Here is a 56,488-nt window from a genome sequence, read left to right as displayed (position 1 = left end):
ACGTCGCTGATCAGCCTCGCGCAGGCCAAGCGCAACCTCGAGCAGGAGATCCCGGCCGGGACGACGGTGGAGCAGGTCCGCGCCCGGGCCCGTGAGCTGTGGCAGGAGCAGCTCGGCCGGATCGAGGTCGAAGGCGCCACCGAGGACCAGCTCACCACCCTCTACTCCAACCTCTACCGGCTGTTCCTCTACCCGAACGTCGCCCACGAGAACACACCGGACGGCATCCGGCACGCCAGCCCGGTGATCCGCCGCTGGTGGCCGAGCACCCGCAAGCGCACCGGGGCGAAGGTCGTCGACGGGGAGCTGTACGTCAACAACGGCTTCTGGGACACCTACCGCACCACCTGGCCCGCGTACGCGCTGCTGGCCCCGGTGCAGTGCGGCCGGATGGTCGACGGGTTCGTGCAGCAGTACCGCGAAGGCGGCTGGATCTCGCGGTGGTCGTCACCGGGGTACGCCGACCTGATGACCGGCACCAGCTCCGACGTCGCGTTCGCCGACGCCTACCTCAAGGGTGTCCGCGGCTTCGACGTCGAAGCCGCCTACGACGCCGGCCTGAAGAACGCCACCGTCACCTCGCCGCACCGCTCGGTCGGCCGCAAGGGCCTCGACCAGTCGATCTTCCTCGGCTACACCCCGACGTCGGTCCACGAAGGACTGTCCTGGGCCCTCGAAGGCTGCATCAACGACTTCGGCCTGGCCAACCTGTCCGACGCCCTGGCCCGGGAGAGCGACGGGCCGCGCGCCCGGAGGTACGCCGACCACGCCGCCTACTTCCGTGAGCGGGCGAAGCACTACGTCCACCACTTCGACCCGGCGATCGGGTTCTTCCAGGGCCGCCACCGCGACGGCCGCCGCAAGTTCGCCCCCGAGGGCTACGACCCGGCCGCGTGGGGCGGCGACTTCGTCGAGACCAACGCCTGGAACACCGCCTTCACCGCACCCCACGACGGACCCGGCCTCGCGGCCCTGCACGGCGGCCACGCCGGGCTCGAAGCCAAGCTCGACGAGTTCTTCGCGACCCCGGAGACCGGGCGGCGGCCCGGCGCGTACGGCGGGCTGATCCACGAGATGACCGAAGCCCGCGATGTCCGGATGGGCCAGTACGGCCACTCCAACCAGCCCTCGCACCACATCCCCTGCGTCTACAACCTCGCCGGCGCACCCGCGAAGACCCAGCGCGTCGTGCGCGAGGTCCTGCGGCGCCTCTACCTGGGCAGTGAGATCGGCCAGGGCTACCCCGGCGACGAGGACAACGGCGAAATGTCCGCGTGGTACGTCTTCAGCGCGCTGGGCTTCTACCCCCTCGCCGTCGGCAGCCCCCGCTACGCGATCGGCTCACCCCTGTTCGAGAAGGCCACGGTGCACCTCGGCGACGGCCGGACCCTCGTCGTCCGCGCCCCCGGCAACACCGACGAGACCGTCTACGTCCGCGGCCTCACCGTCGACGGCGAACCCCACGACACGACGTCGATCGCCCACGCCACCCTCGCCCGCGGCGCCGAACTCGTCTTCGACCTCACCACCGAGCCGACCGGCTGGGGCGCCCCGCCGCCGCCCGCCGAACACCCCGACCCGGTCACCGACCTCACCGGCACCGCGACCGCCACCGACGGCACCGGCGTCGACGCGCTCTTCGACGACACCACCCGCACCCAGGTCACCTTCCGCGGCGCCACCCCGGCGATCGAGTTCACCGTCACCGGCGAACCCCGCGAAGTCACGATGTACACGCTCACCTCCGGTGCCCGCGGCGGCGACCCCAGCGCGTGGGTCCTCGAAGGCTCCGACGACGGCACCCACTGGACCACCCTCGACGAACGCGACGGCGAGCTGTTCCGGTGGCGCCGCCAGACCCGCCCGTTCGTCCTCGCCGTCCCCGCCGCGCACGCCCGCTACCGGCTGCGGATCACCGCCACCCGCGGCCGCCGCGCGACCCTCGCCCAGTGGGAGCTGCTCGCCCGATGAACCACTTCCGCACCGCCGCCCTCGACCGGCTCGCGGCGGCCGACCCCGGGCTGGTCCGGCTGCGGCTGGCCGGCTCCGCCGTCCTCGGCATCGTCCTCGCCGTCGCCGCGCTGCTGCCCGCGCACGTGCCGCTCACCGTCATGCTCGTCGGCGCCATCGCCGCGATGATGACGGCGTTCACCGTCAACGACCCGACCCCCGGCGCCCAGGCCGTCACCCTCGTGCTGGCGTTCCTCGCCGGAGCCGCGTCGATCACCGTCGCCAGTCTCGGCTCGGCCCTGCCGCCGATGGACAGCGTCGTGTTCGTCCTGCTGATCTTCGTCGCCGTCTACGCCCAGCGGTTCGGCGCCCGCGGCACCGCGCTCGGCTCGATCGGGTTCTTCCTGTTCTTCTTCCCGATGTTCCTGCAGGCCCACGTCAAGCAGGTGCCACAGCTGCTGCTCGCGCTCGCCGTCGGGGTCCTCGCCAACGCCGTCGTCCGGTTCGTGCTGCTGCGGCGCAACGCCGAGGCCGAGTTCCTCCGGGTCCGCCGCGCCTTCCGCGCGCGCCTCGGCGCCGTCGTCCGCGCCACCGAGGCCTACCTGGCCGTCAACGGCAGCGAGCGCACCCGCAAGCAGCTGCGTTCGGCGATCGCCCGGCTCCACGAATGCGTCCTGCTCATCGAGGACGCCGCCCCCGACGTCGTCGACGCCCGGGCCGCCGACCGCCTGCGCCGCCGCGCCATCGAGGTCGAGCTCGCGGTGCAGTGGCTGGCCATCACCGTCCAGCGCACCTGCTCCGACGAGCTCACCGGGGACGTCCGCGACGACCTCATCGCCCGGCTCGCCCGCTTCCGCGCCCTCATGGAACGCGACCCGCGGGAGCTGCCGCTGATCAGCCAGACCGGCGAGTTCAGCCGCATGCTCGTCGAAGGCAGCCGGATCGACGAACACGCCGCTCCCGGCGACGGCGTCCGGAAGGCGCTGGCCGAGCTGGCCCTGGCCGACGACCGCGCCCAGCGCGCCGCCGCCCCCGAGTCCACAGTGGATCCCCTCGCCGACGAGGACGAGGAACCGGCGCCGCGCTTCGCCTACGACAACCGGACCCGCAGCGCCATCCAGGCCGTCGTCGGCGGCGGCCTCGCCGTGGTCGGCGGCGAACTCGTCTCCCACCAGCGCTGGTACTGGGCGGTGCTCACGGTGTTCGTCGTGTTCATCGGCGCCTCCAGCGCCGGCGCCACCTTCGTCAAGGGCGTCCGCCGCCTCGGCGGCACCCTGATCGGCATCGTCGGCGGCGTCGTGCTCGCCCTCCTGGTCGCCGGCAGCACCCCGGCCACGCTCGCGCTGATCCTGGTCTGCGTGTTCGGAATGGTCTACAGCGCCCGGGTGTCCCAGGTGGTGATGGCGTTCTTCGTCACCAGCATGCTCGGCCTGCTCTACAGCCTGCTCGGCACGTTCAGCCTCGAAGTCCTCTGGATCCGGGTGGCCGAGACCGCGGTCGGCGCCGCCGCGGGCATCCTGGCCGCGGTCGTCATCGTCCCGGTCCGCACCCGCTCGGTGATGCTCGACGACATCGGCGAAGTGCTCGACGAGCTCGAAGAGTTCCTCGAGCACACCCGCGGCCTGCTCGCCGGCGAAGAGAACGTCAACATCATCGAGCTGTCCCGCGACCTCGACCGCGCGGTCGAACAGGTCCGCACCACCATCGAACCGCTCACCCACCCGGTCAACCTCCGCAGCGCCCGCCGCGACTACGGCTGGCACGTGCTCACCACGCTGGAGACCATCGCCTTCCGGGCCCGCCACGTCGCCGCCCGCGCCCAGCCCGGGCAGCTCGCCGGCGCCGACGCCGACCGGCTCCGCCAGTTCACCGGCCGGCTGCTGGCCAACATCGACGTCCTCCGCAAAGCCCTGGCAGCCCCGGGTGGCCCCACACCCGGCACGCTCGTGCGCGACGACGGCACCCCCGTCTCCGACCGCGTCGAGCAGGCCGAAACCCGCGCCGTCCTCTCCAGCCTCAGCCACCTCGACGAGGGTCTCGTCTCCCTCGGCCTCGTCTTCGGCGTCCAGGCCACCGACCCGCGGGCCCCGGCGAACCGGTGACCGCCGGGGCGGCGCGGCTCTCCCGCCGCGCCGCCCCTCTCCACCTCCGGTCACCCGGAGCCGGTCACGGGCAGGACAACCACGCGAAGTGGTACGTCGTGGTGATGCTGCCGTCGGTCGAGTCCATCGTGACGTAGCTCGTCGTCTTCTTCGGATCCGACGTCCCGGCCGCGGCCCGCAATTCCGTGTTGATGTTCAGGTTGCGTTCCTCGCCACACGGCTTGAACACGATCGCCCCGACCTCCGTCGAATCGGTGAAATGCCAGTCGTCCTCGAACGGACCGGCCAGCGGATGCTGGATGTAGGCCGTCGGGGAATTACCCTGGAAATAGTAGTTCGCTCTTTCCAGGCCGGTCGCGCCGCGTTCCAGGTGGGCGAATCCGCGGTAGTCGGCCTGCGCAATTCCGTAGGTGAAGCCCTGCGGCACGTGCACCCGCAGGCCGATCTGGCAGTTCTTCCTGGCGTCCAGCGGGCCGGCACCGATCCCGACCAACGCGGTGTAAGCGCTGTACGTCACGGTGAACGCGGTGTTGTCCTGCGAAACGGCCACCGCGGACGTGCCGAGCGGGCAGCCCGTGCCGTTGGCGTTCACGACGTCGATGACAATTTTGTCGGGCGGCGGAGGAGTGTTCCACGAATGCGGGGCGACCACAGAGGACAGCGCCATTACGGCAGCAACGACCGCAGACAGCATCGGAATCCTTCCCAATACATTCAAATTGGGGACGGGGGCCGAACCATGGTAGCGAAAGGATCATGGAAGCAAACCCCGCTGAACGGAGCAACGCCGCGTAGCCGTCCCACCACACGGCATTGCTCACCTTCCGACAAATCTCGGATCCACCCATTCCCGGTGAGCGCGAACAAATTATCGGGAAAACGATTTCGCGCCCCCGGTCCCCCCGTTCACCGGCACGATCACCCCCGCGACGTCCGGTCAGTCCAGTTGACCGGCGGCCCGCCCCAGCGTCTCGACCCCCGCGACCGACCACGGCCCGGCCGTGATCACCACCGCGTGGTCGATCCCCCACCCGGCGAACTCCGCGCACCGCGCCGCGAACGCCCCCGCCGGCTCGCCGGGCGAAAGCCGGGTGCTGATGGTCTTCTCGATCTCGCCGTACGGCCGCCCGGCCTCCTCGCAGTGGCGCGCGAGGACCGCCAGCTTGTGCCGCACCGTCCGGCCGCCGTCGGGGATGTCGAACACGTTGCACGCGTCGGCGTACCGGGCGACGAGCCGCAGCGTCTTCCGTTCGCCCGCCCCGCCGATCAGGATCCGCGGCCGCCGCACCGGCAGCGGGCTCCCGATCGGACGCTCGAGGTGGTAGTGCTCGCCCTCGAACGCCGAGTCGTCCCCGGCCCACATCCGCAGCGCCAGCCGGATGGTCTCCTCCATCCGCTCGAACCGCTCGCCCACGGGCGGGAACGGCAGCCCCATGGCCCGCGCCTCGCCGTCGTGGTGCCCGGTGCCGATCCCGAACCGGGCCCGCCCACCGGAGAGGACGTCCAGCGTCGTGACCGCCTTGACCAGCAGCGCGGGCGGCCGGAACGTCACCGCCGAGACCATCGTGCCCAGCCCGATCCGGCTGGTCCGACCCGCCAGGAACCCCAGCGTCGTGTACGCCTCGAGCATGGCCGAATCCGCGGTGCTGTGCGGGTCGGCCTGCAGCAGGTGGTCGGCGACCCACAGGGTGTCCAGGCCGGCGTCCTCGGCCGCGACGGCGACGCCCGCGAGCTCGTCGGTCAGCTTGTCCGGCCACGAGAAGTCCGTGACCCCGATGCTCAACCGCATGACCGTCCTCCTCTACGCCCTGGTGAGCAGTTCCATGTTGTGGCCGTCGGGGTCCTCGAAGTAGACCCCGCGGCCGCCGTCGGCGTGGTTGAGTTCGCCGGCCCGCTCGTGGAACGGGTCCGCCCAGTAGGTGAGGCCACTCGCTTCGATGCGCGCCATCGCCGCGTCGAAGTCGTCGTCACCGACGAGGAACGCGTAGTGCTGGCTGGTGACCCGGTCCACGCGCAGGTAGTCCAGCGTCACGCCGTTCGCGAGCCGGATCGGCCGGAACGGCCCGGTGACCGGCCCGGTCCGCAGGCCGAGGATCCCCGCCAGGAACGCGGCCGACTTCTCCCGGTCGGTGACGCACACGATCGTGTGGTTCAGTTCGACGCTCATCGCTGCTCCCCGGCGGGCGCGAACGGCGGCGGGCCGCCGATCGGGCTCAGGTGGATGCCGGCCAGCCGCCAGCGGCCGCCGTCGCGGACCAGGACGTGCGTGGCGCGGAACCGGCCGTTCACCGGGTTGCCCTGGTGCGTCGCGACCTGGTCGTGCACGCCGATCGCGATCGCCGCGGCGCCGAAGTCGCGGACCTCGACCTCGGCCCAGTCCAGCTTCTCGGTGACCAGCCCGCCGCCGCCGTAGCGGGCCAGCCACTGGTCCCGGTCCAGCACGAAACCCAGCGGGCCGACCAGGCGGAAGCCGTCGGCGGCCAGGCCGGCCAGGACTTCGGTGTCGCCGCGCTCCTCGGCCGCGGCCCAGACCCGGCCGAACTCGCGGACCTGCTCTTCGGTGCTCATCGTGTTCCCCTTCCGGTCGATGAGCACAACGTTAGAAGTCTAACCATTAGATGTCAAACGCTTAGACCTCTCGGCTTCTGCGGTAGGGTCCCCACCGTGCCAGCACCCACCACCGCACCCATCGGCGTCGTCCTCGCCCGCACCGCCAAAACCGCCGCCCGCGCCTTCGACCAGGCCCTCGCCGCCGAAGGCGGCTCCCAACCCGTCTGGCAGATCCTCATCTCCCTCAAAACCCGGCCCGCCGCCAACCAACGCGAACTCGCCGACGCCGTCGGCATCCAGGGCGCCACCCTCACCCACCACCTCAACGGCATGGAAACCGCCGGCCTCGTCACCCGCCGCCGCGACCCCGACAACCGCCGCGTCCACCTCGTCACCCTCACCGACGACGGCGAAAAACTCTTCCACCGGCTCGCCACCGCCGCCATCGCCCACGACCAGCGCATGCGAAAAGGCCTCACCGAAACCGAGATCGCCCAGCTCGCCGACCTCCTCCACCGGCTCGCCGCCAACGTCACCGACACCTGAAAAGCGATCCTCACAACAGTGACCGGCCGCACCCGAACAGCGACGCCCAGGAGGGATAGGCTCCCAAGCACTAGCCAAAGTCGTCTCAAGCTGGAGAACCGCAATGACCCAAGCCCCTGTCAACGTGACCGTCACCGGCGCGGCCGGCCAGATCGGCTACGCGCTGCTCTTCCGCATCGCGTCCGGTCAGCTCCTCGGCCAGGACGTCCCGGTGAAGCTGCGGCTCCTCGAGATCCCGCAGGCGGTCAAGGCGGCCGAGGGCACCGCCATGGAGCTCGAAGACGGCGCCTTCCCGCTCCTGGCCGGCACCGACATCTTCGACGACCCCAAGCAGGCCTTCGAAGGCACCAACATCGCCCTCCTCGTCGGCGCCCGCCCCCGCAGCAAGGGCATGGAGCGCGGCGACCTCCTCGAAGCCAACGGCGGCATCTTCAAACCCCAGGGCGAAGCCATCAACGCCGGCGCCGCCGACGACATCAAGGTCCTCGTCGTCGGCAACCCCGCCAACACCAACGCCCTCATCGCCCGCTCGCACGCCCCCGACGTGCCCGCCGACCGCTTCACCGCGATGACCCGCCTCGACCACAACCGCGCCCTCGCCCAGCTCTCCAAGAAGCTCGGCGTCCCGGTCACCGAGCTCAAGAAGCTCGCCATCTGGGGCAACCACTCCGCCACCCAGTACCCCTCGGTCCAGCACGCCGAAGCCGCCGGCAAGGCCATCGAACTCGACCAGGCCTGGCTGGAAAACGACTTCATCCCCACCGTCGCCAAGCGCGGCGCCGCGATCATCGAGGCCCGCGGCCTCTCCTCCGCCGCCTCCGCCGCCTCCGCCGCCATCGACCACGTCTACACCTGGGTCAACGGCACCCCGGCCGGCGACTGGACCTCCGCCGCGGTCGTCTCCGACGGCTCCTACGGCGTCCCCGAAGGCCTCATCTCCTCCTTCCCGGTCACCGCCGAGAACGGCCAGTACCAGATCGTCCAGGGCCTCGAGATCGACGACTTCTCCCGCGCCCGCATCGACGCCTCCGTCGCCGAGCTCGTCGAAGAGCGCGACACCGTGCAGAAGCTCGGCCTCATCTGAGCCGGCTCTCCCGGCCACCAAGGGGCCGCCGTCCTCCCCGGACGGCGGCCCCTCACGGCACCAGCACCACCTTCCCCGCCGCCCGGTCGGCCTCCATGTACCCGTGAGCCGCGACGACGTCCTCCAGCCCGAACACCCGATCCAGGTTCGGCCGGCAGACACCGCCCGCCACGTCGTCCACCACCCGCTGCAACACCGCCGCCCCCGCCCGGCCCTTGAAATCGTCACTGTGGACCGCCGTCAGCCGCGTCCCGGACGGAATCCTCGCGATCGGCTCGAAATCCGGGACCACCCACCCGCTCAGCGAGCCCGCCACACACACCGTCCCCCCACGGCGAACCACCCCCAGCGAATCCACCGCCGTGTCCGCACCGACCAGATCCAGCACGTAGTCCGGCCCCTCCGGCCACACCGAACGCACCCCCGCACCCCCGTCGACCAGCACGTGCTCGACACCCACCGCGGCCAGCGCACCAGCCTTGCCCCGCCGCCGGGTCGTCGCCGCCACCGCCACCCCGTGCCCCGACGCCACCGACGCCGCCGCCATCCCCACCGACGACGTCCCCCCACGGATCAGCAACCGGCCACCCGGCACCACCCCCAACGCCTCCAGCGCACCCCGCGCCGTCAAATACGTCTCGGGCAACGCCGCCAGCACCTCCCACGGCAACGTCGTCGTCACCGGCATCAGCAACGCGTTCGGTACCAACGCGAACTCCGCATAACCCCCGTCGAAGTCCCGGCCCAGCCCACCCATCACCACCGCCACGGTCGTCCCCTCCGCCACCAGCGGATCGGTCGACACCGCCACCACCCCCACACACTCGATCCCCAGCACCCGCGGAAACCGCACCCCCGGCGAATGCCCCTGCCGGGTCCTCAGCTCCGACCGGTTCAACCCCGCACCCTTGACCGCCACCAGGCTCCAGCCCGCCCGGACCACCGGCACCGGCAGCTCCCGCACCTCCAGCACCTCCGGACCACCCGCCCGCACGCAAACCACCGCTCGCATCGACCTCATGCGCCCACTGTCACCGCCACCCCACCCGGCCGACCACCGGTAGAATGCCAACCTGTGCCCCCAGGCCGCCAACCTTCCGCATCACGGCTCTGGCCCACCGGCGGCGCCCACCAATGGCCCTCCGGCGGCACCAGCCCCCAGCACTCCCACCCCCGCGGCCACCTCGTCTACGCCGCCCGCGGCGTCCTCACCGTGACCACCGGGCAAGGCACCTCCATCGTCCCCGCCAACCGCGTCGCCTGGACCCCCGCCGGCCGCACCCACCACCACCGCGCCCACGGCGACACCGACATGCGGATCGTCTTCCTGCCACCCACCCTCGCCCGGCTCCTGCCCGGCCACCCCGCCGTGTTCACCGCCTCCCCCCTCGCCCGCGAACTCCTCCTCACCCTCACCGGCCCCCACGACCACGACCGCGCCGCGAACACCCGCCTCCGCCGCGTCCTCGTCGACCAGCTCCACACAGCCCCCGAACAACCCCTTCACCTCCCCCAACCCCACGACGACCGGCTGCGGGCCATCGCCCGCACCCTCGCCGAAAACCCCGGCGACAACACCCCCCTCGCCGAACTCGGACAGCAGGTCGGAGCCGGCGCCCGCACCCTCAGCCGCCTCATCCACGACGAACTCGGCATGACCTTCTACGAATGGCGCACCCAGCTCCGCATCCACCACGCCCTCGTCCTCCTCGCCGACGGCCACGACACCACCCACGTCGCCCACGCCTGCGGCTGGGCCAACCCCAGCCACTTCATCGCCGCCTTCGCCACCATCATGGGCACCACCCCCGGCCGCCACCGCCGCACCTGATCGCCCGCAGCGAAACCCGCACGCCCACAGCGAAACCCCCGCCACACCCCCGAACCGAGGCCCTACCGTCGAGCCATGACCCTCCTCGCCGTACCCGACATGCAGGCACCCGGCCAGTCCCTCAACGACTCGGTCTACGAACAGCTCCTGCGCGACCGCATCGTCTTCCTCGGCTCCGAAGTCACCGACGAAGTCGCGAACCGGCTCATCGCCCAGCTGCTCCTGCTCGCCGCCGACGACCCGGCGAAGGACATCACCTTCTACATCAACTCACCCGGCGGCTCCGTCACCGCCGGCCTCGCCATCTACGACACCATGCAGCTCGTCAAACCCGACGTCTCGACGTGGGGACTCGGCTTCGTCGCCTCCATGGGCCAGTTCCTGCTCTCCTCCGGCACCCCCGGAAAGCGCTACCTGCTGCCCAACACCCGGATCGTCATGCACCAGCCCTCGGCCGGGATCAGCGGCGCCGCCACCGACATCGCCATCCAGGCCGAGGTCTTCGGCAAGATGAAGCGCCGGATCGCCGAAATCACCGCACGCCAGACCGGCCAGACCGTCGAGCGCATCACCACCGACGCCGACCGCGACCGCTGGTTCGACGCCGACGAAGCACTTTCCTACGGCTTCGTCGACCACATCGTCACCGGCGGCTGACCACGGCACCGGCCCCGACGCCCGAAGGCGCCGGGGCCGGTGCCCGCACGATCAGCAGTGGCTGGTCAACCTCATGCTGTTGATCCGGTCGAAGAACCCGGCGTCGAACGACCCGGCGTCGAACCACCAGGTCCACTGGTTCTTCACCGTGCCCCGCACGAACTTCGGGTCACCGCCGTGCGTGATCGGTCCCAGGACGAAACCGTTGCTGTCCACGGCAACCGGCCACATCAGCCAGGCGTCGTTGCTGTCGCTGCTGGTGATCACCGCTTCGAAGGACGCGCTGCCGTTGCGGTTCAGCGTCCACTTCGCCTGGTCCATCGTGCAGTCGCCCGCCGTGATCCGGCCCCACGTGAACCAGCAGGAACCCGCCCCGGTGCAGACCGCCTCCGTCGTGGCGGCCGTCTGCGTCCCCGCCGAAGCCGGAACGACGAACAGGCTGCTCATCGCGAGCACGAACAAGGCCGCGATGACCGACATCCGTGATTTGCTCATCGAATCTCCCTCCCCGAGAGTTGTCGAAGCCCCAAGCTAGCTCTCCGGCAACCTCGGCGAGAGTCACGGATGTGCGGCCTACGGGGAAGCCGTTCCGGCCCGCCCCGCGGCCTTCTTCGCGGTATTTGGCCGTGCGGGGACAGCACTGCGGGGTTGGTTTTCCGAAACCAGCCCCGCAGTATAGGTCGTTATACAGTTGGAGTTCAGACTCCGTTGATGCCGCGGCGGGTGAGGAGCGGCTCGATTTCGGGGTCGCGGCCGCGGAAGGCGCGGAAGGCGTCCATGGGGTCGATGCTGCCGCCTCGGCCGAGGAGGGTGCGGCGGAAGTGGTCGCCGTTTTCGCGGGTCAGTCCCCCGCTCTCGCGGAACCACTGGACGGTGTCGGCGTCGAGGACTTCGCTCCAGATGTAGGAGTAGTACCCGGCGCTGTAGCCGCCGCTGAAGATGTGGGCGAAGTAGGTCGTGCGGTAGCGGGGCGGGATGGCTTCGACCGCGACGCCGGCTTTGACCAGGGCGTCGGTCTCGAACCGCTGGACGTCTTCGACGCGGTTGTCGACGCCGAGGCCGTGCCAGGCCTGGTCGAGCAGGGAGGCGGCGAGGTATTCGGTGGTGGCGAAGCCTTCGCCGTACTGCTGGGCGGCGAGGAGCTTCTCGACCTGCTCGGCGGGCAGGGCCTCCCCCGTCTCGTGGTGCTTGGCGTAGTGGGCCAGGACTTCCGGCCACAGCATCCACATCTCGTTGACCTGGGAGGGGTATTCGACGAAGTCGCGGGGCACGTTGGTGCCGGAGAACGTCGGGTAGCGCACCGAGGACACCAGTGCGTGGAGGGCGTGCCCGAACTCGTGGAACGCGGTGACGACCTCGTCGAAGGTGAGCAGCGTCGGCTCCCCCGCCGGCGGCTTGTTCACGTTGAGCACGTTGACCACGACGGTCTTGCGGCCGAGCAGCTCGGACTGGTCGACGAAGGTGTTCATCCAGGCGCCGCCGCGCTTGGCGTCGCGGGTGTACAGGTCGAGCAGGTAGAGGCCCAGCGGGCTGCCGTCGGCGTCGAAGACCTCGAAGGTCCGGACTTCGGGGTGGTACTTCGGGAGGTCGTTCCGCTCGGTGAAGGTGAGGCCGTAGAGCTTGGTGGCGGCGAAGAAGACGCCGTCGAGGTACACGCGGTCGGCTTCGAAGTAGGGGCGCAGCGCCTCGGTGTCGACGTCGAAGCGTTCGCGGCGGACCTGCGAGGCGTAGTACGGCCAGTCCGACGGCCGCAGCTTCGCGCCCGGCACGTCGGCTTCCAGCAGCTGCTGGAGTTCCGCGGCTTCGGCGCGGGCGTTCGCGACCGCCGCGGGCGCCAGGCGCTCCAGCAGGCCGGCGGCGGCTTCGGCGGTCTTCGCCGTCTCGTCCGCGATGACGTACGCCGCGTGGTTCGGGTAGCCGAGCAGCGCGGCGCGTTCCGCGCGCAGCCGCACGATCTCGGCGACGACGGCGTTGTTGTCGCACTCGTTGCCGCGGTTGCCCCGCGCCATCGACGCGGTGTGGATCCGCTCGCGGACCTCGCGGTCGCGCAGGGTCTCCAGCGGCGACGCCTGGCTGGTCGGCAGGGTCAGCGTGAGGACGTATTTGCCGTCCTCGCCGCGGGCGGAGGCCGCTTCGGCGGCGGTGGCGACGGCCCCGTCGCCGAAGCCGGCCAGCTCGGCGCGGTCGGTGATCACGACGGCCAGGTCGTTGGTGTCCTTGAGCAGGTTCTGTTGGAACTTCGTCTGCAGGGTGGACAGCTGCTCGTTGAGCTCGCGCAGGCGGGCCTGCTCGGCCTCGCCGAGCCCGGCGCCGGCGCGGCTGAAGTCGGTGTGCCGCCGTTCCAGCAGCCGCAGCGACTCCGGGTCCAGGCCGAGTTCGCCGCGCCGCGCGTGGAGCGCGTCGATCCGGGCGAACAGCTGGGGGTTCAGGTGGATCGCGTCGTGGTGGGCGGCCAGCTTGGGCGCGAACTCCGCCTGGATGGCCTGGATCTCGTCGGTGCTGTTGGAACCGGACAGGTTGTAGAACACGCTCGCGACGCGGCCGAGCAGTTCGCCCGCGCGCTCGAGGGCCACGATGGTGTTCTCGAACGTCGGCTCGGCGTCCTGCGCCGCGATCTGCTCGATCTCCGCCGCGTGCTCGGCCAGTCCGGCCTCGAACGCGGGCCGGTAGTGCTCGTCCGCGATCCGGTCGAACGGCGGCAGGGCGTAGGGCAGTTCGCTGGGTGCGGCGAACGGGTTGTCCGGCGAAATCATCGGGGCAGGCTCCTGGTCGGGGAGAAACACTCGGTCCCGCCACCCTACGGGTTCCGCCGGTGCCGATGTCAGCGCTTTCCGGAGGTGGCCAAGCTCACCGGCCGGTGGTACCGCCGACGACGGCGTCGCTGCTCCCGGTGTCCTTCGCGGCCTTTTTGCCCCGTTTCGGCTTCGGCTCGGGCGGCACGATGCCGCGCAGGTCCCCGCTGTGGTCGTTGACCCGCATGACGAACGGCCGTGTCTCGGTGTAGCGCACGACCGAGACGGAGGCCGGGTCGACGACGATCCGCTGGAAGGCGTCGAGGTGCTGGCCGAGCGCGTCGGCCAGGATGGACTTGATCACGTCGCCGTGGCTGCACAGGAGCCACACGGCGTGGTCGCCGTGCTCGGCGGTGATCCGCCGGTCGTGGGCGCGGACGGCGGCCACCGAGCGCGCCTGCATCTGGGCGAGGCCCTCGCCGCCGGGGAACACCGCGGCCGAGGCGTGCGCCTGCACGACCCGCCACAGCGGTTCCTTCGCGAGGTGCTTGAGCTCCTTGCCCGTCCACTCGCCGTAGTCCACTTCGGACAGCCCGGGTTCGACGACCTTCTCGAGCCCGCGCGCGGCGGCCAGGGGCCCGACCGTCTGCTTGCACCGCAGCATGGGCGACACGACGAGCTCGGCCAGCGGCACGCCGTCGAGGCGTTCGACCAGCTTCTCCGCCTGGGCGCGGCCGGTGTCGTCGAGGTTGACCTTCGGGGACCGCCCGGCCAGGACGCCGGAACCGTTGGCCGTCGACTTGCCGTGTCTGAGCAGAATGACCGTACTCACGGGACCCACCCTACGTGGGGACCGATCATGCGGTCCCCACGCGGGCGGATCAGCTGCCGACCGGGCCCGCGTTCGGGTCCAGCGCGCCGGTGAAGATCAGCACGTACAGCAGCACGCCGAGGGCCAGCCGGTACACGACGAACGGCACGAAGCTGCGCTTCTTGATGTAGGCCATCAGCCAGGCGATCACGATGTAGCCGACGCCGAAGGCGACCAGGGTGGCCAGGATCGTCGGGCCCCACTGGGCCGGCACGCCGCCCGAGCCGATGTCCTTGAGCTTGTACACACCCGAGCCGAACACGGCCGGCAGCGCCAGCAGGAACGAGTACTCCGCCGCCTCCGCGCGGGTGTAGCCCAGCAGCAGGCCGGCGCTGGTCGTGCCGCCCGAGCGGGACACGCCCGGGATCAACGCGAGCGCCTGCGCGAAGCCGAAGCCGAGGCCGTGCGGCACGGTCAGGTCGTCCAGCGTGCGCTCCTGCTTCCCGATCCGGTCGGCGACCAGCAGGATCAGGCCGAACACGATGAGCACGGTCGCGGTGATCCGCAGGTCGCGGAACGCGCTGTCGATCTCGTCCTGCAGCAGCAGCCCGAGCACCACGATCGGCAGCGAGCCGACGATGATCAGCCAGCCCAGCCGGGCGTCCGGGTCGCGGCGCCACTCCGGCTTGGTCAGGGAGAAGAACCAGGCCCGCAGGATCTTCCCGATCTTCGGGCCGAAGTAGATGATCACCGCGAGCTCGGTGCCGATCTGGGTCACGGCGGTGAACGCCGCGCCCGGGTCGTCCCAGCCGGCGAGCGCGGCGACGATCCGCAGGTGCGCGCTCGAGGAGATCGGGAGGAACTCGGTCAGGCCCTGGACCAGGCCCAGCACCAGCGCTTCGAACCAGCCCACGTCAGGCCACCCCCGCCTTCTCGATCGCTTCGACGGCGGTGGTCAGCGCGGCCCCGGCGTCCGGGGTGTACGGCGACACCGACAGGGTCGTCACGCCGGCCTCGGCGTATTCGGTCATCTTCTCCGCGATCCGTTCCTTCGGGCCCAGCAGCGACGTCGCGTCGAGGAACTCCAGCGGCACCGCCGCCATCGCCCCGGCGCGGTCGCCCGCCAGGTACTTCTCCTGCACTTCGGCGGCCTCGGCTTCGAAGCCCATCCGGCAGGCCAGCCGGTTGTAGAAGTTCTTCTCCCTGCTCCCCATCCCGCCCAGGTAGAGCGCCGCGTAGCCGCGGACGGCGTCCGCGCAGGCCTTCCAGTCGTCCCCGGGCACGAGCGGCACGGTCGGGACGACGTCGAAGCCCTCCAGCGTGCGGCCGGCCCGCTCCGCGCCGGTCCGCAGCTGCGCCAGCTGCTCCCCCGCGTGCGCCGGCGAGAAGAACACCGGCAGCCAGCCGTCGGCGATCTCCCCGGTCAGCTCCAGGTTCTTCGGGCCGATCGCGGCCAGGTAGAGCGGGAGGTGCTTGCGCGCCGGGCGGACGGTCAGCCGCAGCGCCTTCCCGGGACCGTCCGGCAGCGGCAGCGTGAAGTGCTCGCCCTCGTGGACCAGCCGCTCCCGCCGCAGCGCCTTGCGGACGATCTCGGCGTACTCGCGGGTGCGGCCCAGCGGCGAGGTGAAACGGACGCCGTGCCAGCCTTCCGACACCTGGGGGCCGGACACGCCGAGGCCGAGCCGGAACCGGCCGCCGGAGAGCGTGTCGAGGGTCGCGGCGGTCATCGCGGTCATCGCCGGGGTCCGGGCCGGGATCTGCAGCACGGCGGCGCCGACGTCGATCCGCGACGTCCGCGCCGCGATCCACGTCAGCACGGTCACCGCGTCCGAGCCGTAGGCTTCCGCGGCCCACACGACCGCGTAACCCAGGTCGTCCGCTTGTTTCGCCAGGGCCAGGTTCGCGGGGTCGTTCCCCGCCCCCCAGTAGCCGAGATTCAGTCCGAGTCGCACGGGGCCAGACCCTAACGGGGGCCCTTGCGGGCGACACGACTCACCTTGGTCTCCTCCGGAAGGGGGAGCCCACTAGGCTCGGCGGTCGTGGAAAAGCGACTGCTCGGCCGCTCGGGACTGCGCGTCTCGCGGATGGCGCTCGGCACCATGACCTGGGGTGGCGACACCGACGCGGAGGAGGCGGCCAGCCAGCTGGTCGCCTTCGTCGACGCCGGCGGCACCCTGGTGGACACGGCCGACATCTACGGCGAGGGCGAGAGCGAGCGGGTCCTCGGCTCGTTGCTCGGCGACCTCGTGCCCCGCGACGACATCGTCCTCGCGACCAAGGCGGTCGCCCGGCGCGACGACGGCCCGTTCGGCGGCGGCGCCTCGCGCGGCGCGCTGCTCACCGCGCTCGACGGTTCCCTCAAGCGGCTCGGCACCGACCACATCGACCTCTGGCAGCTGCACGCGTGGGACACCTGCGTACCGGTCGCCGAAACCCTCGCCGCCCTCGAGCAGGCCGTGACCAGCGGGAAGGTCCGCTACGTCGGCGTCTCGAACTACGCGGGCTGGCAGCTGGCGACGGCCGCCGCCGGCGCCTCGGCGGTCGCGCCGATCATCTCCACCCAGGTCGAGTACTCGCTGCTGGAGCGCGGGGTGGACCGCGAGGTCGTGCCCGCCGCCGAGCACCACGGCATCGGGCTGCTGCCCTGGGCGCCGCTCGGCCGCGGCGTCCTGACCGGCAAGTACCGCACCGGCACGCCGGCCGACTCGCGCGGCGCGAACAGCGCGTACGCCGGCTACGTCGAGCACCACCGCACCGACCGGGCCGCGCGGATCGTGCAGGCGGTCGCGACCGCGGCCGAGGGACTGGGCACGTCCCCGCTCGCCGTCGCGCTGGCCTGGGTCCGCGACCGGCCCGGCGTCGTCGCCCCGGTTGTCGGCGCGCGGGACACCGGTCAGCTCACCGGTTCGCTCACCGCCGAGGGGATCACCCTCCCGCCCGCCATCCGGTCCGCGCTCGACGACGTCAGCGCGATCGAGGTCGGCTACCCCGAGCGCTGGCCGCGGTAGGTGTCTGTTGGGTGACACGGGCGTGACGGCACGGCGATCGAGGAGGATATTGGTGAAGACGACCCGCCGAGGGACAACTGGAGGCACCAACGTGCGTCGGCTCGCCGCCGTGTCGCGGATCGCGATCCCGCTCGCCGGTGTCCTGGTGCTCTCGGGCTGCTCGTCGGCCAAGCCGACCGGCGACGACCTCCAGATCGTGGCGAACCCGCAGGCCGCGCGCCCGGCCGTCTCCCCCGCCGTGACCGTGAAGCCCGCCGGCCAGGTCCTCGGCACCGGATCGGTGTCGGCCGTCGCCGTCGACGCGAAGACCTCGACCCTCGTCGTCGCGGCTTCCGAGCCGCCGTCGCTGCGGCTCTACGACCTGAACGCGCTCGCGTCACCCCCGGTGAATATGCCGTTATACGGCAAGGTCTCGCGGTTGACGGTGACGCCGGGGCGGGTCGAGATCGCCGAGCCGGACCAGGGTGTGGTGCAGCAGCTGACGTTGCCGGACCGGAGGCTCACCGAGACGAAGACCGGCGGGAAGCCGGCGTCGAGCATCGCCTACGGCGCCGATCGGCTGGTCGCGATGGGGGACGCCAAGGACATCCGGGTGCTGCCGGCCGGTGGTCCGGCGCGGACGATCGGCGGGCAGCTCTACAGCGCCGACGACGTCGTGGACACCGGGGACGGGGTGGTGGTGCTGGATCGGCTGCGGACCGCGGTGTTCTCGGTCGACGTCGCCGCCGGGAAGGTCAACGAGGGGCTGCGGGCGGGGGACGGCGCGGCGAACGCCGTGGCGGACTCCTACGGGCGGGTGCTGGTGACCGACGCGCGGGCGGGCGCGCTGCTGGCTTTCTCGGCCGGCCCGCTGATCCTGCGGCAGCGGTACCCGGTGCCCGGTGGTGCGTACGGGATCGCCTACGACGCGACGCGGAGCCTGGCCTGGGTGACGCTCACCGAACGCAACGAGGTGGCCGGGTTCGACGTCCGCGGTGGCGAGCCCGTCGAGAAGTACCGCTTCCCCACCGTGCGCCAGCCGGACTCGGTCGGGGTGGACGAGAAGAGCGGCCGGGTGATCGTCGGCTCGGCCGCCGGAGAAGGGACCCAGGTGATCCAGCCATGACGACGGTCAGCGAGGCGGTGGTCGAAGGGGATTGGGAGTATCGCCGCCTGCACCTCCCTCCGGGCGTGTCCCGGCGTGCGGCGGCGATCCAGCTCTCCATCCACGCGGAGTTCGCGGGCTGGGAACTGCGCACCGTCCGGCTCTACGCCGACGGCACGCGCCGGGTCTGGCTGCGCCGCAAGAAGACGGCGGAGAGCCTCCCGGGCGCGCTACCGACCTAGCCACGTCTCCCGGGTGATCTCGTACTCGGCTTCGGCTTCCTGGCCGGCACCGGCGGAGACGAACTCCCGGACGAAGGACAGCCCGGTGGCCGCCAGGGTGGCGCGTGAGGCGGTGTTGCCGGCCGCGGTCTGCGCGAAGACGCGGTCGAGGCCGAGGTCGGCGAAGGCGTACCGGACGAGTTCCCGCGCTCCCGCGCTCCCGTAGCCGTGGCGCCACCGCTTCCGCAGCAGCCGGAAGCCGAGGTCGGCCTCCCCCGCGACCTTCGGCTGGTCCGGTCCGTGGGGCGGCTGCAGGAGCCACCAGCCGACGAAGCCGTCTGCGGCGGAACCGGCCCAGAACCCGAGCCCCGGCACCTCCCGCGAGGCGGCCAGCCGCCGCCGGTGCGCGGCCTCGGTCTCCGCGCGGGTCATGGCCCGGCCGGAGAGGTGCCGCATCACTTCGGGGTCGGAGTCCAGTTCGACCTCGAGCGCCAGGTGCTCGTCCGCGAGCGGCACGAGCGTGAGCCGCTCGGTGCGCAGCGTCGGTTGGCCCATGATCCGATCTTCGCAGGCGGCCGCAACGGCTTCAGACGACGCCGTCGAGCTCGGCGCGCAGGCCGATCGCCTTGACCAGCAGGTGCCGGCCGGCGAACAGGAGCAGCACGGCCACCGTGCCGGCCGCGACCGCGGCGGCGGTGCCGAGCCACAGGCCGATCACGTCCATCCCGTCGGTCGGCGACGGGATGTCGGCGAGCGTGACGTACCCGAACACCGCGGCGGTGACGACGGTCGCCGCCGCGGTGGCGCCCACCACGACGTTGGCCCAGGTGAGCGAGGTCGGCTCGAAGACGGTGCCCCGGCCCGCCCGGCGCAGCAGCATCGCCAGGGCCACGAGCGCGACCTGACCGCAGGCGACGAACAGGATCGCCGCCGTCACCAGCGGCACCCGGATCGGCGCGTAGGGCGGGAACAGCTCGACCTGGTCGGCCGCGGTCGTCGGGATGACGACGACCTGCGCGTACAGGCCGGCGAGGAACGCGAAGGCGACGGCGGCCTGGAGGGCGAGCACGAGGAAGCGAGGCATATATCGAGAATCGATGTATACCGCTCGACTGTCAACCGAACACGTGGTTCAGCCAGCCGGTCCAGGCCTTCTCCTCCGCCCCGGCGTCCGCGCCCGGGGTGAACACGTGGTGGGAAGCGACCATCGGGCCGTGGAAGCCGCGCAGGAAGCGGAACATCGCGTCCGGCGTCCGCACGCCGGCCGTCTGGTCGTTCACCGCGTAGACGACGCCTTCGACCGGGACCCGGCCGGGCAGCTCGATCCGCACCCGGTCGCCTTCGTCGGGTCGCGCCGCCAGCCCGAGCGCCGTGCCGAGCCGCGCCCACGCGGCGGGCCAGTCCCCCACCGGCGGGCCGAACGCCGTGACCGGGACTCCCGCGCGGCCGGCGAAGTGCGTGACGTACTCGACCAGCGTGCGGAAGAACATCGCGCCGCCGGTGGTCATCGCCTCGAACTCGTCCTCCCAGTCGTCGCCGGGCAGGAAGCCGCTGGTCACGCACCGGATCACCGAGCTGCCGCCGTCGCGGCCCTCGATGAGGAATTCGTAGGCGATCCGGCGCCCGTCCGGCCCGGGGTCGCTGCCGTAGACGAGCTTCTCGAGCGGCTCCCACTCCCGGATCCGGTACTCGGGCCGGTAGCCGCCGAACGCGGCGCGCACGACCCCGCCGGTGCCGCCCTCGACCTCGTTGCGGCCCATGAACCACGAGTCGATGCCCGGCCCGGTCGCGATCGCGTCCCACAGTTCTTCCGGGGTGGCGTCGACCTCGGCGGAGTCGGTCGTCTCGAACTCATGCCCCATGGGCGGACTCCTCCGGAACGGCCGGGTGGACGGCGACGACCACCCGGTGCCTGCGGCCCTTCTCGGCCGTTTCGTCGTGGTACTTGCCGACCAGGGTGGTGATCGCCGTGGTCAGCTCCTCGGCGAACGCGGCGCGGTCGGCGGCCGAGGCGAACCGGACCTCGCCGTCGAGCGCGAAGGTCGCGACGCGCTGTTTCGCCTTCGCCGCGCCGGTGACCAGCAGGCCGACGTCCCGCACCAGCCGTCCCGCGACGGCGAGCAGCCAGCGGGCCGAAAGCCGGTCCGGCGACTGGGCCGGGTCGGGCTGGACGGCGGCCAGCGCCGTCGGCGAGATGACGTACGACGACGCCGTCGCCCGCATCATCCGTTCGGTGACGTTGCCCTTGCGCCGCTCCTCGACCAGCTCCACCAGGCCGTGCTGTTCCAGCGTCCGGAGGTGGTAGTTGACCTTCTGGCGGGGCAGGCCGACGCGCGCGGCGAGCATCGTCGCCGACGCCGGTTCCGCCAGCTCGGCCAGCAGCCGGGCCCGGACGGGGTCCAGCGACACCTCGGCCGCCGCCGCGTCCTCGATCACCGCCACGGAAAACATGCGCCCAGCATCCTGCCGAAAAGAGAAGTTGTCAAGAATCGTCGTCTTGTCGGTAGGCGGCGTTGACCAGGGCGACCACCCGGGGCAGCACCTGCCCCGCGGCCTCCAGCGGCACGACGTGGCCGACCCCGGGCAGCACCACCGCGGTCCCCTCGTCGAGCCCGCCGACCCACTGCTCGACGTCGGACGCGCGGACGATCCGGTCCCGCTCCCCCACGATCGCCGTCACCGGCAGGCCGCCGACCTGCGCCAACGCGGCGTCACGCGCGTAGGCGTCCATCGCCGGGCGGAACAGGGAGACGGTGTGCGGCCAGTTGCCGCGGATCATCTTGACCGTCAGCTCGACCAGTTCCGGGTCCGGGTCGTCGCCGAACAGCCACCACCGCAGGCCCGCGCTGACCGCCCGGCTGGTGTGCTCGCGCACGACGCCGAAGACCTTCGAACCGAGCACCGCCTCGAGGTCGCGGGCCAGCTTCCCCAGCGCGTTCGGCCAGGCCGCGGACACCTCGGTGGCGAGGGTGCCCGACGACGTCGCGAGCAGCACCAGGCCGGCCACGCGCGCGGCGAACAGCTCCGGGTGCCGCTGGGACAGCGACATGATGGCCAGCCCGCCCATGTCGTGGCCGACCAGCACCAGCCGGCCGGCCGGGACCTCGCGCTCGATCAGCTCGGCGAGGTCGTCGCCGAGCTGCGCCATGGTCGCCGTCCCGCGCCGCGCCCGACCGGACCCGCCGTGCCCGCGCTGGTCGTAGGTCAGCACGGCCACCGGCCCGTCGGCCGCGTCCGGCACCAGCGGCGCGATCCGGCCCCAGCTGCGCTGGTCGAGCGCGTAGCCGTGGACGAAGACCGCGGTCACCGGCGCGGCCGGGTCGCCCCTGCGGATCACCTGCAGGGGCGTGCCGTCGGCGAGCGCGAAGCCGGTCATCAGGAGGTGCGCAGGAACCGGTCCAGCACGCGGGTGCCGAACTTCAGCGCCTCGACCGGGACCCGCTCGTCGACGCCGTGGAACAGCGCCGAGAAGTCGAGGTCGGCGGGCAGCTTCAGCGGCGCGAAGCCGAAGTTGCGGATGCCGAGCTGCTGGAACGACTTCGCGTCGGTCCCGCCCGACAGCATGTACGGCAGCGTCCTGGCGCCCGGGTCCTCGGCCAGCACGGCGGCGGTCATCGCGTCGACGAGCGCGCCGTCGAACGTCGTCTCGACGGGCGGCAGCTCCATCCACTCCTTCTCGATGTCCGGGCCGAGCAGCTCGTCGAGCTCGCGGTCGAAGGCCTCCAGGCGGCCCGGCAGGATGCGGCAGTCCACCGCCGCCTCGGCGACCGACGGGATGACGTTCGACTTGTACCCGGCGGTGAGCATGGTCGGGTTGGCGGTGTCGCGCAGGGTCGCGCCGATCATCCGGGAGATGTTGCCCAGCTTGGCGACCGAGCCCTCCAGGTCGTCCTCGGGGAAGTCCCAGCCGGTGATCTCGGTGACGCCGGCGAGGAACTCCTTCACGGAATCGGTGAGCACCAGCGGGAACCGGTGGTTGCCGAGCTTCGCGACGGCCTCGGCCAGCTTCGTCACGGCGTTGTCGCGGTGGATCATCGACCCGTGCCCGGCGGTGCCGCGCACCCGCAGCTTCATCCAGCGGATGCCCTTCTCCGCCGTCTCGATCAGGTAGGCGCGGACGTCGTCCTTGAGCGTGATCGAGAAGCCGCCGACCTCGCTGATCGCCTCGGTGACGCCCTCGAACAGCTCCGGCCGGTTCTCGACCAGCCACTGGGCGCCGAACTTGCCGCCCGCTTCTTCGTCGGCGAGGAAGGCGAAGACGAGATCGCGCGGCGGCACGACGTTGTTCATCTTGTAGTGCCGGGCCAGCGCGAGCGCCATCCCGCACATGTCCTTCATGTCGACCGCGCCGCGGCCCCAGACGTAGTCGTCCTGGACCGCGCCGGAGAAGGGGTGGACCGACCACTCCGAGGCGTCGGCGGGGACGGCGTCGAGGTGGCCGTGGATCAGCAGCCCGCCCCTGGAGCGGTCGGCGCCTTCGAGCCGGACGATCACGTTGTGCCGGTTCTTCCCGCCCGACTCGACGTAGGTGATCTCGTAGCCGGCGTCGGTGAGCTTCTCCGCCACGTACTCGGCCGCCGCCCGCTCGCCGACCAGCGTGTCGGGATCGCCGGTGTTGGTCGTGTCGATGCGGATGAGCTCGCTGGTCAGCGTGACGGCCTCGGCCGCGGCAGCTTCGATCAGGTTCGGTTCGGTCACCGGCCATTCCTATCATTCGGATGGCCGGGTGCGCTGGCCGCGGGACGCCGGTCCGGCGCGCGTCCGGTCGGGTGTTCGTCCCCGTTCGCCCGCGAACGCGGCGGATGACAACGGACCTGGGGAGATCCCGCATGAAGAAGGTTCCGGCGCTCGCCGTCCTCGCCGCGCTCGTGCCCGTGCTGTTCGCCGCGCCCCCGGCCCACGCGGCCGCGCCGGCCACGATCACCAGGCAGATCGACCTGGTCACCCACCCCGACGTCACCGCGTGGGCGGAACTGCCCTACGCCGCGCCCCGCCGCCTCTGGCTCGCCGCGGGAACCTACGACTGGACCTACACCTTCGAGTGGGCCGGTACGCCCTACACGAACGGCAGGCGGATGGTGCTGGCCGCGGGCTGGTACCAGTGGAGCTGCGACTTGTGGAGCAGCGAGGACGGCATCCGGAACTACGCCACCACCTGCGTCCTCGACCCCGAAGACGCCCGCTACGCGTCGGCGTTCCTCCCGCCGAGCGCCTACACCCCGCCGGACCACTGGCTCTTCTACACGAGTCCCTACGTCTGGACCAGCACGCTCCAGCTCGTCTGAAGCCGTCAGGTGACCGGGGCGATCGTCTCCCCCGGCACCGGCGGGCACGTCAGCAACCGGTGCCCGGCCACTCCGGTGTCCACCAGGGACGCCAGCAGCCGCACCGCCTCGCGCCCGAGGGTCCGCCGCGGGACCTCGAAGCCGCTGATCTCCGGGCCCGGCGTGCCCTCCGGTGGGCGGCCCAGTACCGCCAGGGAGAGCTCGCCCGGCACCGATACCTCCGCCGCACGCAGGGCCCGCCGCACCGCGTCGAACAGCGGCTCCTCGACCACGAGCGCCGTCACGCCTTCGTCGAGCCAGCGGTGGATCGCCGCCGCGCCGAGATCGGCGCCGTCCGTGCGGACCACCACGCCGGGCCCCGCCATGCGGAAGCCGCGTTCGCGGTCGCGCGCGGCCGGGGTGTCGGCCGGCCCGCGCAGGTAGCGGACACACCGGTGCCCGGCGCGCGTCAGGCGGGTGCCCACCTCGGCCGCGGCCGCCGCGTAGTCCGCCTCGACGTGGGGAACGCGGCTGCCTAGCTCTGCTGGCCCTTCGAGGTGGGGAACCCGCCCGCCTAGCTCCGCCCGCCTTCCGTCGTGGGGAACCCGCCCACCGAGCTCCGCCCGCCCGCCGACATCGAGAACCCACCCACCGAACTCCGCCCGCCCGCCGACATCGAGAACCCACCCACCGAACTCCGCCCGCCCGCCGACATCGAGAACCCACCCACCGAACTCCGCCCGCCCGCCGACATCGAGAACCCACCCACCGAACTCCGCCCGCCCGCCGATGTGGACGATCGGGAACCCGGTCGCGAGCAGGTCCGGCGGCACGGGGGCGCCGAGGAACACCGCAGCCGTCGGCGAGCCGGGTGCGGTGTTCCGGCGCGGTGAACACGATGAGGTCCTTGCCGAGTTCGGCCGCCGCCGCCTCGGCGCCGGCCAGGATCGGCAGGGCGGTCTCGAACGCCGGGGCGCCGGCGCGGATCCCGAAGAGGCCGGTGCGCGAGGACGGCGCCGGGTCCGGGAGGTAGCCGAGCCGTTCGGCGGCCTCCAGCACCCTCAGCCGCGTCCGCTCCGAGAGCCGGACGCCGGTGCGGTTGCCGCCCAGCACCACCGACACCGTCGCCTGCGAAACCCGGCCACGCGGGCGATGTCGGCCTGCCGCACCCTGCCCATCGGGTACCTCGCTCGCCGGTCGCCGGGGTCGGCTGATCCGGTTCAGCGGGCAAGCCCGCCGAAGGCCGGTCAACGGTTTTGCCCGAAACTGCAGCAAACCTGCCCCCCTGGACTAATACGTATTACTCCATTGACCTCGCCCCCGGAGCCGTGTCACCTTCGCCGCAGACTTCGACGACGAAGGAGCGGTCATGACCCTGACCCGACGCGGCCTGCTGGCCGGCGCCACCGCGCTCGGCGCGGCCGCACTCCTGCCCGGGGCCGCCACCGCGGCCCCCGCCGGCTTCCCGGACTACCGGTACCAGCGGCTCGCGCTCGTCAAGAGCAAGCTGCGGTACAACCCGACCGGCGAGCTGATCTTCCCCTGCGTCCGCGGCACCGCATCCCGGGCGCGCTCGGCGCGTACTACCTCTACTACGCGCCGCACGACGCCCCGGGCGGGATCTGCCTGGCCTACGCCGACTCCCTCGACCAGGAGTTCACCGAATACCCGGGCAACCCGATCATCACGAACTCCTGGCCGGGCGAGTACTCGGTCAGCCACGTCTCCTCCCCGCACGCCCTGTGGAACGACGACGTCAAGCGGATCTACCGGTACTTCCACGGCGAAAACACCGTCACCCGGCTGGCCAGCTCCGCCGACGGCATCCACTTCACCTACGAGAAGGAGGTCCTCTCCACGCGGCTGCAGCCCGCGGGCACCACCGAGACGTCCTACGCCCGGGTGTTCCGCCACGACCTGCCGGCGAAGAACGCCCGCTACGTCATGGTCTTCATGCTCAACAACACCACCAACCACCGCGACATCGGCTGGGGCTGGCCGCCCGACGCGCGCACCTGGACGTTCTCGCAGACGCCGCTCGTCCGGCACACCGACGTCGGCGCGTCCGACATCGGCGGCCCGCACCTGCTGTACCGCAACAACAGCACGTACGTCGTGTACAACACCGACATCGCCCACGGCGGGAACCTGATGATCACCGAGGTGGGCAACGACTTCTCCCGGCGCAACCACCTCGGCGTCTTCCACCCGCCCCTGCCGGGCGCGCCGGACAACGGGCGCAGCGCGGCCCCGAGCTTCGGCACCTACCAGGGCCGCGAGTACATGATCTACGAAGCCGGCGCGCGGCTGGCCGGCACCATCGCCATCGCCCGCGCGGTCTGAGCCGGGGTGGCAGGATGCGGCCATGCCCTCCCTGCCCCTCGACGGCGTCACGGTCGTGTCCTGCGAACAGGCGGTCGCCGCACCGCTGGCCACCCGCCACCTGGCCGACCTCGGCGCCCGGGTGCTCAAGATCGAGCGGCCGGGCAGCGGCGACTTCGCCCGCGCGTACGACGAAACCGTGCACGGCCAGTCCAGCCACTTCGTCTGGCTCAACCGCTCCAAGGAGAGCATCACGCTCGACCTCAAGAGCGACGCCGCGGCGCCGGTCATGGCGGCGCTGCTGGACCGGGCCGACGTGTTCGTGCAGAACTTCGCGCCCGGCGTCGCGGAACGGCTCGGGCTGGGCGCGGCGGCGATCCGCGCGTCGCGGCCGCGGCTGATCACGTGTTCGGTGTCCGGCTACGGCTCGAGCGGCCCGTACCGCGACGCGAAGGCGTACGACCTGCTCATCCAGTCGGAAGCCGGCCTGGTGTCGGTGACCGGGTCCGAGGCCGAGCCGGCCAAGAGCGGTATCCCGGCCGCCGACATCGGCGCGGGGATGTACGCGTTCTCCGGCATCCTGTCCGCGCTCTACGACCGGGAACGCACCGGGCACGGCACGGAGCTCGAGGTCAGCCTGTTCGACTCGCTGGTCGAATGGATGGGCTTCCCGCTCTATTACGCCGGCTACGGCGGGACACCGCCGCCGCGGACCGGCACCAGCCACGCGGCGATCGCGCCGTACGGCACCTTCGCCGCGGGCGACGGGACCGAGCTGGTGCTGGCCGTGCAGAACGACCGCGAGTGGGCGGCGTTCTGCGAGCACGCCGTCCGACGGCCGGACTGGGTCACCGACGAGCGATTCGCCACCGGCAGCGCCCGCGTCGCCAACCGCGCTTCGCTGGAAGGGGAGATCGACGCGATTTTCGCGTCGCTGACCGGCGAGGAGCTGGAGGCGCGGCTCAGCGCCGGCCGGATCGCCCACGCGCGCCGCCGCGAACTGCCCGACGTCCTCGCGCACCCGCAGCTCACGGCGCGCGACCGGTTCGCCGAGGTCGGCACGCCCGCCGGGCCGGTCCGCGCGACGCTGCCGCCGATCACCGTCGACGGCCGGGTGCCGCGGATGGACCCCGTCCCGGCGCTGGGCGAGCACACCGACGCGGTCCTGGCCGAGTGCGGCTTCGACGTGGAGGCGTTGCGGCGTCAGGACGTCGTGTAGCGCAGCGCGATCTTGTGGGGCCGCGGACGGCCGGTCTCGACGAAGCCGAGCCGTTCGTAGAAGGCCTTCGCCCGCGTGTTGACGTCGAGGACTTCGAGCACGACGTCCTGACCGCGCGACGCCGCTTCGGCGACCAGGGCTTCGACGACGTGCCCGCCGACGCCGCGCCCCTGGTACACGGGGTCGAGCTCGATGCGGCCGAGGACGACTTCGGTACCGGCGTCGATGACGGTCAGCGACCCGGCGTCGTGGCCGTCGACGGTGATGATCTGCGTGTGCTCCGCGTCGAAGTTTTCTTCGTGGTAGGCGCGTTGCGCCGGTTCGGACCAGCCCCAGATCGCGTCGACGTACTCGCCGAGCGCGCTGCGGTGCACCTGGAAGCAGAACTCGTCGTCGCCCGACCGGACCTGGCGCAGCGCCACGTGCTGCGCTTTCCGCTGTCCGCTCACGGTCCGCGGTCCAGGATCCGCCGGGCGCGCTCGAGCACCGGCTTGTCCACCAGGTGCCCGTCCACAGTGGACGCCGACGCCCCCGCCGTCAGGACCCGGCGGGCCCACTCCCGGTCGGCCTCGGACGGCGCGAACCCGGCCCGGACCGGCGCGATCTGCCGCGGGTGGACGCACAGCTTGCCGCCGAAGCCCATCCGGCGGGCGTACGCCACGTCGGCCGCGAGCCGTGCGTCGTCCCGCAGGTCCGTGGTGACGCCGTCCACCGGGGGCGCGATCCCGGCCGCGGCGGACGCGATCACCAGCCGCGAGCGCGCGTAGGCGAACGGCTCGGGGTCCTCGGGGGCGACGCCGAGCTCCGCCGCCAGGTCGACGCTGCCGAACGCCAGCCGCGTCACCGAGGAGACGGCGGCGAGCTCACCGGCGCGTTCGACGCCTCGCGCGGTCTCGACGAGGGCGACCACCTCGCCGAACCCGGCGAGCACGCCGGGCGTCTCGGCCTTCGGCACCACGACCGGCACCCCGCACGCGGCCACCAGGGCGGCGTCGGCGTCGAACCAGGGCGTGCCCGGCGCGTTGATCCGGACCATCGCCCGGTGGTGCCCGAGCCACGCCCCGGCCTCGGCGCGCGCGGCGTCCTTGTCCGCCGGGGCGACGGCGTCCTCGAGGTCCAGGATGACGACGTCGGCGCCGCCGGCCGCGGCCTTGCCGAAGCGGTCGGGCCGGTCGCCGGGCACGAACAGGAACGTCGTCGCGGCCATCGGCACCTCCTCCGGATCGTCCCGACCATAGCGCCCGCGAGTAAGGCCCCGGCCGGCCAGGACGACGTGTTCACCCCATGCGGCCGCGGTCCCCTCAGGACGAACGTGGGACTCCTCAGCCGAGGAGAAGGGGAAGACCATGCGAGGCGACTGGATGCACGACTGGGTGCTGGTGGAGATGGAGTACCGGGCCGGCGGCGCGCCGGCGGGCCCGCGGCCCCGCCCGGCGGCCCGGCCCTGGAGGGAGCTGTGGGCCGCCCTGTTCGGCAGCCACCGGCCCAGCCCGGCGACGACCGGGAAGGTGGCCCTGCCGCACTGAGGTGCCCGGCTCGGGGCGACGGCAGGTCCGCGAAAGCGGGCTGCCGCCGCGGGGCTCATGGCGACAGCAGATCCGCGCAGGCCCGCTCGAGGTGCGCCCGCATCTCGGCTTCCGCCCTCCCCGGATCACCGGAGCCGATGGCCTCGAACAACCGGCGGTGTTCGACCGCCAGCTCGCGGGGGTCCGGGTAGGCACCCCGGAGCCGGGCCAGGCAGAGCTGCATCTCCTCCTGCAGCGGCGGGTAGATCCGGCTCAGCCGGGTGCTGCCCGCGGCCTCGACGAGGGCCAGGTGGAACGCCGTGTGCGCTTCCACGCGCTCGCTCCAGCCCGCCGTCGGCGGCAGTGCCTCCAGCCCGGCGAGAGCCGCTTCGGCCACGTCCAAAGCCCGGCCCTGGCCGGCGATCAGCCGCGCCGCCGTGAGCTCCAGCGGCAGCCGGACGGTGAACAGGTCCCGCACGTCGTCGTCGGTGAGGACCGGCACCCGCAGCGACCGGCCGCCGGAGCGCTCGACGAGGTGGCGGGCGACCAGTTCCTGCAGGGCCGACCGCACGGTCGGGCGGGCGACGCCGAACGTCGTCGCCAGGCCTTGCTCGGTCAGCGGTGTTCCCGGGGCGAGCTCGGCGCTGAGGATCCGCCGGCGCACCTCGGCGACCAGTGCGTCCCGCGTGTTCGTCGTCTGCAGGGCCATCAGGACCCGTGCACCCGCTCCACCGTCGCGACGAGGTTGTCGAGGCCGGGCAGCACGGCGTCGGCGATCGACGGGTCGTGCGGGTCGCCGTTCCGGTTGATCCACACGCGCGGGATGTCCAGGGCCTGCGCCGGCACCATGTCGTGGAAGTGGCTCTGGGCGACGTGGACCCAGTTCTCCCGCGTCGCCCCGAAAGAAGCCGCGAACCGCGCGAAGTGGCCGTGGCCGGGCTTGTACTCGCCGACGTCCTCGGCGGTCACGACGACGTCGATCGGGACGGCGAGCCGCCGCTGGGTCTCCCCCATCAGGTCGCGGTCGCAGTTGGTCAGGATGGCGAGCCGCCAGCCCGCTTCGCGCAGCGCGGTGAGCGCCGGCCGGGTGTCCGGGAACACCGGCCAGTACGGCAGGCCGGTCCCGAGCACGGACGCGTCGTCGGGCACCAGCTCGAGGCCCGCTTCGGCGGCCGTCCGCCGCAGCGACTCGGCGAGGACCTCCCGGTACCGCCGCACCGGCTGTTCGGCCTGCACCTGCGGTTCGAACCGGTTGTAGATCTCCAGCAGCTCGGCGCCGCGGCCGGGGAACAGCAGCTCGAACCCGGTGGCGATGCCGTGGCGCCAGTCCACCAGCGTGCCGAAGCAGTCGAACGTCGCCCAGCGGATCTTCTCGGTCATTCCGTCATACTGATATACGGTTATACCGAACGCAACTCCATCAGCTCGGCGAACTCGAAGAGGATCCGCGATCGCCGGGTGGCGACCCAGGCCAGGCAGACCTCGTTGGGCGGGAGGTCCTCGACCGGCACGTGGGCGACGTCCGGCCGGGTGTAGTACTCCGAAGTGGACCGCGGGACCACCGCGATCCCCCGGCCCGCGGCCACGTGCTCCAGCTTTTCCTCGACGCTGCGGAACTCCCGCAACCTCGGCGCGGTGCCGTCCCGCAGCTCGACGGCCACGTCCCGCCACTCCGGCACCGCGTCGGGGTCGTTGAGCAGGTGCTCGTCCGCGAGGTCGCCGACCCGGACCGACTCCTTCCCGGCCAGCCGGTGGTCCACCCGCAGCACCGCCACCCGCGGCTCCCGGAACAGCGGCCGCACCGTCAGGCCGCGCCGGTCCACCGGCAGCCGGATCACGCTGACGTCGGCGCGGCCGTCGTGGAGCACGGCGATCTGGTCGTCCCACGTCGTGCGGAGCAGCTCGACGGTGAGGTCGGGGTGCGCCGCCGAAAGCCGGCCGACGGCGCCGGTGACCGTGAGGCCCGGCATGAACGCCACCGTGAACGTCGAGCGGCCGCGCGCGGCCGTCGCGACCCGCCGCCGGAGCGCCTCGGCCGAGGCCAGCAGCGGACCCGCGTCCTCCAGCAGCTGCCGCCCCGCCTCGGTGAGTTCGGTCGACCGCTTGTCGCGCAGGAACAGCACGGCGTGCAGCTCGGCTTCGAGCGCCCGGATCTGGCGCGAGAGCACCGGCTGCGCGATGTGCAGCCGCGCCGCGGCGCGCCCGAAGTGCAGCTCTTCGGCGACCGCCACGAAGTACCGCAGCTTGCGCAGATCGACGTCCACCCGGCCTCCCTGAGACCTCCAGGGTATTACGCGTACGTGGCGAGGAACCGCGCCAGCGGCGGGTTCACCGGCTCGGGGTGCGTGAAGCTGAGGAAGTGGGCCCCGCCGTCGACGACGACCAGCGGCTCGGCCGCCGGCAACGCGGCAGCCAGCTCGGCCGCGCGTTCCACCGGGTACGCGAGGTCCGCCGAGCCGTGCAGCACCAGGGCCGGGCACGAGATCTCGCCCGCCCGCGGGAGCACGCTGTCCCGGTCCACCAGCGCGTTCATGGTCAGCGTGAGCCGCTCCGGAGGCACGTCCGCCCAGCGCCGCGTCCACTCCGGCGCCTCGACGGAGCCGAAACAGATCCGGGCGACGCCGTCGATCACCTCGGCCGGGGCACCGCCGCCGACCCACGCGTCGAGCACCGCGCGGTACCCGGCCGCGACGGCGGGATCCTCCGCGGCCGCCGACGTCCCGAGCACCGCGATCGCGCGCACCCGTTCCGGCGCCAGCAGCGCCATCCGCAGCGCGACGAACCCGCCCTGGCTGGTCCCGACGACCGCCGCGCTCTCGATGCCGAGGTGGTCCAGCACGCCCAGGACGTCCCGGGCGACGTCCCAGTAGTCGAACGGCCCGGCAGCGGGCGTGCCGCCGTGGCCGCGCTCGTCGACCGTGACGCACCGGAAGCCGTCGAACGCCGCCAGCTGCGGGGCGAACATCCGTTCGTCCATCAGGAAGCTGTGCAGCAGCACGACCACCGGGCCGGACCCGCCGTGGTCGGTGCAGGCCACGTCCTGGCCACCGGGAAGGGACACGTTCACGCAGAACCTCCGACCGTCAGCCGGCGAACCGGCCGATCGCCACGAACGCCGCCAGCACGAGCAGCACGGCGTTCATCGGCAGCGCCTTGGTCTCCTTGCGCCGTGCGTGCACGATGATCGCACCGATCTGGACGATCGCCAGCCCGGTGGCGGCCAGCGGGGTGAGCACCGGCGCGATGTCGAGGGCCCGCGGCAGGACCAGCCCGAGCGCGCCGAGGATCTCGACCGCGCCGATGCCCTTGACCGCCGCGTCGGAGAAGTCCCCCGTCCAGCCCATGTTGGGGTTTTCCAGCAGCTTCTCGCGCGGTGTCACGAGCTTCATGCCGCCGGCGGCGAGGTACAGCGCGGCGAGCAGACCCGCCGCGACCCACAGGACGACATTCACGGGAAACCTCCGGTTCGAAGAAAGTGGTTGAACACTACACCACTTTCCGGAGGATGCGTCTCAACTTGGCTGGACCGTGACCGACTGCCCCGGCCGCAGGGTGATCGTGCGGCGCCACGCTCCCGCGCGGACCTCGGTCCGGGTTCCGCCGACGCTGCGGATCACCGCCCGCGTCACCTTCCCGTCGCGCCAGGCGAGGTCGACCTCGAACCCGCCCCGCGCGCCGATCCCGGTCACCCGCCCGGACGCTGCCCACGCCGACGGCAGGGCGGGCAGCAGGTCCAGCACCCCCGGCCGCGAGTAGAGCAGCATCTCGACCATCGCCGTGGGCGCGCCGAGGTTCGCGTCGATCTGGAAGATCGTGTAGCTGCCCTGGCTGTACATGTCGAAGAAGTTCGGGGAGGTGCCGTTGCCGTTGGCCACCGACGGCCGCAGCACGGTGAGCAGCAGCTGGTACGCGCGGTCGGCGTCCTTGAGCCGCGCCCAGCACGCCGACCGCCAGGCGCACGCCCAGCCGTAGCTGTCCATCCCGCGCGCGGCCAGCAGGGCGCGCACCCCCTCGACCAGCGCCGGAGGCGCCGTGTCGAGGGCGATCCGGTCGCCGGGGAAGAAGCCGATCAGCGGCGACAGGTGCCGGTGCGTGGTCTCGCCGAGGTTGTCCGGCGACATCCATTCCTCGAGCCAGCCGGTCGCCGGGCTCACCTCCGGCAGGGACAGCTTCTTCTGCAGCCCGACGATCCGGTCGCCGTACGCGCAGTCCCGGCCCAGGACCGCGACGGCTTCGCGGTAGTGCTCGAACAGGTCCCAGACGATCTCCTGGGCGTAGGTGATGCCGCGGGCGTCCTGCGGCCCGTGCTCGGGCGACCAGTCGTGGTCGTCGACGAGCACCTCGCGGCCGTCCACGGTGGTCGTGACGAGCCGCGCCTCCCAGAACTCGCACGCACCCTTCAGCAGCGGGTAGATCCGCGCGAGGTACGCCTTGTCCTGGGTGAAGGCGTAGTGGTCCCACAGCGAGTTGCACAGCCACGCGTTGCCGCCGGGGTGCCACCACCAGCCGGAGCCGCCGTAGATGTTGGTGGAGAACGCGACGGCCCAGCCGGCGACCTTCCCGCTGGTGTTGCGGAAGCGGTTCCTCGGGTCGTTGAACAGCCGTTTCGTGCTGTCCGTCCACACGGGAAGCTGCGCGAGGCAGTAGTCGGCCAGGGCAGTGAAGCTCTCCGGCAGCGCCGCCCGGTCCGCCAGCCAGTAGTTCATCTGGAGGTTGATGTCGGTGTGGTAGTCGCTCATCCAGTCGGGCGTGTTGTTGTTCTGCCACAGGCCCTGAAGGCCCATCGGCAGCCCGTCGCGCGAGCCGGTGATCGTCAGGTACCGGCCGAACTGCAGGTAGCTCGCCTCCAGCTCCGGGTCGGGCGTCGCCGGGTCGTCGTGGCGGGCGACCAGCCGCGACCACGAGTCCAGCGCCCGCTTCGCCGGCGGCGACTGGCCGAGGTCGACGGTCATCCGGTCGTACAGCCGCCGGTAGTCGGCGACGTGGGTGGCGCGCAGGGCGCCCCCACCCACGCGCACGGCCTTCGACGCCTTCTCCCGGGCGAGCGCCAGGGGGTCGAGCGACGCGTCGAGGAACTTCCGCGCGGCGTCGGGCACGTAGTTCGTGCCGCCGCTGACCACGACGACGACGTCGCGGCTCCCGGTGAAGGTCACGCCACCGGCCACCGCGCACGCGTACTTCAAGCCGTTGCCGAAGGTGCCGGTGAACGCCGACGTGCCGGACGGCGTCTCGCCGCGGGTGGGTTCCAGCGACACCGACCCCGTGACCGGTCCCCCGCTCAACCGGATCACCACGACGTCGTCGGGGTGGCTCGCGAAGTACTCGCGGCGGTACCGCACCCCGTTGTGCCGGTAGGTGATCACGACGAGGCCGTTGCTCAGGTCGAGCGTGCGGCGGTAGTCCGTCACGCCGACGTGCGCGGGCACGGTGATCCGCACCTTCGCCAGCAGGCCGAGGGTGCCGAACTTCTCGCGGTCGTAGGGGAACTGGCCGTCGTCTTCGAGGACGTCGTTTGCGCCGCCGGTCCACAGTGACGCGTCGGCCAGGTAGAGGAAGTCGGCGGCCGGGTCACCGCCGACCAGCGCACCGATCCGACCATTGCCGATCGGCAGGCCCTGTTCGACGATCTTGTCCTCGGCGGCGGGCGCGGGGTACCACAACGTGGTCGCCCGCCCTTCGGGGACGAGGTCCTCGCTCGCCGGGCGGACGACGTCCGCGTTGGCAGCGAAGGGACGCAGGCCACCCAGGGCGACCCCGGCACCTACGGCGCCACCGAGCTTGAGGAAGGTCCGCCGCGTCGGCGGGAGAGACTGATCCGGCATGACAGGTCCGTTCGGCGTGGGCGGAAACCGGTCGAGGAGCCCGCCAAACATATGACCTATCCAGGCATGCGGTCAAGAATCTTCGTAATTAATCCGAATACATCCGAAAGCTCACCGCGGCCGGTACCGGAGCACACCCGCATCGGCTTGCTCGGCCAGGTACTCCCCGAAGGTGATCTTCCCGTCGCAGTGGTCCGGGGTCAGGTGGCCGCCGTCCGCGTACGCCCGGAACGTCTCCCCCGGCACGCTCAGCGGCACGATCCGCCGCCGCCGGCCGCTCGCCTCCGCGACCGCCTGTGCCAGCTCCACCGCCGACAGGACCTCCGGGCCGCCGAAGTCGGCCACCCGGCCGGCCGGTTCGCCCACCGCGAGGTCCGCCAGCCGCTCGGCGACGTCCCGGACGTCCACCGGCTGGAACAGCAGCCGGGGCACGGGCAGCACCGGGAGCCGGGACGCGCCCGCGAACAACGTCCGGACCAGCGCGTGGAACTGCGTGGCCCGCTGGATGGTGTACGGCAGGCCCGAGGAGGCGACGAGTTCCTCGGTCTCGTGCTTCGCCCGGTAGTAGCCGAGCGGGACGCGGTCGACGCCGACGATCGAGACGTAGACCAGGTGCGGGCCGCCGGCCCAGCGCGCGGCCTCGACCAGGGCCCGGGCGATCGCCGTCTCGTGGCGGAAGTCCGTGGCGCAGTGGACGACGACGTCCACCCCGGCCACGGCGCTGTCGACGCCGCGCCCGGTGCGCAGGTCGCCCCGGACGACGTCCGGCGCGGCCCGCCGGCTCAGCACGCGGACCTCCTCGCGCGCCGCCCGCAGCCGCGCCACCACCGCGCCGCCGAGCTGCCCGGTACCGCCGGTGACCAGGATCCGCACGTCGACCACCTCCGGCGTCATCCTGGCACGGCGGTGCCCGCCGGGAAACGCCTCTCCCGGCGGGCACCCCGGTGATCGCTCAGTTCCGGATGATGGTGAACGTGCTGGTCGTGTTGCGGATGTCCTGGTCGTTGTCGCTCAGCGTGAGCCCGGTGAAGGTCGCCGAACCGACGGCGGGGCCCTGCCCCGGTTCCGGCAGCTCGTTGGCCCAGATCCCGATCCCGGACTTCGCGTCGAAGGCGTCCCCGCTGCGGTGGGCGCCGGTGATCGAGACGTTCGTCAGCACCGTGTCCTCGACCGGGTGCTCCGGCCCGCCGTTGTACTTGGTCTGGAACATGATGCCGCTGTAGGTCGGGCTCTGGATGTCCACATCGGACACCCGGATGCCGCGGAACTCCTTGGACGCGGAGAACAGCCAGAGCGCCGGGAACGTCTGCTGGCCCCAGAAGTGCCCGCCGTCGCGCACGAGCGAGGCGTTCTCGACCGTCGTCGGCGCCGGCCCGAAGCCGAGGAACGGGTAGCCGAAGTCGAGCGAGCTGATCGTGATCGCCGAATACGTCAGCGTGTCCGCGATGTAGAGGTTCCGGAAGGTGTTGTCGTACCCGCCGTACACCGCCAGCCCGGCCGCGCGCCACGGGGTGAGCGAGGTCAGGTTCTCGAACACGTTGCCGTACTGGTTGCCCGGGTTGATGTCCGTGGCGGCGAACAGCGCGAAGCTGTCGTCGCCGGTGGACCGGGCTTCGATGTTGGTGACGTGGTTGCCGGTGCTCCCGTTCGTGAGGTTCACGCCGTCGGCGAACGTGTCGCGGATCCGGGAGTTCTTGATCGTCGTGTTGTCCACGTTGGTGCCCCAGACCATGACCACCTGGTGCTCCACCCAGATGTTGTCGATCGTCAGGTTCGCGACGTTCGTCAGGTTGAACACCTTTCCGGGGCCGTCGATGCGCGAGGTGTAGTTCCCGAACACGGCGAACCCGCTGAACGTCGAGCCGTTCGCGCTCGCCTGCACGTCGATGCCGATGTCGGTGTTCTCCTGCCCCGAGGGTGCGGAGAACTTCGTGAACCAGGGCCCGGCGCCGGTGACCGTCACGGCCTTGCCGTAGACGTTCAGCTTGCTCGACAGCGCGTAGGTCCCGGCCGGCAGGTAGACCCCGGTGAGGGTGCCGTCCTGCCGGACCTTGTCGAGGGCGTTCTGCACGTCCTGCTGCGTGAACCCGGCGGGCACCGCGAAGTGTGCCGGGTCCGGGTTGGCGGTCGCGGTGGCCTGCTCGAAGTTCACGAAGTCGATCGCGTAGTTCGTGCTGTTGGCCGCGTCCTTCTGCAGCTTGATCCGGTGCCCGGCGGGCACGGTCGTGCCGAGCATCGTGCCGGCTTCGTCGTAGATGTGGCGCGGCCCGGCGCCCGGCGAGTTGCCCGGCCCGGTTTCCGCGCCGTAGAGCCACGCGTAGTGCGAGGTCAGGTCGATGGCCTTGAGGAACGTGCCGTCGACGTAGACGTTCAACGTGGCGTTCTGGCCGCCGCCGCCCGCGGAGTCCGGGATGGAGAACCGGGTGACGAGGGTGTTGGTCGGCGCGCGGGTGGTGAACTCCACCGACGAGCCGGTCGAGTTCAGCGTCACGGCCCGGCGGCCCGACGCCTCGCCCGCGAGGTCGCCGATGGTGCGGTTCGGGCCGACCACGGACGCCCCGCCCGCGACGACGCCGTCCTCGGCTTCGTACATGTCGTAGGGCATGTTCGCGCCGCGGCCGGCGAACAGCGGCTGCGTGCCGGTGTTGTTGCCCTGCTTCACCGGCAGCTCGTTGGCGTCGTTCGCGACGACCGTCTTGACCGTGTACCGGCCGTTGGCCGCGGTCCAGGTGCCGACGGTGACCGGCGTCGCGGTGGCTCCGGCGGCGATGGCGCCCGAGTAGCTGCCGCTGAGGGTCTTCACCACCGTGCCGTTCTGGTCGGCGATCGTCACCGTCACGCCGTGGGCGCCCGAGGCCGATGCGACCGTGCCCTGGTTGCGCAGGGTCGCGGTGAAGGTCACCGTGTTCCCCGCCGACGGGTTGTTCGGCGACCACGCCGTGGCCGCGACGAGGTCGGAGCTCGCCACCGGGCTGACGACCAGCGCCGTCGAGCCGGTGTAGGAGTTGTTGGCCTCGTTCTGTTCGAGGACGGCGTTGGCCTCGTCGACCTTCGCGGTCAGCTGGTAGCTGCCCGCGTCGCGGGTGCCGATGTTGGCCGACACCGTGGCCGACGCGCCGGCGGCGAGTGCTCCGACGTTCGCGGTGCCGACCTTCGTCGTCCCCAGGTAGAGGTTCACGTTCGTGGCGCCCGAGGCCGCCGTTCCGGCGTTGCGGACGGTGGCCGACGCGGTGATCGCGTCGGTCTCGACGGGGTTCTGCGGCGACCAGGACACCGCCGAGACCGTGAGGTCCGGGTTGGGCGCGGGGACGCCGAAGACCTGGAACTCCGCGGCCTGCCCGCCGCCCGCGCCGGAGTTGGCGGTGACGCGCAGGCGGACGTCCGCGGCGCGGCCGCCGAGCGGGATCGTCACGGTGTTGCCGGTCGCCGGGCTGAAGCTGTAGGTCTGCGCGGCGGACAGCGTGGTGAAGGCGCTTGAAGATTGCTCACGGCCTTCGACGGCGATCGTCTGCGTCCGCGGGCCCCAGGACGCGTCGGGGTTGAGCTTGACGACGACCTGGTTCAGGTCGGCGTCGGCGCCGAGCGCGACGGTCAGCAGGTTCGGGTAGGTCCCGCCGCCGCCCTCCCAGTAGGTGCTGGTCGAGTTGTCGTTGGCGTTGGCCGCGACGAAGGTGAACTCCGTCGAGGACGCCGTGATCGGCTTGCCGAGCGCCAGGTTCGTCCCGGCCTGGGTGCCGTTGCGGGTGACCGTGGCGCTGTTCGCGGACTGGTTGCCCGCGGCGTCCTTCGCCCGGACGAAGTACGAAACGGTCGCGCCGTCCGGTTGGCTGTCGGTGTAGGTCAGGACGTTCCCGGCGACGCTGCCCCGCAGCTGGTTGTTCGCGTAGACGTCGTAACCGGCGACACCGGTGTTGTCGGTCGAGGCCGACCACGTCAGCCGGATCTGGCCGCTCGCGGGCTGGGTGTAGGCGAGGTTGCCGGGCGCGGACGGCGGCTGCGTGTCCCCGCCGGCCGGGCCGTGCACCTCGAACTCCGCCAGCTGCGCGGCGGGCCAGCCGGTGTTGGCCGTGACGGTCAGCCGGACGTACCGGGTGTTCGCGGTCAGGTTCACGGTCACGGTGTTGGCCGTCGCCGGGTCGAAGCGGTAGCCCGCCGACGGCACCAGGTCACTGAAACTCGTGCCGTTCGTGCTGCCCTGCACCGCGAAGGTCTGGGTGCGGGCCTCCCAGTTCGCGGGCAGCTTGAGCACGAGCTGGGCGACGTTCGTGGTCGCGCCGAGGTCGGCCTGGACCCACTGCGGGAACTGGTTGTTCGCGCTCTCCCAGTAGGTGGCCTGGTTGCCGTCGCCCACGTTCGACGCCGGGTAACCGGCGAGCTGGCTGCTGGCGGTGTAGGTCGCGGCGGCGGCTTGGGCGGCGGGCTGGACGACGGCGGCCGGCGCGACGGACGCGGCCGGGGCACCGCTCGCCGCCACCGCGGGCGCCGCCAGGAGCAGGGACAGGGCGGCGTAGGTCGCCGCGCGCGACAGAAGTCGCTTCGTTCTCATGGGGTTCCTCTGATCCGGGGAGGAGGGGAGACGACTCGGGGCGAAAACCGGGGAACGGGACACGCGGCGGGCGCGCTCCGGTGGCGCACGCGGGCAGCACGGAACAGCCGTCATGGGCACCTCTTCGTCGAGGACCTGAGCGGGATCTTCCCGACCGCTGCCGCAATTTCTCGCCGCACTGTCGGGTTCTTGCACTGATTCGTTCAAGAGTTACAGTGACGGCGGTCTCAAGTCAACGCCCGGGCCACAAAAAGGCCTCCTCGCGGGGACGCGAGGAGGCCTTGTCTGCGGTTCGATCAGGAGTGGACGGCACCCAGGCGGATCGCGCGGGTGCCGGGCGCGTTGACCGGCTCGCCGCAGTGCGCGCAGACGGTGACCGGGCGGAGCTCCTCGCCGCAGGCGTGGCGCCACAACGTCGGCGGCTCGCCCTGGTGGACGTACTGGTCGCCCCAGGCCATCAGCCCGAGCAGGATGGGCTGGAGCGCCCGGCCGGCTTCGGTCGGGTAGTACTCGTGGCGGGGCGGGTGGGCCTCGTACTGGACCTTCTCGAGCACGCCCGCGTCGACGAGCTTGCGCAGCCGCGCGGCCAGGATGTCGCGGCTGGCGCCGGTGTTCTCCGCGATCTGGTTGAACCGCCGCTCGCCGAGCATGATCTCGCGCAGCGCCAGCAGGCTCCACCGTTCGCCGACGACCTCGAGGGCCTCGGCGACCGAGCACTCGCGACCACGCCGGACCATGCCACCTCCACGGGTTGAAAATCCAACCTAGCACGTCAGTCGCGTGTGACCTGCCGGACACGTGAGTTGTGGAATCCAACTCACCCGGCGTATACCGAAGGCATCCCCATCTGCGAGGAGGCAGACGCCATGACGGACGCGGTGATCGTCGACGCGGTACGGACCCCGATCGGCAAGGGCAAGCCGAACGGCACACTGGCCGGGGTGCACCCGGTCGACCTGCACGCCCACGCGCTGCGCTCGCTGGTCGAGCGCAGCGGGATCGACCCGGCCCGGATCGACGACGTGATCAGCGGTGCCGTCGGCCAGATCGGCGAGCAGAGCATGAACACCGCGCGCTGGGCCGCGCTCGCCGCCGGCCTGCCGGAGTCGGTGCCCGCCGTGACCGTCGACCGGCAGTGCGGCAGCAGCCCGCAGGCCGTCCACTTCGCCGCGCAGGGCGTCATCGCCGGCGCGTACGACGTCGTGATCGCCTCCGGCGTCGAGTCGATGAGCCGGGTGCCGATGGGCAGCCAGGCGGCCGGGCGGGACCCGTTCGGCCCGCAGGTCGCCGCCCGCTACCCGGACGGCCTCGTCCCGCAGGGCATCAGCGCCGAGCTGATCGCCGCGAAGTGGGGCCTGTCCCGGGCTCAGCTCGACGAGTTCTCCGCCGAAAGCCACCAGCGGGCCGCGAAGGCCTGGGCCGACGGGAAGTTCGCGCGCGAAGTGGCGCCGCTCAAGGCGCCCGGGCCCGATGGCGCCCTGCGGGACGTCACCACCGACGAGACCGTGCGGCCGGGCACCACCCCGGAGATCCTCGCCGGGCTCAAGCCCGCGTTCCGCGCCGACGTCTGGGAGCAGCGGTTCCCCGAGCTCGGCTGGCACGTCACCGCGGGCAACTCCTCGCCGATCAACGACGGCGCCGCGGGCGTGCTCATCACCAGCAGCGAAACGGCGAAGGCGCTCGGGCTGCGGCCGCGGGCCCGGATCCACAGCTTCGCCGTCGCCGGCGACGACCCGCTGTACATGCTGACCGGCATCGTCCCGGCCACCCGCAAGGTGCTGGACCGGGCCGGGCTGAGCGTGTCGGACATCGACGCGTTCGAGGTCAACGAGGCGTTCGCCAGCATCGTGCTCGCCTGGCAGGCCGAGATCGGCGCCGACCTGGCCAAGGTCAACGTCAACGGCGGCGCCATCGCGCTGGGCCACCCGCTCGGCGGCAGCGGCGCCCGCCTGATGACGACGCTGCTGTCGGTGCTGGAGCAGACCGGCGGCCGCTACGGCCTGCAGACGATGTGCGAGGCGGGCGGCCTCGCCAACGCGACGATCATCGAGCGCCTGGACTGACGGACCCCGGGCCGCCGGGCCAGGTACCGCCGCAGCGACGCGACGGCCTGGCCCGGGGTGGCCGGGAGCACCGGGAAGGCGTCGTCGAAGCCGAGCCTCAGCAGGTCCGTCCGCGAACCGGCGAGCCGGCCGCCGATCACCACCGCCAATCCGGCCAGCGCCGGGTCGGCGCGCACGGCGCGGAGCACCGGCGTGCCGTCGGCACCGAGCGCGGTCGACAGCACCAGGCAGCCCGGCCGCTCTCGGCGGCAGCTCCCCAGCACGACGCCGACCGGCGGCCTCGCCCCCAGGGTGACCACCTGGTGGCCTTCGCGTTCGAGCACCACCTGGAGCGCGACCAGGCTCCACGCGGCGTCGTCCAACCCGGACAGCACGATCTTCACCCCCAGCAGAGCGGCCGGGGGCGCGGAAAATACGTCAGTCGGGTTCGGGTGGCTCCTCGACGCCGTCGCGGTCGGCCCACTCCAGCAGCGGGTCGAGGGAGAAGACGGCGTCTTCGATGCCCGCGTGGAGGTCGCCCAGCTCGGCGAAGCGGGCCGGGACGGTCGCGATGGTGAAGTCGCCAGGCTCGGCGTCGTCGATCTCCTCCCAGCGGATCGGCGTCGAGACGGTGCCTTCGGGGTTGCCGCGGACCGAGTAGGCGCTGGCGATCGTGTGGTCGCGGGCGTTCTGGTTGTAGTCGACGAAGAGCGTGCGCGGGTCGCGGTCCTTGCGCCACCAGGTCGTGGTGACGTCGTCCGGGGCACGCCGCTCGACCTCCCTGGCGAAGGCGAGCGCCGCGCGGCGGACGTCGGTGAAGCCCCAGCGGGGTTCGATCCGGACGTAGACGTGCAGGCCGCGGCCGCCGGAGGTCTTCGGCCAGCCGACCGCGCCGAGCTCGTCGAGGACCTCGTGCGCGACGTGCGCGACCCGGCGGACGCGGTCGAACCCGCAGTCGGGCATCGGGTCGAGGTCGATCCGCCACTCGTCCGGCTTCTCGGTGTCGGCGCGCCGCGAGTTCCACGGGTGGAACTCCACTGTGGACATCTGCACCGCCCACGCGACGTGCGCCAGCTCGGTCACGCACAGCTCGTAGGCGTGCCGGCCGTAGCGGGGGAAGTCCACCCGGACGGTCTCCAGCCACGGCGGCGCGCCGTTCGGGACGCGCTTCTGGTGCACCTTCTCCCCCGCCACGCCGGATGGGAAGCGGTGCAGCATGCAGGGCCGCTCGCGCAGGGCGTTGACGATGCCGTCGCCCACCGAGAGGTAGTAGTTGACCAGGTCGAGCTTCGTCTCGCCGCGGGCTGGGAAGTAGACCCGGTCCGGGTTCGAGATCCGCACGGTGTGCGGGCCGACCTCCAGCTCCACCGCCGCCGACTTCTGCGCCATGCCTCAGAAGGTAGCCCAAAACCCGGGTTACGGTGGGGTGGTGAGCCTGCCGCCGGACGGTCACGTCCACACCGAATGGTCCTGGGACACCGTGACCGGGTCGATGGTCGGCTCGTGCGAGCGGGCGGTTGCGCTGGGCCTGCCGTCGGTGGCGTTCACCGAGCACGCGGACCTGACGCCGTGGCTGATTCCGGAGCCGATCCGGCCCCTGCTGCCGGACCACTTCCGGGTGCGGCTGCGCCCGGACGGCGTCCTCGAGCCGCCGGACCTGGACGTCGCGGGGTACCTGGCGTGCCTTGAGGAGTGCCGCTCGCGGTTCCCCGCGCTGCGGATCCTGTCCGGGGTGGAGCTGAGCGAACCGCACTGGCACCGTTCACGCGCCGACGCGCTGCTCGCGGCCCACGACTTCGACCGCGTGCTCGGCTCGGTGCACTCCCTGCCGGACGGCGAGCACCACCACGAGGTCACGGTGGTCTCGGACCGGCCGCCGTCCCGGCTGCTCCGGGCCTACCTGGCGGAGGTGCTCGGGCTCGTCGAGTCGGCGGCGGACTTCGCGGTGCTCGCGCACATCGACTACGCCCTCCGCTCGTGGCCCGCGGAGGGGCCACCGTTCGCGGCGGCGGACTTCGAGGAGGAGTTCCGGACGGTGCTGCGCGCGCTGGCCTCGAGCGGACGGGCGCTGGAGGTCAACACGAAGGTGCCGCTACCGGGCGAAGTCGTGCGGTGGTGGTTCGAGGTGGGAGGGGACGCGGTCGCCTTCGGCAGCGACGCCCACGAGCCGGGACTGGTCGGCCACGGCTTCGCGGCGGCGGCCGCCATGGTGGAGGGATCCGGTTTCCGCCCGGGCCGCACTCCGCACGACTTCTGGCGCCGCTGACCCGGCGGCTGGGAGCTGCGGCGCGAGGCGCCCGAGGAGGCGTCCGATGCGCAGGCCGCGGGCCGTACCGGCAGCGACCCTCAGGCCAGTGCGTGCCGCCCGTGGCTGCGGGACTCCGCGCTCTGGTCCAGCAGCCGGGCCGCCACTCTCCCGATCGCCGCGTCCAGCTCCGCGCGGTCGGCCGTGCCCCAGTCGCCGAGGCGTGAAGCCAGCCAGTCGTGCCAGGCGCGGACCACCTTGGCGAACTCCTCGTGGCCCGCGCCGGTCAGCTCCCAGCGGCCGCTCGTGTAGCGGAGGTGCCCGGTCAGCTCCAGGCGGTTGAACGCCGGTTCGAGGACCGGGGCCGGCACGCCGAAGTAGCCGCCGATCGCCCGCAGCGTTGCCGGCTCGCCGCGGCGTTCGCGCAGGTGGACCTGCAGCAGGCACCAAATACCGCCCTCGTCGAGCTCGGTCCCCGCCCGGGAGACGATCGCCGGGGCGACCTCGCCGCGCTCGCGGAAGAACAGCGTCGCGACCGCGCGTTCGAGCTCGCGGTCGTCCGTGCGGGCCTCCGGCATCGCGAAGCCGTCGCCGAGGTCCGGTGCCGCGGCCCGCGCCGTGTCGCGCAGCGGGACCTCCTTGAGGAAGAACGCCAGCGCGAACGCCACCAGCCCGACCGGCGCCGCCGCGAGGAACACGACGTGCAGGGAGTCGCTGTAGGCCTGGATCACCGGCGCGGACACCGCGTCCGGCAACGCGTGCAACACCGTGGGGACCTGGAGCGCCTGCGGGTCGGCACCCGCCGGCACCGGAAGCGCGGCCAGCTTCGGCGTCAGCTGGTTGGCGTACACCGTGCCGAAGATCGCCGCGCCGAACGAGCTGCCGATGGACCGCAGGAACGTCACGCCCGAGGTCGCGACGCCGAGGTCGGCGTAGTCGACGGTGTTCTGCACGGCGATGGTCAGCACCTGCATGCCCAGCCCGATGCCGAGGCCGAGCACGGCCATGTACGCCGACGCCTCCCAGAACCCGGTGTCGGCATCGAGCCGCGACAGCAGGTACAGCCCGATCGTCATGCCCGCCGCGCCGGCCAGCGGGAAGATCTTGTACCGGCCGGTGCGGCTCACCGCGTTGCCCGCGGCGATCGACGCGACGAGCAGTGCCAGCACCATCGGCAGCAGCCGGACCCCCGACGAAGTCGCCGAAGTGCCCTGGACGTACTGCATGTACGTCGGCAGGTACGACAACGCGCCGAGCATCGCGAAGCCGACGACGAAGCTCATGATCCCGCCGACGGTGAACACCGGGTTGCCGAACAGCCGCATCGGCAGCATCGGTTCCTTCGCCCGGAGTTCGGCGAAGACGAACGCGGCCAGCAGCACGACCGAGCCGACCGCCATCCCGACGATCGTCGGCGAGCCCCACGCGTACTGCGTGCCGCCCCAGCTCGTCACGAGCGTCAGGCCGGTGGCGGCGAGGCCGATGAGCAGGATGCCGAGGTAGTCGATCACCGGCTTGACGGCCGCGCGGGCGTTCGGCATCGCCGAGGACGCGACCACCAGCACGACGACGACCAGCGGGATGTTGACGTAGAACGCCCACCGCCACGACAGGTGGTCGACGAAGAACCCGCCGAGCATCGGGCCGGCCACGGTCACCACGCCGAACACGGAGCCGAGCACGCCCTGGTACCTGCCGCGCTCGCGCAGCGGGACGACGTCGGCGATGAGCGCGGTCGAGGTGACCATCAGCCCGCCGCCGCCCAGGCCCTGCACCGCCCGCCAGACGATCAGCCAGACCATGCTGTCGGCGAACCCGGCGCAGAACGAGCCGATGCCGAACACGACCACCGACAGCTGGAACATCAGCTTGCGGCCGAAGAGGTCGCCGAGCTTGCCGACGACGACCGTCATGATCGTCTCGGCCAGCAGGTACGACGTGACCACCCAGGACAGGTGCCCGGCGCCGCCGAGGTCGCCGACGATGGTGGGCAGCGCGGTCCCGACGATGGTCTGGTCCAGCGCGGCCAGGAGCATCCCGAGCAGCACGGCGCCGAACACGGCGTTGACCCGGCCGCGGCTCAGCGCGGGCGGCGCCGCCGCGCCGGACGCGGCCTCCGCGGTGGCCGTCATCTCCCACCCTCCTCGCTCGGCTCCGAGGCTAGTGCGCGGGGTCCACTGTGGATAGCCACCCGTTCCGGTGGTCCGGGCCGGTCAGAGCGTCCAGCGGTCGCGCGGCGGCGACTCGAGGACGAGCTCGCCGTCGACGGCGGCGGCGATCTCCTCGGGGGTCCAGACCTCCCGGTGCAGGACCGGCCGGATGATGGCGGGCTGGCGCACGGTGTGCAGGTGGCCCTCCGCCAGCCGCAGCACCTGGCCGGTGACCCCGGCGGAGAGGTCGCTGAGGAGGTAGGTCACCAGCGGCGCCACCCGTTCCGGCGGGCTCGCGTCCGGGTTGCCGTGCGGATCCGCGGCCATCAGCCGGGTCCAGGCGATCGGGCTGACGGCGTTGACGCGCACCCCGAACCGGGCCAGGTCGGCCGCCCACGAGTACGTCATCGACGCCACGGCGCCCTTCGACGCCGAGTAGGCCGCGGCCCCGCGCTGCCCGATCATGGACCCCGACGTCACGTTGACGATCACCCCGCCGCGCCGGGCGCACATGACCTTCGCGGCCGCCGTGCCGCAGTGGAGCGGGCCGAGCACGTTGGTCTCGACCAGTGCCCGGGTCCGCTCGGCGTCGTCGTCCTCCCACGGCGGGGCGTGGTAACCGACGGCCGCGTTGTTCACCAGGCCGTCGAGCCTGCCGAAGCGGTTGCCGCACAGGGTGATCAGTGCCCGGGCGTAGTCCGCGTCGGCCACCGAACCGACGCTCGCCACCGCGGTGCCGCCGTCGGCTTCGATCGCGGCGACGGCTTCGCGGGCCGGTTCCGCGTCGATGTCGTTGACGACGACCGCGGCGCCGCTCCCGGCCGCGTGCCGGGCGAACGCCCGCCCCAGCCCGCGTCCGGCGCCGGTGATCACGACGGCCCGCCCGTCCAGGATTCCCATGTCCCCCAGTGTGGCCCGGGAGATCAGGGGCGCGTCAAGGTCACGTGGAACGGCCGGAAACCGTGTGCCGTGTAGAAGGCGAGTGCACCTTCGTTCTGCGCGTACGCCTGCACGGTCGTCTCGTTCGCGCCGCGCTCGCGGGCCCACGCGAGGAACGCGGTCACGAGCGCGCCGCCCACTCCCTCGCGACGTCGCTCCGGCGCGACGCGCATGCTCTCGAGCACGGCCGTCACCGCCCCGGGCCGCAGCGGGTCCGGGTGGCGCAGCCGCCCCACGAGGTGGCCCGCGCCCCCGTCGGCCAGCAGGCACAGGCAATCCGGGTCTTCGACGAGCCCGGCGTAGTAGGCCTCGCCCTCGCGGGCGGGCCAGCCGGTGTCCATGAACGGGTCGCGGCGGCCGCCGTCTTCGGCGAACAGCGCCGCGGCGGAGGCGACCAGTGCGGGAACATCTCGGGTGACACTCACCGAAACAGCCATGTCCAGCACGGTAACCGCGCGATTTTCCGAAGTAAATTCCGGCTTTCAGGGCCGCAGGTGGGCGAGGCTTTCGAGGGCGAGCTGTTCGAGGTACCCGGCCGCCGCGGTACTGCCGCCCGCCGCGTGGAACGAAGCCGCCACCGCCTCGGCCGCGCGGCGGTAGGACGGTTCGGTCAGCACTTCCTCGACCGCCGCCGCGATGCGGGGCGCGTCCACGCGGCCGAAGCGCAGCCGGACGCCCGCTCCCGCGGTGACGACCTGGGCCGCCACGATCGGCTGGTCGTCGCGGATCGGCGCGACCACCAGGGGCAGGCCGTGCCAGAGCGTCTCGCAGACGGTGTTGTGGCCCGCGTGGCACAGCACGGCGTCGACCCGGGGCAGCAGCGGCAGCTGCGGGACCCGCGGTCGCACCAGGACGTTCGGCGGGACCTCGCCGAGCACGCCGCCGGGGTCGGCGATCACCGCCCGCGCGGTCAGTCCGGCGAACGCCGCCGCGGCCGCGGTCAGGAACCCCGCGCCCGCTTCGGTGTTCGCCGTGCCGAGCGAAACGAGCACCGTCGGCCGGAGCGGGTCGAGCCACTCCCACGGGAAGTCCGTTGTGGACGGACGCGAGGCGAGCGACGGCCCGACCAGCCGCACCCGCGGCGGCAGCGCGGCCGGCCCGAGCAGTTCCCGGGTGGTGAACGCGAGCACGCCGTGCGGGGAAAAGCGGGGGTCGGCCGAGCCGCGGCCGCCGGCGACCCGCGCGCGGAGCCCGTCGAGGAGTTCACCGACCCAGTACGCGACCTTCGGCATCCCGGCGAGGGGGTCGACCAGCTCGGCCGACGTCGTCGCCGAGGTGACCCACGGCAGGCCGCGGGCCTCGGCCAGCAGCCCGCCGGCGAGAGCCTGCTGGTCCGCGACGACCACGTGCGGCCCGAAGGCGTCGATCGCCGCGTCCACGCCGGGCGCCATCGCGTCGGCCAGGGGAACGAGGAAGTCCTGCCAGAGGAACCGCAGGGCGGCCGGGCCCTTGAGCCCCGCCGGGCGCGCCGGCGTGTCCCGGGGCAGGGCGCACGAGAACACCAGGGCGTCCGGGCCGGCCAGCTGCCACAGCAGCTCGTCGTGCCCGGCCCAGGCGACTTCGTGGCCGCGCGCGGTGAGCTCGGCCGCGACGCCGGCGGCCGGGTTGACGTGCCCGACCAGCGGCGGGACGACGAAGAGGAACCGGCCCACTACCGCACCCGCGACGGCGCGCGCGAGGTGTCGCGGACCCACTCGAAGATCAGCTCGATGGTCTCGGCGGTCCGCTCGACCAGCACCGAGTGCCCCTGGTCGGGCAGCACGACGCAGCGGCAGCGGGCGAGGTGCTCCTCGAAGTGCGGCACCTGCGCCGCGAGCCCCGAATCGCCGCCGAAGATCGCGAACACCGGGCAGCGCACGGCCGAGAGGTCCGCGGCGATCGTCGCGCTGCGCGGGATGTCGCCGGCCATCGTGGTGGTCTGGAGGATCCGGTTCGCCGCCTTCGACAGCCGGGCGGTGTGCGCGCCGTGGTTCTCCTCGATCCAGCCGATCACCTCGTCGATCGCCAGCCGGGCCTTCGCGTCGGCGAGGCCGTCGGCCATGTGCCGCGTCCACTCCTCGGTCGGCGGTTCGCCCTCGATGACGACGACGCTCGCCACGCGGTCCGGCCGGGCGGCGGCCAGCCCGAACGCCACCGAGGCGCCGAACGAGTTGCCGACCACGTGCACCGGCCGGGTGACGCCGCACGCGTCGAGGACGGCGACGAGGTCGTCGACGAACTGTTCCAGCCGGTACCCGGACGACGGCCGGGTCGTGCGGCCGTGCCCGCGCAGGTCGTACATCAGCACGTCGAGCCCGCGCTCGGCGAAGGCGGGACCGAGCGTGAAGTAGTAGCTGGCGAGGCTGTCGGTGAGCAGGCCGTGGACGCACACGACGATCGGTGCGTCCCCGTCGAGGGGCACCTCGGGGGTGAGCCGCTGGACGTGCACGTCGAGCTCTCCGGCGCGGATCCGGCTCACGCCGTCGCCCGCAGCGAAGCGACGATGTACCGGACGAGCTCCCCGACGGTCAGCGCGATGATCTCGTCCAGGTCGCGCTCGGCGATGAAGGTCGCGAAGTTGACGCGGTCGCCGTAGTGCTCGCGCAGCCGCCCGGACAACGCCACCAGGTCGACGCTCTCCAGTTCGAGGTCGTCGTGGAAGGTGGTGTCCATCGTGATCTCGACGGTGTCCTCGTCGAGCCCGTACTCCTCGAGCAGGTCCCGCAGCATTCCGGCCAGCTGCGCGAGCACGGTCTCCTCGCCGGTCGTGGTCTCGACGCTCATTCCGCGGTCTCCTTCGTCTCTTCGGTCCAGGCGACGACGTAGTGGCGGGGCGGCGTGCCCGGCGGGTTCTCGGCGTCGGCGCAGCACACGCGGTGCTCGCGCCCGGCGACGCGCACGGTGAGTTCCGCCGGTGCGGCCGCGACGACCTCGAAGTCCCGGGGTTCGCCGCGCAGGCCGGTGCCGCGCAGTTTCGCGACGGCTTCCTTCGCGGTCCAGAACCGGGCGAACCAGCGCTCCGGATCGCTGGGCAGGCTCGCCAACAGGGCCAGCTCGTCCGCACCGAGCGCGGCCTCCACAGTGGACCGCGGCCGCGGCACGACCTCTTCGACGTCGATGCCGCACGGCCAGGGCCGGGCGATCGCCACCCCGGCCTCGGCCCGGTGCGCCACCGAAACCGCCAGCGGCGGCAGCTCCCGGCCGTAGGCACCGGTGACGAGCGGACGGCCGGCGTCGTCGTTGCCGATCCGCACCTCGGCCGGGAACATCTCCGGTTCGCCGCGGGCCCAGAGGAACTGCCGGACGGCGTCCTTCGCCGCGATCCGGCCGAGCAGCCACTGGCGCCGCCCGCGCGGCGGCCGGTGTTCGTAGGCGTCGCGTTCGGGGCCGGCGAGGTAGTTGCGCATGATCAGCTCGCGGGTGGCCAGGTCCGGCCACTGCTCGCGCACCAGGGCCCAGCCGCCCGGCTGCTCGACCGACAGCGTCGAACGCTCGGGCGTCCGGTCGGCCTGGCGGATGTGCGCGGTGCTGTCGAAGCGGCGGTCGCGCCAGCCGGTGAACTCGGCCCAGACCCGTCCGTGGCGGACGAGCTGCATGTCCGCCTCGAGGAACTCCTCGGTCAGCCCGGTGATCCGCACCAGGCAGTCCAGCCGCTCCCCCGGCGCCGGGTGCGGGCCGTGGAACCGGATCTCGCGCATGGCGACCGGGAAGACGGTCGTGCGTTCGGGCAGCCGGGACATGATCCAGTAGCCGAGCACCTGGCCGACGTTGTCGAGCAGCGCGCCGGGCGCGGCGGGCGTCGTCAGCACGGCTCGCGCGTGCCGCTCGCCGACGGCGGTCAGCTCGGTGACGCCCTGGAAGCGCGGCCCGTGGAACATCCAGCGGTCGGCGTACAGCTCGGCCGCCTCCGTCTCCGGCACCCGCTCGGCCGACGCCGGGAAGCGCCACGGCTCCGGCGCGTCGGCCGGGTAGCCCGGCGCGAGCTCCACGACGGCCTGGGAGTAGCCCTCGAGCGCCGCGAGCACCCGGCCGGGGCCCTGCGGCCGGACCCGCACCGGCACGGTGACCGCCGGCACCGCCGCGATCCACTGGGTGAGCCGGACGTCGTGCACCGCGACCGCGTGCCGGCCGGGCGCCGCCTGCTCGGCGAAGCCCATCAGGTGGTCGATCACCGTCGTGGCCGGCACCACCGGCCAGCGGTCGCCCGGATCGGCTCCGGGCGGCTGCTTGAAGAAGCAGTGGTCGAGCAGGTAGGGCATCGCGTCGACCGACACGGTGAGCGTCGTGTCCAGCTCCGTCGGCGGCGGGACGCGGCGAGCCGGGCCGGCGAGCACGGTGGACGCCAGCTCGGCGGTGTCGGCCAGCAGCGCGGCGAACTCCGCGGCCAGCGGCCCCTTCCCCGCCAGGTCGTCCACGGTGGACCGGCCGTGGGCCGTCGGCAGCGCGATCCGCGCGCGGATCTGTTCGTCCAGGGAGATCAGGCGGCCGCCGAGATCCAGCTTGACCGCCTTGGGCGGGGCCGGACGGCCGCCGGGCAGCCGCGTGAAGTCGATCGGGGCCCCGTCGGCCCACAGCGCGGTCGCGACCCGCTGCAGCTGCGCGAGGCCGGGCCGGTGCGCCGAGTGCGCCGCCACGACCAGGTGGTCTTCGCCGTGCAGGGTATCGCCGACCAGTGACCCGAGCTGTCCCGCGCCGAGCTGCACGAACGCCCGGAACCCGGCCGCGTGCATCGCCCGCACCAGGGGCCGGAAGCGGACCGGCTCCAGCAGGTGCCGGACGAACAGCTCGCGGACGCCCGCTTCGGTGGCCGGGTATTCCGACACGGTCGTCGCCGACCAGAGCGGCGTCCGCGGCGGGTGCAGGGTGAAGCGGGCGGCCGCCTCGCGGATCGGGCCCAGGTACGGCCGCAGCATCGGCGTGTGGAACCCGGAGCGGAACGGCAGCACCTGCGCGACGATCCCCGCGTCCCGGAAGCGCGTCACGTACGCCCCGACCGCCGCCGCCGGGCCGCAGATCATGGCCTGGTTCGGCGAGTTGTCGTGGGAGAGCACGACGTCCGCGCTCCCGGCGAGCTCCTCGAGCACGCGGGGCGCGGGCGCGCCGATCGCGGCGAAGGCGAGGCCGGGGACGACGAGGGCGTCCGGGTCGAACCCGGCGAGGAACGCGTCGACCTCGTCCTGCGCGTGGACACCGGCGACGGCCATCGCCGTCCACTCCCCCAGGCTGTGCCCGGCGACGGCGTCCGGGGTGACGCCGATGCGGCCGAGCGCGGCGTGCAGCAGGCGGCCCAGTTCGAACACCGCGGCGCCCTGGCGGCCGACGTCGCCGACCTCGACGTCCCCGTGCTGCCACGGCAGGCCGAAGTGCCGGGCGAGGTCGCCGCAGTTCAACGCGAGTTCCGATTCCAGGCCGGGGAAGACGAAGGCCAGCTTCCCGCCGCCCGGGCCGAGCAGCGGGCGGTCGGTGAACCAGACGTCGTTGCGGCCGCGCCAGGCCCGGCCGCGGGCGAGGGTCTTGCGGGCCAGCGCCAGCCGCTTTTCGGTCGGGTCGACGACGCCGAGCCGGACCGGCCCGTCGCCCGCCACCGGTGGTCCGGGCCGGTCGAGCAGCTCGCGCAGCTCGCCGACCGACCGCGCGGCCAGCCGCAGCACGCGTTCGGGTTCGCGCACCACGACGGCGGGGACGGCCCGGTCCGGTGCCTGTTCCAGCACGACGTGGGCGTTGATCCCGCCGAAGCCGAAGGCGTTCACCCCGGCCCGGCGCACCGCCGCGTCCCACGGCCGGGCGGTGTCCAAAGGGGAAAAGCGGGTCTTCGCCAGCGCCGGGTGCGGGTCGTCGCAGTGCAGGGTGGGCAGCAGGACGCCGTGGTGCACGGCCAGGGCCGCCTTGACGAGCCCGGCGATCCCGGCGGCGGGCATCGTGTGGCCGATCATCGACTTGACCGAGCCGAGGACCGCGCTCCCGGTGCTTCCGAACACCTCCGCCAGGGTGGCGAGCTCGGCCGCGTCGCCGGCCGGGGTGGCGGTGCCGTGCGCCTCCAGCAGGCCGAGGGAATCCGGGGCGGCCGGGTCGAGGCCCGCCGCCGCCCACGCCTGGCGGACCGCCCGGACCTGGCCGCCGGAGTCCGGGTTGGCCAGGCTCGCGGTCCGCCCGTCGGAGGCGACGCCGGTGCCGGTGATCACGGCGTAGACCCGGTCGCCGTCCCGCTGCGCGTCGGCGAGGCGCTTGAGCACGACGACGCCGGTGCCCTCGCCGATCAGCACGCCGTCGGCGTCGCGGTGGAACGGCCGGATGCGCTCGGACGGCGACAGCGCGCCGAGCTGGTTGAACACGCTCCAGAACGTGATGTCGTGGCAGTGGTGCACGCCGCCGGCGAGCACGACGTCGCAGCGGCCGGTGGCGAGCTCGCGCACGGCGTGGTCGACGGCGATCAGGGAGGACGCGCAGGCGGCGTCCACGGTGTACGCCGGGCCGCGCAGGTCGAGGCGGTTGGCCAGCCGGGACGCGGCCAGGTTGGGGACCAGCCCGATCGCGGACTCCGGCGCCTCCGGGCCGAGCTGGTCGGTGAAGGCCTGCCGGACGGCGTCGAGCCGGTCCTCGCCGAGGTCCGGCAGCAGCTCGCCGAGCGTGCGGACGAGCTGGCTCGCGGTGCGGACGCGCTGGTCGAGGCGGACCAGGCCGGGCGTCAGGTATCCGCCGCGGCCGAGCACGACGCCGACCTTCGCGCGGTCCGCGGGCAGCCGGTCCGGCCCGCCCGCGTCCGCGACGGCCTGGGCCGCGACCCGCAGCGCGATCAGCTGGTCGGGTTCGGTGGCGGCGACGGAGTTCGGCATGATCCCGAACCCGGTGACGTCCACTTCGGCCAGTTCGTCGACGAACCCGCCGCGCCGGCAGTAGACGCGGTCCGCGCGCCGCCGCTCGGCCGGCGCGTAGTGCGCGCTGTCCCACTTCTCCGGCGGCACCTCGGTGATCGCGTCGACGCCGCCGGCGAGGTTGCGCCAGTACGCCGCCAGGTCCGGGGCGCCGGGCAGCAGCACGGACATCCCGACGATGGCCACGCGCACGTCCGTCACCACCCGGACGCCGTGTGGACGACGGCGGCGGTGTCCGGGCGGCCCCACGCCAGTTCCCGCAGCAGGCCGAGGGTGCCTTCCTCGGGGTCGATCAGGGCGATCCCGCGGCGGGCGTAGTCGCGCATCAGCTCGGGCGTCACCATGCCGTCGTGGTCGCCGGCCGGGGCCCACGGTCCCCAGTGGACGGTCACCGCCCGCCCGGCGGGCCACCGCCGACCGAGCGTCTCCAGGGCGTCGTTCGCGGCGGCGTAGTCGGCCTGGCCGCGGTTGCCGAGCGCCGCGGCGATGCTGCCGAACAGGACCACGAACCTCGGCTCGTCGGGCAGGTCGGCGGTCGCCTCCAGAAGGGTCCGGGCGCCGTCGACCTTCGTGCCGTACACGCGGCCGAACGACTCCGGCGTCTTCTCGGCGACGAGCTTGTCCTCGATCACGCCGGCCGCGTAGACGATGCCGTCGAGGCGGCCGTGCTCGGCGTGGATCTCCTTGACCGCGCGGTGCACGGCTTCGGCGTCGAGCATGTCGACGGACTGGTAGCGCACCGGGCTGCCGAGGGCTTCGAGCTCGCGGAGGGTCCGGCGGACCTCGCGCTCGCTCTCGATGCGCCGGACGGTCTTCTCGATCTCGGCGGGGCTCTTCACCCCGGCTTCGATGAGCGCTGCCCGCAGTTCTCTGGCGTCTTTCGCCCGCGGGTACTCGTCCTCCGCCGCGGGCACCGGCGTCCGGCCGAGGAGCTCGACGCGGCAGCGGGCGGCGCCGGCCAGGGTGGCGGCGAACCGGGCGGTGATGCCCTTCGCGCCGCCGACGAGCAGCACGACGGAGTCGCGGCCCAGGCCGATCGCGGCCGCTTCGGCGGCGCCGTCGCCCGCCGGGCCCGCGCCGCTGCTGCCGAGGAGGCCGAGGTCTCGCTCGGTCATCCGGAAGCCCGTGCGCGTAGCACCTTCACGCAGGACGACGGGTTCCCGGTCCACCGTGGACAGTTCTTCGACGAGGCCCGCGGCGTCGGCGTGTTCGACGACCCGGGCGAGGGTGTCCGGGTACTCGCGGGCGATGCTGCGGTAGAAGCCGCGCAGCCCCTCCGCCGGTCCGGCGGTGAGCAGCCAGGCCGGGTTTCCGGCCAGGGCCGCCTGGTACACCGGGAAAGCGGCGGGCAGCACCGGCCCGCCGCCGGTTCCCGGGAAATGCAGCACACCGTCGAACCCGGCACGGACCTCGTCGGCGATCTCGGCCGTCGCACCCAGGCCCACGAGCCGGTCCCGGACCGCTTCGGCGAGCGGGCTCGTGCCGAGGAGCAGGAACCTCCGGCCGGTGACGTCCGGGATTCCGGCGGGTGCCAGCTCGACCTCGGCCATCACCAGCCGTTTCGGCGCGACGATCACCGGCTGCGGCTCGGAACGCTCGGCGGCGACCGGCTCCGCTCCGGGAAGGTCCGCGGCGGAGGCGGTGCTTTGCGTGCCCAGCAGCTCGGCGATCCCGGCCGCCGTACGCGCCTTGGCGAGGTCCTCCACCTCGCCGGTGCCCAGGCGAACGGCCAGCTCGCCCGCGATCTCCGCGCGCTTGATGGAGTCGATGCTCAGGTCGGCTTCCAGATCGAGGTCCGGCTCGATCATCTCCGCCGGATACCCGGTCCGCTCCCCGATCACCTCGACCACCGTCTCCAGCACCGACGCCGTCTGCGGCGCGGCCACCTGCGCAGGACGCTCGGCACCGATCAACGCGGCGATCGCCGCCGCCGTGCGGGCCTTCGCGAACTCCTCGACGTCCCCGCCGGTGAGCCCGAGGCGGGACGCCAGTTCGCCCGCGATCTCCGCGCGCTTGATGGAGTCGATGCTCAGGTCGGCTTCCAGATCGAGGTCCGGCTCGATCATCTCCGCCGGATACCCGGTCCGCTCCCCGATCACCTCGACCACCGTCTCCAGCACGGGCCGCTCCGCCGGGACGACCGGTGCCGCGGCCACGACCGGCAGCGCCTCCACCACGGGGACCGGGACCGGCACCGGGGGTTCACCGCCGAAGAAGCCGAGCAGGACGTCGCGCTGGGCGGCGATCATCTCCCGGCTGGTGCGGAGGAAGTCGGCCACCATCGCCTCCGACGTGGTCGCCTCCGGTGCCGCGGCGGGCAGGCCGAGCGAGAGCCGCTCGGCCGGTCGCAGGGCACCTGCCGGGATCGTGCCGTCCGCGGCGCGGATCAGGTGGCCGTCGACCGTCCACCCGGGACGCTTCGGCCGCGGGGCCGTCGCCGCGTCGACGGCGTCGCGGCCGCGGAACAGCCAACCGGTCTCGACGGCGACCCCGGCCACGGCCAGCTGCGCGAGCGCGCCGAGGAAGCCCGGGAGACCGCGGCGGCCCGGCTGCTCGAACCCGACCGTCCGGTGCGGCCGGTCGCCGAGGACGGCGGCGACCTGCCCGGCCAGGACCGCACCCGGCCCGGCCTCGACGAAGACCCGCGCGCCGGCCGCGTACATCGCCTCGACCTGCTCGACGAACCGGACCGGCGAGCCCACCTGCGCGGCCAGTTCGCCGCGGATCGCGTCCGGGTCCGCCGGGTACGGTCCCGCGGTCCGGTTGCCGTACACCGGGACGGCCGGGCGCACGACGCCGATCGCCTCGAGGGCGCGGCCGAACGCCTCCCCCGCCGGAGCCACCAGGGGGCTGTGGAACGCGCAGGCGACCGGGAGCCGCTTCGCGCCGAACCCGGCGGCCCGCAGCTGCCCGACGGCGTCGTCGACGTCGGCGGCCGGCCCGGAGATCACGGTCTGCCGGGGCGAGTTGTGGTTGGCCAGGACGACGGCGGCGAGCCCGGCGTCGG

General features: G+C 72.7%; 54 protein-coding genes (2 of these 54 cut by a window edge). 16 read left to right on the top strand and 38 right to left on the bottom strand.

What is annotated here, in order from left to right:
• Together ACH54P_RS04665 and ACH54P_RS04660 are read left to right on the top strand one after the other, a co-directional pair.
• Positions 1–1,971, top strand: partial view of a GH92 family glycosyl hydrolase gene (locus ACH54P_RS04665; protein ID WP_489911079.1) — the 3' portion only. The gene continues 1,155 nt to the left of window position 1, outside the view; 1,971 of the gene's 3,126 nt are visible here — the last part of the coding sequence; its start codon lies beyond the left edge, outside the window; it ends in the stop codon at positions 1,969–1,971.
• Positions 1,968–4,052 (top strand): FUSC family protein, encoded by a 2,085-nt coding sequence (locus ACH54P_RS04660; RefSeq protein ID WP_489911078.1) that lies wholly within the window; start codon positions 1,968–1,970, stop codon positions 4,050–4,052. The genes ACH54P_RS04665 and ACH54P_RS04660 overlap by 4 nt, the downstream gene beginning before the upstream one ends.
• A gap of 64 nt (positions 4,053–4,116) precedes the next feature.
• On the opposite strand, the gene ACH54P_RS04655 is transcribed toward ACH54P_RS04660, so the two are convergent.
• From ACH54P_RS04655 to ACH54P_RS04640, 4 genes are all read right to left on the bottom strand, one after another.
• The gene (locus tag ACH54P_RS04655; protein ID WP_489911077.1) at positions 4,117–4,746 is read right to left on the bottom strand and encodes a DUF4360 domain-containing protein; all 630 of its coding nucleotides are present in this window, start codon (positions 4,744–4,746) and stop codon (positions 4,117–4,119) included.
• A 243-nt stretch (positions 4,747–4,989) separates the two neighbouring features.
• Positions 4,990–5,841, bottom strand: a complete 852-nt coding sequence (locus ACH54P_RS04650; protein WP_489911076.1) for a TIGR03560 family F420-dependent LLM class oxidoreductase — start codon at positions 5,839–5,841, stop codon at positions 4,990–4,992.
• A gap of 12 nt (positions 5,842–5,853) precedes the next feature.
• Positions 5,854–6,219 carry a VOC family protein gene (locus tag ACH54P_RS04645; RefSeq protein WP_489911075.1) on the bottom strand — a complete coding sequence of 122 codons (366 nt, stop codon included), beginning with the start codon at positions 6,217–6,219 and terminating at the stop codon, positions 5,854–5,856.
• On the bottom strand, positions 6,216–6,620 hold the full coding sequence (locus ACH54P_RS04640; RefSeq protein WP_489911074.1) for a nuclear transport factor 2 family protein: 405 nt from the start codon (positions 6,618–6,620) through the stop codon (positions 6,216–6,218). The genes ACH54P_RS04645 and ACH54P_RS04640 overlap by 4 nt, the downstream gene beginning before the upstream one ends.
• 96 nt (positions 6,621–6,716) lie before the next feature.
• Between ACH54P_RS04640 and ACH54P_RS04635 the strand changes: the two genes are divergently transcribed.
• The gene (locus ACH54P_RS04635; RefSeq protein WP_489911073.1) at positions 6,717–7,148 is read left to right on the top strand and encodes a MarR family winged helix-turn-helix transcriptional regulator; all 432 of its coding nucleotides are present in this window, start codon (positions 6,717–6,719) and stop codon (positions 7,146–7,148) included.
• 103 nt (positions 7,149–7,251) lie between these two features.
• Positions 7,252–8,232, top strand: a complete 981-nt coding sequence (locus tag ACH54P_RS04630) for a malate dehydrogenase (protein ID WP_489911072.1) — start codon at positions 7,252–7,254, stop codon at positions 8,230–8,232.
• Positions 8,233–8,284: 52 nt separating this feature from the next.
• Here ACH54P_RS04630 and ACH54P_RS04625 read toward each other — a convergent pair whose 3' ends face one another.
• Complete coding sequence (locus ACH54P_RS04625) at positions 8,285–9,253, bottom strand: zinc-binding dehydrogenase (RefSeq protein ID WP_489911071.1); 969 nt, start codon at positions 9,251–9,253, stop codon at positions 8,285–8,287.
• A gap of 54 nt (positions 9,254–9,307) precedes the next feature.
• On the opposite strand from ACH54P_RS04625, the gene ACH54P_RS04620 reads away from it, so the two are divergent.
• The gene (locus ACH54P_RS04620; RefSeq protein WP_489911070.1) at positions 9,308–10,063 is read left to right on the top strand and encodes an AraC family transcriptional regulator; all 756 of its coding nucleotides are present in this window, start codon (positions 9,308–9,310) and stop codon (positions 10,061–10,063) included.
• A gap of 75 nt (positions 10,064–10,138) precedes the next feature.
• The gene (locus ACH54P_RS04615; RefSeq protein WP_489911069.1) at positions 10,139–10,720 is read left to right on the top strand and encodes a ClpP family protease; all 582 of its coding nucleotides are present in this window, start codon (positions 10,139–10,141) and stop codon (positions 10,718–10,720) included.
• A 51-nt stretch (positions 10,721–10,771) separates the two neighbouring features.
• Here ACH54P_RS04615 and ACH54P_RS04610 read toward each other — a convergent pair whose 3' ends face one another.
• From ACH54P_RS04610 to ACH54P_RS04590, 5 genes are all read right to left on the bottom strand, one after another.
• A complete protein-coding gene (locus ACH54P_RS04610) occupies positions 10,772–11,215 on the bottom strand; it encodes a DUF6294 family protein (protein WP_489911068.1) in 444 nt (147 codons plus the stop codon).
• 203 nt (positions 11,216–11,418) lie between these two features.
• Complete coding sequence (locus ACH54P_RS04605) at positions 11,419–13,473, bottom strand: M3 family metallopeptidase (protein WP_489911067.1); 2,055 nt, start codon at positions 13,471–13,473, stop codon at positions 11,419–11,421.
• A 94-nt stretch (positions 13,474–13,567) separates the two neighbouring features.
• Positions 13,568–14,284 carry a histidine phosphatase family protein gene (locus ACH54P_RS04600; RefSeq protein WP_489911066.1) on the bottom strand — a complete coding sequence of 239 codons (717 nt, stop codon included), beginning with the start codon at positions 14,282–14,284 and terminating at the stop codon, positions 13,568–13,570.
• Between the two features lie 49 nt (positions 14,285–14,333).
• Positions 14,334–15,176 carry an undecaprenyl-diphosphate phosphatase gene (locus ACH54P_RS04595; protein ID WP_489911065.1) on the bottom strand — a complete coding sequence of 281 codons (843 nt, stop codon included), beginning with the start codon at positions 15,174–15,176 and terminating at the stop codon, positions 14,334–14,336.
• Position 15,177: 1 nt separating this feature from the next.
• Positions 15,178–16,215, bottom strand: a complete 1,038-nt coding sequence (locus tag ACH54P_RS04590; RefSeq protein WP_489911064.1) for an LLM class F420-dependent oxidoreductase — start codon at positions 16,213–16,215, stop codon at positions 15,178–15,180.
• An 87-nt stretch (positions 16,216–16,302) separates the two neighbouring features.
• Between ACH54P_RS04590 and ACH54P_RS04585 the strand changes: the two genes are divergently transcribed.
• The 3 genes from ACH54P_RS04585 (at position 16,303) to ACH54P_RS04575 (ending at position 18,597) form a co-directional block, all read left to right on the top strand.
• Positions 16,303–17,271: an aldo/keto reductase gene (locus ACH54P_RS04585; RefSeq protein WP_489911063.1), complete on the top strand. Its 969-nt coding sequence runs from the start codon at positions 16,303–16,305 to the stop codon at positions 17,269–17,271.
• 91 nt (positions 17,272–17,362) lie between these two features.
• Positions 17,363–18,376 (top strand): YncE family protein, encoded by a 1,014-nt coding sequence (locus tag ACH54P_RS04580; RefSeq protein WP_489911062.1) that lies wholly within the window; start codon positions 17,363–17,365, stop codon positions 18,374–18,376.
• The gene (locus ACH54P_RS04575) at positions 18,373–18,597 is read left to right on the top strand and encodes a DUF5703 family protein (RefSeq protein WP_072478962.1); all 225 of its coding nucleotides are present in this window, start codon (positions 18,373–18,375) and stop codon (positions 18,595–18,597) included. The genes ACH54P_RS04580 and ACH54P_RS04575 overlap by 4 nt, the downstream gene beginning before the upstream one ends.
• Here the strand turns inward: ACH54P_RS04575 and ACH54P_RS04570 are convergent.
• Genes ACH54P_RS04570 through ACH54P_RS04545 form a run of 6 tightly spaced genes read right to left on the bottom strand, consistent with a single transcriptional unit; the run spans position 18,586 to position 23,274 of the window.
• Complete coding sequence (locus ACH54P_RS04570; protein WP_489911061.1) at positions 18,586–19,131, bottom strand: GNAT family N-acetyltransferase; 546 nt, start codon at positions 19,129–19,131, stop codon at positions 18,586–18,588. The genes ACH54P_RS04575 and ACH54P_RS04570 overlap by 12 nt on opposite strands.
• 31 nt (positions 19,132–19,162) lie before the next feature.
• A complete protein-coding gene (locus ACH54P_RS04565) occupies positions 19,163–19,660 on the bottom strand; it encodes a DUF2975 domain-containing protein (protein ID WP_489911060.1) in 498 nt (165 codons plus the stop codon).
• 31 nt (positions 19,661–19,691) lie between these two features.
• On the bottom strand, positions 19,692–20,438 hold the full coding sequence (locus ACH54P_RS04560; protein ID WP_489911059.1) for an SRPBCC family protein: 747 nt from the start codon (positions 20,436–20,438) through the stop codon (positions 19,692–19,694).
• Positions 20,428–21,027, bottom strand: coding sequence for an ArsR/SmtB family transcription factor (locus ACH54P_RS04555; RefSeq protein ID WP_489911058.1), 600 nt, complete (start codon positions 21,025–21,027; stop codon positions 20,428–20,430). The genes ACH54P_RS04560 and ACH54P_RS04555 overlap by 11 nt, the downstream gene beginning before the upstream one ends.
• A gap of 31 nt (positions 21,028–21,058) precedes the next feature.
• The gene (locus ACH54P_RS04550; protein ID WP_489911057.1) at positions 21,059–21,952 is read right to left on the bottom strand and encodes an alpha/beta fold hydrolase; all 894 of its coding nucleotides are present in this window, start codon (positions 21,950–21,952) and stop codon (positions 21,059–21,061) included.
• Entirely contained in the window at positions 21,952–23,274 is a 1,323-nt protein-coding gene (locus ACH54P_RS04545) for a M20/M25/M40 family metallo-hydrolase (protein WP_489911056.1), read from the bottom strand. Before ACH54P_RS04545 ends, ACH54P_RS04550 begins: the two co-directional genes overlap by 1 nt.
• Positions 23,275–23,405: 131 nt before the next feature.
• Between ACH54P_RS04545 and ACH54P_RS04540 the strand changes: the two genes are divergently transcribed.
• On the top strand, positions 23,406–23,861 hold the full coding sequence (locus ACH54P_RS04540; RefSeq protein WP_489911055.1) for a hypothetical protein: 456 nt from the start codon (positions 23,406–23,408) through the stop codon (positions 23,859–23,861).
• 5 nt (positions 23,862–23,866) lie between these two features.
• Here ACH54P_RS04540 and ACH54P_RS04535 read toward each other — a convergent pair whose 3' ends face one another.
• The gene (locus ACH54P_RS04535; protein ID WP_489911054.1) at positions 23,867–24,325 is read right to left on the bottom strand and encodes a substrate-binding domain-containing protein; all 459 of its coding nucleotides are present in this window, start codon (positions 24,323–24,325) and stop codon (positions 23,867–23,869) included.
• Positions 24,326–24,436: 111 nt separating this feature from the next.
• Between ACH54P_RS04535 and ACH54P_RS04530 the strand changes: the two genes are divergently transcribed.
• The 3 genes from ACH54P_RS04530 (at position 24,437) to ACH54P_RS04520 (ending at position 27,381) form a co-directional block, all read left to right on the top strand.
• Positions 24,437–24,733 (top strand): hypothetical protein, encoded by a 297-nt coding sequence (locus ACH54P_RS04530; protein ID WP_489911053.1) that lies wholly within the window; start codon positions 24,437–24,439, stop codon positions 24,731–24,733.
• A 415-nt stretch (positions 24,734–25,148) separates the two neighbouring features.
• The gene (locus tag ACH54P_RS04525; protein ID WP_489911052.1) at positions 25,149–26,183 is read left to right on the top strand and encodes a hypothetical protein; all 1,035 of its coding nucleotides are present in this window, start codon (positions 25,149–25,151) and stop codon (positions 26,181–26,183) included.
• Between the two features lie 22 nt (positions 26,184–26,205).
• On the top strand, positions 26,206–27,381 hold the full coding sequence (locus ACH54P_RS04520; RefSeq protein WP_489911051.1) for a CaiB/BaiF CoA transferase family protein: 1,176 nt from the start codon (positions 26,206–26,208) through the stop codon (positions 27,379–27,381).
• Here the strand turns inward: ACH54P_RS04520 and ACH54P_RS04515 are convergent.
• Together ACH54P_RS04515 and ACH54P_RS04510 are read right to left on the bottom strand one after the other, a co-directional pair.
• Positions 27,366–27,830: a GNAT family N-acetyltransferase gene (locus ACH54P_RS04515; protein ID WP_489911050.1), complete on the bottom strand. Its 465-nt coding sequence runs from the start codon at positions 27,828–27,830 to the stop codon at positions 27,366–27,368. The two genes, ACH54P_RS04520 and ACH54P_RS04515, sit on opposite strands and share 16 nt — an antisense overlap.
• Positions 27,827–28,588: an HpcH/HpaI aldolase/citrate lyase family protein gene (locus ACH54P_RS04510; RefSeq protein ID WP_489911049.1), complete on the bottom strand. Its 762-nt coding sequence runs from the start codon at positions 28,586–28,588 to the stop codon at positions 27,827–27,829. The genes ACH54P_RS04515 and ACH54P_RS04510 overlap by 4 nt, the downstream gene beginning before the upstream one ends.
• A gap of 139 nt (positions 28,589–28,727) precedes the next feature.
• On the opposite strand from ACH54P_RS04510, the gene ACH54P_RS04505 reads away from it, so the two are divergent.
• A complete protein-coding gene (locus ACH54P_RS04505) occupies positions 28,728–28,907 on the top strand; it encodes a hypothetical protein (protein WP_489911048.1) in 180 nt (59 codons plus the stop codon).
• A gap of 55 nt (positions 28,908–28,962) precedes the next feature.
• On the opposite strand, the gene ACH54P_RS04500 is transcribed toward ACH54P_RS04505, so the two are convergent.
• The 9 genes from ACH54P_RS04500 to ACH54P_RS04460 all read right to left on the bottom strand — a co-directional run bounded on the left by ACH54P_RS04500 (position 28,963) and on the right by ACH54P_RS04460 (position 39,991).
• Entirely contained in the window at positions 28,963–29,595 is a 633-nt protein-coding gene (locus ACH54P_RS04500; RefSeq protein ID WP_489911047.1) for a GntR family transcriptional regulator, read from the bottom strand.
• The gene (locus tag ACH54P_RS04495) at positions 29,595–30,266 is read right to left on the bottom strand and encodes an HAD family hydrolase (RefSeq protein WP_489911046.1); all 672 of its coding nucleotides are present in this window, start codon (positions 30,264–30,266) and stop codon (positions 29,595–29,597) included. Before ACH54P_RS04495 ends, ACH54P_RS04500 begins: the two co-directional genes overlap by 1 nt.
• 20 nt (positions 30,267–30,286) lie before the next feature.
• Positions 30,287–31,150, bottom strand: a complete 864-nt coding sequence (locus ACH54P_RS04490; RefSeq protein ID WP_489911045.1) for a LysR family transcriptional regulator — start codon at positions 31,148–31,150, stop codon at positions 30,287–30,289.
• 26 nt (positions 31,151–31,176) lie between these two features.
• Complete coding sequence (locus tag ACH54P_RS04485; RefSeq protein WP_489911044.1) at positions 31,177–31,953, bottom strand: alpha/beta fold hydrolase; 777 nt, start codon at positions 31,951–31,953, stop codon at positions 31,177–31,179.
• A gap of 16 nt (positions 31,954–31,969) precedes the next feature.
• Entirely contained in the window at positions 31,970–32,338 is a 369-nt protein-coding gene (locus ACH54P_RS04480) for a DoxX family protein (protein WP_489911043.1), read from the bottom strand.
• Between the two features lie 60 nt (positions 32,339–32,398).
• Positions 32,399–34,708, bottom strand: a complete 2,310-nt coding sequence (locus tag ACH54P_RS04475) for a glycosyl hydrolase family 95 catalytic domain-containing protein (RefSeq protein ID WP_489911042.1) — start codon at positions 34,706–34,708, stop codon at positions 32,399–32,401.
• A gap of 111 nt (positions 34,709–34,819) precedes the next feature.
• Entirely contained in the window at positions 34,820–35,602 is a 783-nt protein-coding gene (locus ACH54P_RS04470) for an SDR family oxidoreductase (protein ID WP_489911041.1), read from the bottom strand.
• Between the two features lie 58 nt (positions 35,603–35,660).
• Positions 35,661–39,254, bottom strand: a complete 3,594-nt coding sequence (locus ACH54P_RS04465) for a discoidin domain-containing protein (protein WP_489911040.1) — start codon at positions 39,252–39,254, stop codon at positions 35,661–35,663.
• A gap of 296 nt (positions 39,255–39,550) precedes the next feature.
• The gene (locus tag ACH54P_RS04460; RefSeq protein ID WP_489911039.1) at positions 39,551–39,991 is read right to left on the bottom strand and encodes a winged helix-turn-helix transcriptional regulator; all 441 of its coding nucleotides are present in this window, start codon (positions 39,989–39,991) and stop codon (positions 39,551–39,553) included.
• A gap of 129 nt (positions 39,992–40,120) precedes the next feature.
• On the opposite strand from ACH54P_RS04460, the gene ACH54P_RS04455 reads away from it, so the two are divergent.
• Positions 40,121–41,317, top strand: coding sequence for a thiolase family protein (locus ACH54P_RS04455; RefSeq protein WP_489911038.1), 1,197 nt, complete (start codon positions 40,121–40,123; stop codon positions 41,315–41,317).
• Here ACH54P_RS04455 and ACH54P_RS04450 read toward each other — a convergent pair.
• The gene (locus ACH54P_RS04450) at positions 41,248–41,700 is read right to left on the bottom strand and encodes a methylmalonyl-CoA mutase (RefSeq protein WP_489911037.1); all 453 of its coding nucleotides are present in this window, start codon (positions 41,698–41,700) and stop codon (positions 41,248–41,250) included. The two genes, ACH54P_RS04455 and ACH54P_RS04450, sit on opposite strands and share 70 nt — an antisense overlap.
• 34 nt (positions 41,701–41,734) lie before the next feature.
• The gene (ligD, locus tag ACH54P_RS04445; RefSeq protein ID WP_489911036.1) at positions 41,735–42,685 is read right to left on the bottom strand and encodes a non-homologous end-joining DNA ligase; all 951 of its coding nucleotides are present in this window, start codon (positions 42,683–42,685) and stop codon (positions 41,735–41,737) included.
• A gap of 40 nt (positions 42,686–42,725) precedes the next feature.
• On the opposite strand from ligD, the gene ACH54P_RS04440 reads away from it, so the two are divergent.
• On the top strand, positions 42,726–43,562 hold the full coding sequence (locus tag ACH54P_RS04440) for a PHP domain-containing protein (protein WP_489911035.1): 837 nt from the start codon (positions 42,726–42,728) through the stop codon (positions 43,560–43,562).
• An 80-nt stretch (positions 43,563–43,642) separates the two neighbouring features.
• On the opposite strand, the gene ACH54P_RS04435 is transcribed toward ACH54P_RS04440, so the two are convergent.
• The 8 genes from ACH54P_RS04435 to ACH54P_RS04400 form a co-directional block, all read right to left on the bottom strand.
• Positions 43,643–45,673, bottom strand: a complete 2,031-nt coding sequence (locus ACH54P_RS04435) for an MDR family MFS transporter (RefSeq protein WP_489911034.1) — start codon at positions 45,671–45,673, stop codon at positions 43,643–43,645.
• An 81-nt stretch (positions 45,674–45,754) separates the two neighbouring features.
• Positions 45,755–46,591 (bottom strand): SDR family NAD(P)-dependent oxidoreductase, encoded by an 837-nt coding sequence (locus ACH54P_RS04430; protein ID WP_489911033.1) that lies wholly within the window; start codon positions 46,589–46,591, stop codon positions 45,755–45,757.
• Between the two features lie 23 nt (positions 46,592–46,614).
• A complete protein-coding gene (locus ACH54P_RS04425) occupies positions 46,615–47,067 on the bottom strand; it encodes a GNAT family N-acetyltransferase (RefSeq protein WP_489911032.1) in 453 nt (150 codons plus the stop codon).
• A gap of 45 nt (positions 47,068–47,112) precedes the next feature.
• Positions 47,113–48,282, bottom strand: coding sequence for a glycosyltransferase (locus ACH54P_RS04420; protein ID WP_489911031.1), 1,170 nt, complete (start codon positions 48,280–48,282; stop codon positions 47,113–47,115).
• Positions 48,282–49,088, bottom strand: a complete 807-nt coding sequence (locus tag ACH54P_RS04415) for an alpha/beta fold hydrolase (protein WP_489911030.1) — start codon at positions 49,086–49,088, stop codon at positions 48,282–48,284. The genes ACH54P_RS04420 and ACH54P_RS04415 overlap by 1 nt, the downstream gene beginning before the upstream one ends.
• Positions 49,085–49,393, bottom strand: coding sequence for an acyl carrier protein (locus ACH54P_RS04410; protein WP_489911029.1), 309 nt, complete (start codon positions 49,391–49,393; stop codon positions 49,085–49,087). The genes ACH54P_RS04415 and ACH54P_RS04410 overlap by 4 nt, the downstream gene beginning before the upstream one ends.
• A complete protein-coding gene (locus tag ACH54P_RS04405; RefSeq protein WP_489911028.1) occupies positions 49,390–53,682 on the bottom strand; it encodes a beta-ketoacyl synthase N-terminal-like domain-containing protein in 4,293 nt (1,430 codons plus the stop codon). Before ACH54P_RS04405 ends, ACH54P_RS04410 begins: the two co-directional genes overlap by 4 nt.
• On the bottom strand, positions 53,679–56,488 hold the 3' end of the coding sequence (locus ACH54P_RS04400; protein WP_489911027.1) for an SDR family NAD(P)-dependent oxidoreductase. Its footprint extends 3,961 nt past the window's final position; the window shows 2,810 of its 6,771 coding nt (coding positions 3,962–6,771); its start codon lies beyond the right edge, outside the window — the gene reads right to left on this strand; its stop codon occupies positions 53,679–53,681. Before ACH54P_RS04400 ends, ACH54P_RS04405 begins: the two co-directional genes overlap by 4 nt.

The sequence above is a fragment of the Amycolatopsis sp. N2S4-7 genome, assembly GCF_058119595.1.
This window is presented reverse-complemented; position numbering and strand designations above follow the sequence as displayed.

Coding starts and splice junctions, on each gene's coding strand:
- ACH54P_RS04640 (WP_489911074.1), bottom strand. CDS start 6,620: ATGAGCACCGAAGAGCAGGTCCGCGAGTTCGGCCGGGTCTGGGCCGCG.
- ACH54P_RS04610 (WP_489911068.1), bottom strand. CDS start 11,215: ATGAGCAAATCACGGATGTCGGTCATCGCGGCCTTGTTCGTGCTCGCG.
- ACH54P_RS04555 (WP_489911058.1), bottom strand. CDS start 21,027: ATGTTTTCCGTGGCGGTGATCGAGGACGCGGCGGCGGCCGAGGTGTCG.
- ACH54P_RS04520 (WP_489911051.1), top strand. CDS start 26,206: ATGCCCTCCCTGCCCCTCGACGGCGTCACGGTCGTGTCCTGCGAACAG.
- ACH54P_RS04655 (WP_489911077.1), bottom strand. CDS start 4,746: ATGCTGTCTGCGGTCGTTGCTGCCGTAATGGCGCTGTCCTCTGTGGTC.
- ACH54P_RS04510 (WP_489911049.1), bottom strand. CDS start 28,588: ATGGCCGCGACGACGTTCCTGTTCGTGCCCGGCGACCGGCCCGACCGC.
- ACH54P_RS04570 (WP_489911061.1), bottom strand. CDS start 19,131: ATGGGCCAACCGACGCTGCGCACCGAGCGGCTCACGCTCGTGCCGCTC.
- ACH54P_RS04465 (WP_489911040.1), bottom strand. CDS start 39,254: ATGAGAACGAAGCGACTTCTGTCGCGCGCGGCGACCTACGCCGCCCTG.
- ACH54P_RS04605 (WP_489911067.1), bottom strand. CDS start 13,473: ATGATTTCGCCGGACAACCCGTTCGCCGCACCCAGCGAACTGCCCTAC.
- ACH54P_RS04550 (WP_489911057.1), bottom strand. CDS start 21,952: ATGACCGGCTTCGCGCTCGCCGACGGCACGCCCCTGCAGGTGATCCGC.
- ACH54P_RS04470 (WP_489911041.1), bottom strand. CDS start 35,602: ATGACGCCGGAGGTGGTCGACGTGCGGATCCTGGTCACCGGCGGTACC.
- ACH54P_RS04500 (WP_489911047.1), bottom strand. CDS start 29,595: ATGGCCCTGCAGACGACGAACACGCGGGACGCACTGGTCGCCGAGGTG.
- ACH54P_RS04410 (WP_489911029.1), bottom strand. CDS start 49,393: ATGAGCGTCGAGACCACGACCGGCGAGGAGACCGTGCTCGCGCAGCTG.
- ACH54P_RS04425 (WP_489911032.1), bottom strand. CDS start 47,067: ATGGCTGTTTCGGTGAGTGTCACCCGAGATGTTCCCGCACTGGTCGCC.
- ACH54P_RS04495 (WP_489911046.1), bottom strand. CDS start 30,266: ATGACCGAGAAGATCCGCTGGGCGACGTTCGACTGCTTCGGCACGCTG.
- ACH54P_RS04460 (WP_489911039.1), bottom strand. CDS start 39,991: ATGGTCCGGCGTGGTCGCGAGTGCTCGGTCGCCGAGGCCCTCGAGGTC.
- ACH54P_RS04615 (WP_489911069.1), top strand. CDS start 10,139: ATGACCCTCCTCGCCGTACCCGACATGCAGGCACCCGGCCAGTCCCTC.
- ACH54P_RS04645 (WP_489911075.1), bottom strand. CDS start 6,219: ATGAGCGTCGAACTGAACCACACGATCGTGTGCGTCACCGACCGGGAG.
- ACH54P_RS04560 (WP_489911059.1), bottom strand. CDS start 20,438: ATGGGGCATGAGTTCGAGACGACCGACTCCGCCGAGGTCGACGCCACC.
- ACH54P_RS04430 (WP_489911033.1), bottom strand. CDS start 46,591: ATGGGAATCCTGGACGGGCGGGCCGTCGTGATCACCGGCGCCGGACGC.
- ACH54P_RS04540 (WP_489911055.1), top strand. CDS start 23,406: ATGAAGAAGGTTCCGGCGCTCGCCGTCCTCGCCGCGCTCGTGCCCGTG.
- ACH54P_RS04630 (WP_489911072.1), top strand. CDS start 7,252: ATGACCCAAGCCCCTGTCAACGTGACCGTCACCGGCGCGGCCGGCCAG.
- ligD (WP_489911036.1), bottom strand. CDS start 42,685: ATGGCGCAGAAGTCGGCGGCGGTGGAGCTGGAGGTCGGCCCGCACACC.
- ACH54P_RS04575 (WP_072478962.1), top strand. CDS start 18,373: ATGACGACGGTCAGCGAGGCGGTGGTCGAAGGGGATTGGGAGTATCGC.
- ACH54P_RS04565 (WP_489911060.1), bottom strand. CDS start 19,660: ATGCCTCGCTTCCTCGTGCTCGCCCTCCAGGCCGCCGTCGCCTTCGCG.
- ACH54P_RS04505 (WP_489911048.1), top strand. CDS start 28,728: ATGCGAGGCGACTGGATGCACGACTGGGTGCTGGTGGAGATGGAGTAC.
- ACH54P_RS04650 (WP_489911076.1), bottom strand. CDS start 5,841: ATGCGGTTGAGCATCGGGGTCACGGACTTCTCGTGGCCGGACAAGCTG.
- ACH54P_RS04625 (WP_489911071.1), bottom strand. CDS start 9,253: ATGAGGTCGATGCGAGCGGTGGTTTGCGTGCGGGCGGGTGGTCCGGAG.
- ACH54P_RS04435 (WP_489911034.1), bottom strand. CDS start 45,673: ATGACGGCCACCGCGGAGGCCGCGTCCGGCGCGGCGGCGCCGCCCGCG.
- ACH54P_RS04475 (WP_489911042.1), bottom strand. CDS start 34,708: ATGCCGGATCAGTCTCTCCCGCCGACGCGGCGGACCTTCCTCAAGCTC.
- ACH54P_RS04660 (WP_489911078.1), top strand. CDS start 1,968: ATGAACCACTTCCGCACCGCCGCCCTCGACCGGCTCGCGGCGGCCGAC.
- ACH54P_RS04455 (WP_489911038.1), top strand. CDS start 40,121: ATGACGGACGCGGTGATCGTCGACGCGGTACGGACCCCGATCGGCAAG.